The 41,574-nt window shown below is 39.4% G+C and carries 42 protein-coding genes, 1 other RNA gene and 1 pseudogene; 16 read left to right on the top strand and 28 right to left on the bottom strand.

Going from position 1 to position 41,574, the window contains the following annotated elements; genetic code table 11:
• The 3 genes and pseudogenes from eno to B4F08_RS04665 all read right to left on the bottom strand — a co-directional run.
• Positions 1-185 (bottom strand): annotated as a pseudogene (gene eno, locus B4F08_RS04675) (phosphopyruvate hydratase); the annotation flags it as partial.
• 60 nt (positions 186-245) lie between these two features.
• Complete coding sequence (kdsA, locus tag B4F08_RS04670; protein ID WP_086207586.1) at positions 246-1,103, bottom strand: 3-deoxy-8-phosphooctulonate synthase; 858 nt, start codon at positions 1,101-1,103, stop codon at positions 246-248.
• A gap of 31 nt (positions 1,104-1,134) precedes the next feature.
• Positions 1,135-2,775 (bottom strand): CTP synthase, encoded by a 1,641-nt coding sequence (locus tag B4F08_RS04665; RefSeq protein ID WP_291373480.1) that lies wholly within the window; start codon positions 2,773-2,775, stop codon positions 1,135-1,137.
• A 226-nt stretch (positions 2,776-3,001) separates the two neighbouring features.
• Between B4F08_RS04665 and B4F08_RS04660 the strand changes: the two genes are divergently transcribed.
• Positions 3,002-3,400: an internalin gene (locus B4F08_RS04660; RefSeq protein ID WP_291373478.1), complete on the top strand. Its 399-nt coding sequence runs from the start codon at positions 3,002-3,004 to the stop codon at positions 3,398-3,400.
• Between the two features lie 68 nt (positions 3,401-3,468).
• Here the strand turns inward: B4F08_RS04660 and B4F08_RS04655 are convergent, their stop codons facing one another.
• A complete protein-coding gene (locus B4F08_RS04655) occupies positions 3,469-4,359 on the bottom strand; it encodes a LysR family transcriptional regulator (RefSeq protein ID WP_291373476.1) in 891 nt (296 codons plus the stop codon).
• A gap of 110 nt (positions 4,360-4,469) precedes the next feature.
• Between B4F08_RS04655 and dkgB the strand changes: the two genes are divergently transcribed.
• Together dkgB and B4F08_RS04645 are read left to right on the top strand one after the other, a co-directional pair.
• Positions 4,470-5,276 (top strand): 2,5-didehydrogluconate reductase DkgB, encoded by an 807-nt coding sequence (gene dkgB, locus B4F08_RS04650; RefSeq protein WP_291373474.1) that lies wholly within the window; start codon positions 4,470-4,472, stop codon positions 5,274-5,276.
• An 8-nt stretch (positions 5,277-5,284) separates the two neighbouring features.
• Complete coding sequence (locus B4F08_RS04645; protein WP_291373472.1) at positions 5,285-6,454, top strand: MFS transporter; 1,170 nt, start codon at positions 5,285-5,287, stop codon at positions 6,452-6,454.
• A gap of 57 nt (positions 6,455-6,511) precedes the next feature.
• Here B4F08_RS04645 and B4F08_RS04640 read toward each other — a convergent pair whose 3' ends face one another.
• The 3 genes from B4F08_RS04640 to B4F08_RS04630 form a co-directional block, all read right to left on the bottom strand.
• Positions 6,512-7,609 (bottom strand): YheT family hydrolase, encoded by a 1,098-nt coding sequence (locus B4F08_RS04640; RefSeq protein WP_291373470.1) that lies wholly within the window; start codon positions 7,607-7,609, stop codon positions 6,512-6,514.
• A 79-nt stretch (positions 7,610-7,688) separates the two neighbouring features.
• Positions 7,689-8,102 carry a nuclear transport factor 2 family protein gene (locus B4F08_RS04635; RefSeq protein WP_291373467.1) on the bottom strand — a complete coding sequence of 138 codons (414 nt, stop codon included), beginning with the start codon at positions 8,100-8,102 and terminating at the stop codon, positions 7,689-7,691.
• A 177-nt stretch (positions 8,103-8,279) separates the two neighbouring features.
• Positions 8,280-10,304: an NADPH-dependent 2,4-dienoyl-CoA reductase gene (locus B4F08_RS04630; RefSeq protein WP_291373466.1), complete on the bottom strand. Its 2,025-nt coding sequence runs from the start codon at positions 10,302-10,304 to the stop codon at positions 8,280-8,282.
• Between the two features lie 169 nt (positions 10,305-10,473).
• Here B4F08_RS04630 and B4F08_RS04625 point away from each other — a divergent pair, with 169 nt between their 5' ends.
• Positions 10,474-11,013 (top strand): PadR family transcriptional regulator, encoded by a 540-nt coding sequence (locus tag B4F08_RS04625; RefSeq protein ID WP_086208224.1) that lies wholly within the window; start codon positions 10,474-10,476, stop codon positions 11,011-11,013.
• Between the two features lie 21 nt (positions 11,014-11,034).
• Positions 11,035-11,946 (top strand): alpha/beta fold hydrolase, encoded by a 912-nt coding sequence (locus B4F08_RS04620; protein ID WP_291373464.1) that lies wholly within the window; start codon positions 11,035-11,037, stop codon positions 11,944-11,946.
• 151 nt (positions 11,947-12,097) lie between these two features.
• Here B4F08_RS04620 and B4F08_RS04615 read toward each other — a convergent pair whose 3' ends face one another.
• Genes B4F08_RS04615 through B4F08_RS04605 form a run of 3 tightly spaced genes read right to left on the bottom strand, consistent with a single transcriptional unit; the run spans position 12,098 to position 14,108 of the window.
• Positions 12,098-12,877: a glutathione S-transferase N-terminal domain-containing protein gene (locus B4F08_RS04615; RefSeq protein WP_086207594.1), complete on the bottom strand. Its 780-nt coding sequence runs from the start codon at positions 12,875-12,877 to the stop codon at positions 12,098-12,100.
• Positions 12,878-12,921: 44 nt separating this feature from the next.
• Entirely contained in the window at positions 12,922-13,434 is a 513-nt protein-coding gene (gene rraA, locus B4F08_RS04610) for a ribonuclease E activity regulator RraA (RefSeq protein ID WP_086207595.1), read from the bottom strand.
• A gap of 8 nt (positions 13,435-13,442) precedes the next feature.
• Positions 13,443-14,108, bottom strand: a complete 666-nt coding sequence (locus B4F08_RS04605; protein WP_110974130.1) for a nucleoside-diphosphate sugar epimerase — start codon at positions 14,106-14,108, stop codon at positions 13,443-13,445.
• A gap of 213 nt (positions 14,109-14,321) precedes the next feature.
• Between B4F08_RS04605 and rpsT the strand changes: the two genes are divergently transcribed.
• Positions 14,322-14,588 (top strand): 30S ribosomal protein S20, encoded by a 267-nt coding sequence (gene rpsT / locus B4F08_RS04600; RefSeq protein ID WP_086207597.1) that lies wholly within the window; start codon positions 14,322-14,324, stop codon positions 14,586-14,588.
• A 236-nt stretch (positions 14,589-14,824) separates the two neighbouring features.
• Here the strand turns inward: rpsT and B4F08_RS04595 are convergent, their stop codons facing one another.
• Positions 14,825-17,467, bottom strand: coding sequence for a M66 family metalloprotease (locus B4F08_RS04595; RefSeq protein WP_291373460.1), 2,643 nt, complete (start codon positions 17,465-17,467; stop codon positions 14,825-14,827).
• A gap of 458 nt (positions 17,468-17,925) precedes the next feature.
• Between B4F08_RS04595 and B4F08_RS04590 the strand changes: the two genes are divergently transcribed.
• Complete coding sequence (locus B4F08_RS04590; protein WP_086208226.1) at positions 17,926-18,366, top strand: hypothetical protein; 441 nt, start codon at positions 17,926-17,928, stop codon at positions 18,364-18,366.
• 149 nt (positions 18,367-18,515) lie between these two features.
• On the opposite strand, the gene B4F08_RS04585 is transcribed toward B4F08_RS04590, so the two are convergent.
• The 5 genes from B4F08_RS04585 to B4F08_RS04565 form a co-directional block, all read right to left on the bottom strand.
• Positions 18,516-19,247, bottom strand: a complete 732-nt coding sequence (locus tag B4F08_RS04585; protein ID WP_086207598.1) for a histidine phosphatase family protein — start codon at positions 19,245-19,247, stop codon at positions 18,516-18,518.
• A 54-nt stretch (positions 19,248-19,301) separates the two neighbouring features.
• Positions 19,302-20,156, bottom strand: a complete 855-nt coding sequence (locus tag B4F08_RS04580; protein WP_086207599.1) for a 3'(2'),5'-bisphosphate nucleotidase CysQ family protein — start codon at positions 20,154-20,156, stop codon at positions 19,302-19,304.
• A gap of 410 nt (positions 20,157-20,566) precedes the next feature.
• On the bottom strand, positions 20,567-20,803 hold the full coding sequence (locus B4F08_RS04575; RefSeq protein ID WP_086207600.1) for a hypothetical protein: 237 nt from the start codon (positions 20,801-20,803) through the stop codon (positions 20,567-20,569).
• A gap of 310 nt (positions 20,804-21,113) precedes the next feature.
• A complete protein-coding gene (locus tag B4F08_RS04570; protein WP_086207601.1) occupies positions 21,114-21,359 on the bottom strand; it encodes a hypothetical protein in 246 nt (81 codons plus the stop codon).
• 225 nt (positions 21,360-21,584) lie between these two features.
• Entirely contained in the window at positions 21,585-22,178 is a 594-nt protein-coding gene (locus tag B4F08_RS04565; RefSeq protein WP_086207602.1) for a LysE family translocator, read from the bottom strand.
• 457 nt (positions 22,179-22,635) lie between these two features.
• Here B4F08_RS04565 and B4F08_RS04560 point away from each other — a divergent pair, with 457 nt between their 5' ends.
• The 3 genes from B4F08_RS04560 (at position 22,636) to B4F08_RS04550 (ending at position 24,926) form a co-directional block, all read left to right on the top strand.
• Positions 22,636-23,013 carry a hypothetical protein gene (locus B4F08_RS04560; protein ID WP_291373455.1) on the top strand — a complete coding sequence of 126 codons (378 nt, stop codon included), beginning with the start codon at positions 22,636-22,638 and terminating at the stop codon, positions 23,011-23,013.
• Between the two features lie 671 nt (positions 23,014-23,684).
• Positions 23,685-24,212: a GNAT family N-acetyltransferase gene (locus B4F08_RS04555; RefSeq protein ID WP_291373453.1), complete on the top strand. Its 528-nt coding sequence runs from the start codon at positions 23,685-23,687 to the stop codon at positions 24,210-24,212.
• A 69-nt stretch (positions 24,213-24,281) separates the two neighbouring features.
• Positions 24,282-24,926 (top strand): GNAT family N-acetyltransferase, encoded by a 645-nt coding sequence (locus B4F08_RS04550; RefSeq protein ID WP_171494559.1) that lies wholly within the window; start codon positions 24,282-24,284, stop codon positions 24,924-24,926.
• A gap of 203 nt (positions 24,927-25,129) precedes the next feature.
• Here B4F08_RS04550 and B4F08_RS04545 read toward each other — a convergent pair whose 3' ends face one another.
• Entirely contained in the window at positions 25,130-25,507 is a 378-nt protein-coding gene (locus B4F08_RS04545) for a MerR family transcriptional regulator (RefSeq protein ID WP_086207605.1), read from the bottom strand.
• A gap of 95 nt (positions 25,508-25,602) precedes the next feature.
• Here B4F08_RS04545 and B4F08_RS04540 point away from each other — a divergent pair, with 95 nt between their 5' ends.
• The 5 genes from B4F08_RS04540 (at position 25,603) to B4F08_RS04520 (ending at position 30,128) form a co-directional block, all read left to right on the top strand.
• Positions 25,603-26,682 (top strand): SDR family oxidoreductase, encoded by a 1,080-nt coding sequence (locus B4F08_RS04540; protein ID WP_291373450.1) that lies wholly within the window; start codon positions 25,603-25,605, stop codon positions 26,680-26,682.
• A 463-nt stretch (positions 26,683-27,145) separates the two neighbouring features.
• On the top strand, positions 27,146-27,820 hold the full coding sequence (locus B4F08_RS04535) for an HAD-IA family hydrolase (RefSeq protein ID WP_086207607.1): 675 nt from the start codon (positions 27,146-27,148) through the stop codon (positions 27,818-27,820).
• Positions 27,813-28,256 carry an RNA-binding S4 domain-containing protein gene (locus B4F08_RS04530; protein ID WP_110974138.1) on the top strand — a complete coding sequence of 148 codons (444 nt, stop codon included), beginning with the start codon at positions 27,813-27,815 and terminating at the stop codon, positions 28,254-28,256. The genes B4F08_RS04535 and B4F08_RS04530 overlap by 8 nt, the downstream gene beginning before the upstream one ends.
• 114 nt (positions 28,257-28,370) lie before the next feature.
• Positions 28,371-29,414: a recombinase RecA gene (gene recA / locus B4F08_RS04525; RefSeq protein ID WP_086207609.1), complete on the top strand. Its 1,044-nt coding sequence runs from the start codon at positions 28,371-28,373 to the stop codon at positions 29,412-29,414.
• A 108-nt stretch (positions 29,415-29,522) separates the two neighbouring features.
• Positions 29,523-30,128, top strand: a complete 606-nt coding sequence (locus B4F08_RS04520) for a regulatory protein RecX (RefSeq protein ID WP_291373446.1) — start codon at positions 29,523-29,525, stop codon at positions 30,126-30,128.
• 500 nt (positions 30,129-30,628) lie between these two features.
• On the opposite strand, the gene ffs is transcribed toward B4F08_RS04520, so the two are convergent.
• An RNA gene (gene ffs / locus B4F08_RS04515) (signal recognition particle sRNA small type) lies at positions 30,629-30,725 on the bottom strand.
• Positions 30,726-30,999: 274 nt separating this feature from the next.
• On the opposite strand from ffs, the gene B4F08_RS04510 reads away from it, so the two are divergent.
• The gene (locus B4F08_RS04510; RefSeq protein ID WP_291373444.1) at positions 31,000-31,845 is read left to right on the top strand and encodes a YbgF trimerization domain-containing protein; all 846 of its coding nucleotides are present in this window, start codon (positions 31,000-31,002) and stop codon (positions 31,843-31,845) included.
• Between the two features lie 59 nt (positions 31,846-31,904).
• Here B4F08_RS04510 and lpxA read toward each other — a convergent pair whose 3' ends face one another.
• The 10 genes from lpxA to B4F08_RS04460 form a co-directional block, all read right to left on the bottom strand.
• A complete protein-coding gene (gene lpxA / locus B4F08_RS04505) occupies positions 31,905-32,693 on the bottom strand; it encodes an acyl-ACP--UDP-N-acetylglucosamine O-acyltransferase (protein WP_086207612.1) in 789 nt (262 codons plus the stop codon).
• Positions 32,690-33,175: a 3-hydroxyacyl-ACP dehydratase FabZ gene (gene fabZ / locus B4F08_RS04500; protein WP_162900230.1), complete on the bottom strand. Its 486-nt coding sequence runs from the start codon at positions 33,173-33,175 to the stop codon at positions 32,690-32,692. The genes lpxA and fabZ overlap by 4 nt, the downstream gene beginning before the upstream one ends.
• A gap of 7 nt (positions 33,176-33,182) precedes the next feature.
• Positions 33,183-34,250 carry a UDP-3-O-(3-hydroxymyristoyl)glucosamine N-acyltransferase gene (gene lpxD, locus B4F08_RS04495; RefSeq protein ID WP_110974142.1) on the bottom strand — a complete coding sequence of 356 codons (1,068 nt, stop codon included), beginning with the start codon at positions 34,248-34,250 and terminating at the stop codon, positions 33,183-33,185.
• A 4-nt stretch (positions 34,251-34,254) separates the two neighbouring features.
• Positions 34,255-34,749, bottom strand: a complete 495-nt coding sequence (locus B4F08_RS04490; protein WP_110974143.1) for an OmpH family outer membrane protein — start codon at positions 34,747-34,749, stop codon at positions 34,255-34,257.
• A gap of 36 nt (positions 34,750-34,785) precedes the next feature.
• A complete protein-coding gene (bamA, locus tag B4F08_RS04485; protein WP_291373439.1) occupies positions 34,786-37,260 on the bottom strand; it encodes an outer membrane protein assembly factor BamA in 2,475 nt (824 codons plus the stop codon).
• Between the two features lie 45 nt (positions 37,261-37,305).
• Entirely contained in the window at positions 37,306-38,661 is a 1,356-nt protein-coding gene (gene rseP, locus B4F08_RS04480) for an RIP metalloprotease RseP (RefSeq protein WP_086207617.1), read from the bottom strand.
• 2 nt (positions 38,662-38,663) lie between these two features.
• On the bottom strand, positions 38,664-39,860 hold the full coding sequence (gene ispC / locus B4F08_RS04475; RefSeq protein ID WP_291373436.1) for a 1-deoxy-D-xylulose-5-phosphate reductoisomerase: 1,197 nt from the start codon (positions 39,858-39,860) through the stop codon (positions 38,664-38,666).
• Complete coding sequence (locus B4F08_RS04470; protein ID WP_086207619.1) at positions 39,861-40,685, bottom strand: phosphatidate cytidylyltransferase; 825 nt, start codon at positions 40,683-40,685, stop codon at positions 39,861-39,863.
• Complete coding sequence (uppS, locus tag B4F08_RS04465) at positions 40,686-41,441, bottom strand: polyprenyl diphosphate synthase (protein ID WP_291373434.1); 756 nt, start codon at positions 41,439-41,441, stop codon at positions 40,686-40,688.
• Positions 41,442-41,449: 8 nt separating this feature from the next.
• Positions 41,450-41,574: ribosome recycling factor (locus B4F08_RS04460; RefSeq protein WP_291373483.1), on the bottom strand; the 125-nt coding region annotated here is incomplete at its 5' end.

The raw sequence follows: 41,574 nt of genomic DNA, 5'->3' as shown, positions 1-41,574 counted from the left end.
TTACCCAAATAGCGTGCTTTGTCGCCATCACGAAGTTCTAAAGCTTCACGAGAACCAGTTGAAGCACCAGATGGTGCACATGCACGGCCAACTACGCCAGATGCTAAGATTACGTCTGCTTCGATGGTTGGGTTACCACGAGAGTCCAAAATTTCACGTGCACGGATGTCAACGATTTGGCTCATGAACAATTCCTCAGTAGATTAATAACGAGATGCTTTAGATAGCACCAATGAGTTTATAATTTAGTGTGTATCTAACTTTTTGAAACCTTTAACCAAGGTATCCAATTCTTTGAGTTGTGCTAAGAATGGCTCAAGCTGAGACATACGTAATGCACATGGACCATCACACTTGGCTTTTTCTGGATCTGGATGTGCTTCCAAGAATAGACCAGCTAAACCTGTTGCCATACCTGCACGAGCGAGCGTCGTGATTTGCGCACGACGACCACCCGCAGAATCCGAGCGACCACCTGGTGTTTGAAGCGCATGAGTCACATCAAAAAACACAGGGACATTCATTTCTTTCATGATGTCAAAGCCCAACATGTCTACAACCAAATTGTTATAGCCAAATGCTGAACCACGTTCACAAATAATGAGTTTGTCATTTCCTGCCTCTAAACACTTATGCAAGATATGACGCATTTCGTGTGGTGCAAGAAATTGTGCTTTTTTAATGTTGATAATGGCATCTGTTTTTGCCATCGCTTCAACCAAATCAGTCTGACGACTCAAAAAAGCAGGAAGTTGGATAATGTCTGCAACTTCAGCTACAGGTGCAGCTTGGTAAGGCTCATGTACATCTGTAATGATAGGCACATTGAAGTGTTTTTTAATGTCAGCTAACCACTCAATTCCTTTTTCTAGGCCTGGACCTCGAAACGAGTTCAAGCTCGAACGGTTGGCTTTATCAAAGCTCGCTTTAAATACGTAAGGAATCTCCAAACGCTTACAGATATCGACATAAGTCTCTGCAATTTCAAAAGCCAAGTCTTTAGACTCAAGTACATTCATGCCGCCGAATAGTACAAATGGCAAGTGGTTTGCCATTTGTATATCGCCTAAACGTACAATTTCTTGTGGTTTTAATTGTGACATTTAAACTTCCTAGTTTATTTATTAACCCAGATTACTTTGCTTTTTTATGCTGTGTTTTAGCAGCGTCAATAAAACTAGCAAATAATGGGTGTCCATCACGTGGTGAACTTGTAAATTCTGGGTGGAATTGTACAGCAATAAACCAAGGATGTTGAGGAATTTCAACTGTTTCTACCAAGTGCTGCACTGGTGAGTAACCAGAAACTTTCATCCCAGCCTCTTCAAGCGCAGGAATAAAACGGTTATTCATCTCATAGCGGTGACGGTGACGCTCAATAATGTCTGCTGAACCATACACTTCACGTGTTTTTGTGCCTTCAACCAATTCTGATTTTTGAGCACCCAAACGCATCGTACCACCAAGGTCAGAATCAACATTACGCTGTTGAACTTCGCCACGCTCATCTAACCATTCAGTAATGAGACCAATTAATGGAGATTTTGTTGAACGGTTAAATTCAGTAGACGTTGCATCACTAATGCCAGCAACATTGCGCGCATATTCAATCACAGCCAACTGCATACCTAAACAGATACCTAAGAATGGAACACCGTTTTCACGTGCGAATCTAATCGCTTGCATTTTCCCTTCAGTACCACGCTCACCAAAACCACCTGGCACCAAGATTGCGTCCATATCTTTTAATACTTCGCTTACATCTTGGCTTTCAAGTTCTTCAGCATTGACATAGTCAATTTGCACTTTAACGCGATTCTGAATGCCTGCATGTAATAGTGCTTCATTGACAGACTTATAAGCATCTGGCAGTTCAACATATTTACCTACCATTGCAACACGTACAGGGTATTCAGGGTTAAGTAATGCCTCTACGACATTGTCCCAGTCCGTCAAGTCAGCTTCAGGCAAGTCGTTAAAACCAAAACGTTCACAAATTAAATCATCAACATTTTGTTCGTAGAAGGTACGTGGGATTTGGTAAATGCTACGCGCATCTTTACACACCACAACTGCACGTGCCTCAACGTTGGTAAACAAAGCAATTTTACGGGTCGTGTCTGCATCAACATCGTGTTCAGTACGACAGATTAAAATGTCGGGTTGAATACCAATTGATAGCAGTTCTTTTACCGAGTGCTGCGTTGGTTTTGTTTTCAACTCTGCCGCAGATTTAATATATGGAAGCAAAGTTAAGTGCATAAGCATGGTGCGCTTATGACCTAGCTCAACCATCAGTTGACGTACAGATTCCATGAATGGGAGAGATTCGATGTCACCTACTGTGCCGCCAATTTCAACAATCGCAACGTCATAACCTTCGCCGGCACGAAGTACACGCTCTTTGATGTTGTCTGTAATGTGTGGAATAACTTGAACAGTTCCACCAAGGTAGTCACCACGGCGTTCTTTATTTAAAACGTCTTGGTATACGCGACCAGAAGTAAAGTTATTTAACTTGGTCATTTTCGCACGACGCAAGAAACGTTCGTAATAACCCAAGTCTAAATCGGTTTCTGCACCATCCTCTGTGACAAAAACTTCACCATGTTGGAATGGGCTCATAGTCCCTGGATCGACATTAATGTATGGATCCATTTTTACCATGGTTACTTTTAATCCACGGGCTTCTAAAAGCGCAGCAACTGAAGCAGCTGAAATACCTTTACCTAGTGATGAAACTACACCACCAGTCACGAAAATAAAATGGGTCATTGGGTTTCTCGTACAATCGAGCCTAATTCGGCCTGCAATGTTGCGCAATTTTACTTTACCTTGCACCAATAAAGCAAAGTCAATCCGCATCAATTCATAGAACAATAAACAATTGGATATTCTATCAGCATTTGGCAGATAAAATTAAGCTAAGTTCATAGGATTTTCATCTTGCATTTTGCTGTTATACTAGTGAAATCCCTCAAACACTCAATTTTGTGTAATTATGAATAAAAAACTTTTAATTTGTGGTGCAATTGCAGCAGGTTTACTATTAACAGCATGTGTAAAGAAAGAAGCACCTAAAGAAGATGAACAAGAAAAAGTTGAAGTAACAACAGAGCAACAACAACCTGTTGAACTTCAACCCTTAGAAGCATCAGAACCTGAGATTCCAGCACAAGTTGAAGTGATTCGCGAAGAAACGCCGAATACCACCACTGAAATACGTCGTGAAACACCAGCACCTGCTCCAACAGCAGAGCCTGCACCTAAAGCAGAGGCACCAAAGGCTGAAGAAAAACCAACGCAAGCGCGCCCAAGCAATACAAACCCAAATACACAAACTGAAGATGATGCAGTTGCAGCTGCCATTGCAGCAGCGACGCCAGCTTTAGAAAACTAATCATCTCAATATTGATGATCATAAAAAAACCCGATCTCAATCGGGTTTTTTTATTGTTACCTGATAACTTATAAATAGTCTTTTAATTTTTCTGCAAGAAAGTCGATAAACAACCGAATACGTTTGGGGACATAATTTTGCTGATAATAAACTGCATGTATTTTTTGTTCATGTATTTTTATTTCATTTTCAAATAAAGCGACAAAACGCCCTTCCTGAATATCTTTTTCAACCATAAAACGTGATAAACAGGCAATACCCACACCCTCTAGTGCCAACTGACGGACTGTTTCACCATTGGAACATTTTATTTTCGCCTGAATGGTCAACGGCTCATCCTCAAGCTGAATAGGCCACGTATTTAAATGTGCAGGTTGGCTAAAACCAAGCAAAGTATGTGAGTTTAATTCTACGGTCTTTTTCGGCATTCCTTGTTTTTGGATATATTCAGGGCTTGCCACTATATATAAACGACTTTTACAAAGCAGCTTGGCATGTAAGCTTGAATCTGCCAACTCACCAAACCGAATCGCGACATCGGTTTTATGTTCAAGTAAATCTATGACCTGATCATGATTGGTAATTTCTATGTCAATTTTTGGATGGCGCTGCATAAACTCCTCAATCAGCGGCACAATCACATGCAGTACAAAAGGTGTTGCTGAATCAATCCGAATTAAACCAGACGCCTCCGCATCAGTATTTTGCAGACTCTCTTCAGCTTCGGTCAGATCAAGTAAAATCTTACGCGCCTTTAGCAGGAACTGCTGCCCTTCATAAGTCAGCTTGAGCTTCCGTGTCGTTCGCTCCAACAAAGTCACATTCAACTTCGACTCTAAACGTTGCAAGGCACGGCTAACACCCGATGTGGTTTGACCCAACTGCTGCGCAGCTTTGACAATAGAACCACTATCAACAATGCTCACAAAAGCCGTTAATTCTTCTATGGTTGATTTCATATTCAATTATTGATTATTAGTCAATAATATTTTGCAAATTACCCAGTTTTTAAGCAAGACCTTTTTCTACAAAATAGCCTCATTCCATGAAACAAGTTATCGAGTAAAAAATGAATATCGTTTCTCAATTCGGCGTAGGCACTTTCCGTTTAACAGGTGATACCGTCATTCAGTCTGTGAAAACTGCACTAGAAGTCGGTTATCGCGCAGTCGATACTGCACAAATCTATGGTAATGAAGCCGAAGTTGGTCAAGCTATTGCGCTGAGTGGTATCAATCGTCAAGATCTTTTTCTCACCACAAAAATTTGGACGGAAAATTATTCAGCCGAAAAATTGATTCCAAGTTTAAAAGAAAGTTTGAATAAATTAAAAACCGATGCAGTAAATCTAACCTTGATCCACTGGCCTGCCCCAAGTACAGGTGTAAATATTGCAGAACTCATGCAGAATTTATTGGAAGCAAAACAACAAGGTTTGACCGAACACATTGGTATTTCTAACTTCAATATTGAGCTGACTCAACAGGCAATAGAGAGTATTGGGTTAGAAAATATCGCAACCAACCAAATTGAGCTCAGCCCCTATCTACAAAACCATAAGTTGGTTGATTTCCTCCAAGCCCAAAACATTGATGTCACTTCATATATGACACTCGCTTACGGTAAGGTTTTGCATGATCCAATTCTAATGCAGATCGCGCAGCAACATCAGGTATCCACTGCACAAATTAGCTTAGCTTGGGCATTACAACGTGGTTTTGCAGTCATACCTTCTTCAACCAAACGCGAACACTTGATATCCAACTTAAAGGCACAAGAGATTCAACTCTCGACTGAAGAAATGATGGCAATTACGCAATTAGATCGAAATCAACGTGAAGTGAATCCTGAAGGATTAGCTCCCATTTGGGATTGAGCATCGCTATGAAAATTAATTTTCCACTTTTGGCACTTGCAGTGGGTGCTTTTGCCATTGGAACCACCGAGTTTTCACCCATGGGCTTTTTGCCTGAAATTGCCAATGATTTGTCCGTGTCAATTCCACAAGCTGGACTGCTGATTAGTGCCTATGCAGTAGGCGTCATGATTGGGGCTCCGCTCATGACCTTATGGCTGGCCCGCTTTCCTAAGAAAACAGCTTTAATCCTATTGATGGCAATTTTTACGATCGGAAATGTGTTGGCAACCGTTGCGCCTGATTATATAAGCCTGATGGGAGCACGTTTAATGACCAGTTTAAACCATGGCGCATTCTTCGGTTTAGGTTCAGTCGTAGCCTCAAGTGTAGTGCCTAAAGACAAACAAGCCAGTGCGGTCGCTATGATGTTTATGGGCCTCACCATTGCCAATATTGGCGGTGTCCCACTTGCAACGTGGCTCAGTCAAAATACCAGTTGGCGCGTGGCTTTTACTGCAATTTCAATCTTAGGCATCATGACCATGTTGGCACTATGGAAAGCGCTTCCACAAGATCACGATGTGGTTAAACCGAATGTGGCAAAAGAATTGCGTGTTTTAACGCGTGCGCCTGTTCTACTTGCCTTACTAACCACGGTCATGAGCGCGGGCGCCATGTTTGCGTTGTATACCTACATTGCTCCGAGCCTACACGTATTTATGCATGCATCACCACAAACCATCACATTGATGTTGGTTTTAATCGGGATCGGTTTCTCGATTGGTAACCATTTTGGCGGAAAGTTTGCCGATCTATCCTTAGAGAAAACCCTGATAGGCTTCCTTGTCCTGTTAATGCTGATGATGCTTATTTTCCCTGTACTAGCGCAAACAACTACTGGTGCAGCGATTGGCTTGGTGATTTGGGGTGCGGCGGCATTTGCGGTTGTACCGCCACTGCAAATGCGCGTCATGTCGGTCGCAGAAGATGCGCCTGGACTCGCCTCTTCAGTCAACATTGGTGCGTTTAACTTAGGTAATGCCTTAGGTGCCTTTGCAGGTGCAACGGTACTGAGTCTGCAACTCAGCTATGCAGCAGTTTCATATACAGGTGCCGCGCTCAGCTTTATGGCCTTGATCTTGGTTTTAGTACAGATGAAATTTGGTCTCAGCAAGAAAGCTTGTGAAGCCGTCTAAGTTTTAGATGACGAATCCAATCAAAAAAGACCTACACTACTGTAGGTCTTTTTATATTTAGTGTTTTTGTTGTTCCAGTTTCAAAAAGTCCGCAATCAACTTGGTTGCCCAAGACTCGGTATTGAGCGCCCCTTCATAGAAACCACAATGACTGCCCTTTTTCGTCGTCACTACAGCAATATTCGGCATTTTTTGAATCATATCTTTATACGGTTCAAAGTTCTTAATGTGACAGACAGGATCATCCTCTGCATTTAAAATCAGCAATGGAATGGCGACATTTTCAAATACATAGATTGGATTTGTGGCTTGGTTATAACTGTCATAGTCCACATAACCCGCCATTTCATAATAACTCGACTCAAATTCAGCCAAGGTTTTGGTCATTAAGACTTGAGATACAGAAGCTGTTTGTTGCCACGTTTGCTGGTAAGGAAAAATAAATTTCTTAAACAGTTTCTTGGTCATGACCTTACTGTAAAAGGGATGTACATTTACAAAACCCAGCTCCGTATTATAGCCTGGGCACAGGGCAAAAGCCGCTTTAAAAGGGGTTTGATTACCCTCTTCTCCCAAATAACGCACCAACAGCCCCGTGCCCGCAGAAGAACCTACGGCAAAAAGAGTTGAAGTTGGAAATGTGCTTTGAATAAAGGCAATTTGTTCACGTAAATCATCAGTTGAACCGAAAAGATTCATTTTCGGTACAGGCATAGGTAGGTCAGCATGACCACGACGTAAACAGAGTGCAATGCGCCAACCTGTATAGCGATTTAAGTCACGTACCACCTCACGCATACTTTCAGGCGAACCTGTAATCGTATGCATGACCACAACCGTTGGCGTCGCTTCAGGTAAGTCATAACCGAACCACATAATGCCTGTGACCCCACCGTCTTGCATCTCTAATTGATCAAAATGATCATATTCCAATTGAATCCGACGCTTGCGAATCACATCAAAATACAAAAGATGGGCATGTGTGTTGGATAACCACGGCGTCGGTCGGTACTTTTGTTGAAGCTGTGGTAGTGCACCTATCGTCTCTTGAATTTCACCTTGCGGATTAAGAAAAAGTTTCGGGTGTTCCGCACCAGTTACTCGATCCAATGCCGTTTGACGTAATTGATTTAGCAAACTGAACACAGCATTCATATCAATACCTTCTTTTCCTATCTTTCTTAGTGATGCATCAATTTTCGTGCCTAACTATAAATAACAAGTCACACCTTTATCATCCAGCTTGAGGTGCAAACGCTGCCATTCGCTGTCCCATTTGTACAGCTAAGGCCTCTAGCCCCGACTTAGGACGGATCATCACTTCAAAATCTACAATTTGACCTTGCTCATTAAAACGAATCATGTCAATCCCTTTGAGCTTTTTTTCGCCCACATTGGCTGAAAACTCAAGGACGACACTTAAACCATCTTCCGTAAAAAACTCACGGTGGTAAGTAAAGTTTTCAAAAACCTGAATCACATTACTTAAAATAAAAAAAACCACTTGCTTCCCTGAGTAAGGATTAAAAGCCACTGGAGAGCGAAACACGACATCTTCGGCCAAGAGCTCACTTAAAGTACTCATATCACGGTTGTTGATCATCTCATGCCAACGTTGCAGTGCTTGTTTTATTATTGCTATGCTCATTATTCTATCCCTATGAATTTGAATGATTTTAATAAATCAAATGAAGACAGTTTGACCTTCTAGAAAAGGTAGAGGTGAGGAAAAATACTCATATTTCTGACAACACCTCTCATCCCCCTCCTTAAAGGAGAGGGACTTGTTTACAATTTATTCAACTGATTCAAAAATGATGATGCTTTAAATAGTTGCAGCTAATTCAGCGCCTTGACGAATTGCACGCTTTGCATCTAACTCACCCGCTTCTTTTGCACCACCAATTAAATGCACATTCTTACCATCTGCTTTTAACTGATCATACATAGCTGTGTAAGACTCTTGGCCTGCGCAAATAATGACATTATCCACTTCTAATACTGTTGGCTGATCATTGACGGTAATGTGTAGTCCTTGATCATCAATCTTGTCGTAACTTGCACCTGCAATCATTTTTACATCACGATGCTTCAAACCAGTACGGTGAATCCAACCTGTCGTTTTACCCAAGCCTGCACCTACCGCATTCGACTTACGCTGCAATAAGTAAATTTCACGCTCAGACTGCTCAACGCTAGGCTGTTTTAAACCACCGACATGTGCATAACTGGTATCAATACCCCATTCATCATAGAATTTTTCAGGGTTTAGACTACCGCTTTCACCTTCATGACTTAAATATTCTGCTGTATCAAAACCAATCCCACCTGCACCAATAATGGCTACACGGCGCCCAACAGGTAAACGCTCTTTAAGTGCTTGGATGTACGTTAGCACTTTTGGATGATCCACACCTGGAATGTTCAATTCACGCGGCGTCACCCCTGTTGCGACAACGATATCGTCATAATCTGCATCTTGTAGTTCTTCATAAGTTACTAAATGATTAAGAACCAAACGGATATTAGGTTGCAACTCTATTTTACGTTTAAAATAACGAATAGTTTCGTAGAACTCTTCTTTGCCCGGAACCGTTTTTGCAATATTAAACTGTCCACCAATTTGATTGGCTGCATCAAACACTGTCACTTGATGCCCACGCTCAGCAGCATAAGTAGCAAAGCTTAAACCTGCAGGGCCAGCACCAATCACTGCGATATTTTTCTTTTCTGCACTTTCTTCAAAAATCAGTTCAGTTTCATAGCATGCACGCGGGTTGACTAAACAGGTCGCAATTTTCATCGAGAAAATATGATCTAAACACGCTTGGTTACAGCCGATACAGGTATTGATTTCATCACTACGACCCTGCTCTGCCTTAAGGACAAACTCTGAATCAGCTAGCATTGGTCGTGCCATAGAGATCATGTCTGCGTGACCTGACGCCAATACATGCTCAGCCATTTCAGGAGTATTGATACGGTTTGACGTAATCAATGGCACTTTGACAATGCCTTTTAATTTTTCAGTTACCCATGTAAATGCAGCACGTGGGACTTTGGTTGCAATGGTCGGAATACGTGCTTCATGCCAACCAATCCCTGTATTAATAATTGTTGCGCCCGCTTTTTCGATTTCTTTAGCAAGCTGAATTACTTCTTCTAAGCTTGAACCACCTTCAACCAAATCCAACATGGATAAACGATAGATAATAATGAAGTTTTCACCCACCTCTTCACGTGTACGTTTGACAATTTCTATTGGGAAACGAATACGGTTTTCATAACTTCCACCCCATTCATCATCACGATGATTGGTACGCGCTGCAATGAATTCATTAATTAAGTATCCTTCTGAACCCATGATTTCAACGCCATCATAGCCTGCATACTGTGCCAACTTTGCACAATGAGCAAAATCTGCAATGGTCTGATTCACCTCAGCAGACGTTAAAGCATGTGGCTTAGTAGGATTAATAGGTGCTTGAATTGCAGAAGGTGCAACCAACTCAGGCTGATAAGAATAGCGGCCTGTATGTAAAATTTGCATTGCAATTTTACCACCAGCCGCATGCACAGCTTCCGTAATCACTTTATGTTTGTCAGCTTCTTCACGGCTATCTAACTTTGCACCACCTGCAAAAGTCAAACCTGCATCATTCGGTGAAATACCACCTGTTACGATCAGTCCTACACCACCTGCTGCACGCTCTGCATAGAATGCGGCCATACGATTATAACCGTTTGGTGCTTCCTCTAATCCAATATGCATAGATCCCATGAGTACACGGTTTTTTAATGTGGTAAAGCCTAAATCTAAAGGCGCAAGTAAATGCGGATAATTAGACATATATACTCCTTGGCGTGCTTTCGCTGGCTGGTATTTTAAATACAAGGTTAAATCAAACTATTTAATGCAACAAGTTGCATACTTTTTATCTTTATAATCGAGATTTGTTTTTTATGCAACATGTTGCATAATGACTCTACGTCCATTTTATTTGCGAAATATTACCAAAATGTCATTAGCTCATGTTTTATTGACCAGTTTGATTGAAAAACCAAGTACAGGCATTGAGTTAGCACGTCGCTTTGACCGTTCAATGGGCTTCTTTTGGAATGCAACACATCAACAAATTTATAGAGAACTCAGCGCTATGCAGAGCAAAGGCTGGATCTCAACCATAGAAGAAGATGGTGCAACGTCTAGAAAAAAAACCTATCAAGTTGAACAACTTGGACGCACAGAATTGGCAGATTGGTTGGTAAAACAAAGTCCACCTGCTCAACTAAGAGAAGAAGTCATGGTGAGACTTCGTGTTGAAGCTCAGTTAGGTGGTAACGCTGTCTTACCTGAGCTGGAACGCCATTTAGCCCTACATAAAGAAAAATTACAGATTTACCAAACGATTTTTGCTAAAGATTTTGGGCAGGCAGATCCTCATGATCGAACCTTGTATATTCATAAAATGATCTTACAACTTGGGATCAATTTAGAGGTCGGCTGGATTGAATGGTTAGAAACCATTATTCCCACGCTTAAAACATTTGAAAAATAAAAATCATACAAAGGATTGACCATGCCACACTATACGATGCCCGATGGTGAAAAACTCTATGTTCGCGAATTTGGACAAGGCGAGCCTGTACTCGTACTTTCTGGTTTAGGCATGCAAAGCTGGCAATGGCTCCCTTTTTTATTTCAACATCGGAAAAAATATCGTTTTTATATTCCCGATTGGCGTGGCTTTGGTGGTTCAGCACAGTGTCGAATTCCAAAACTAGACGCTATCTCTAGCCATTGGCAAGATTTAAATTGTTTTTTAGAACAACAAACACATCATCAATTTCGTGTTATTGCCTATTCTATGGGGGCCACCACAGCTATGCATGGCCTGCAATACGGTCACTTTCAAAAACATGTACATAGTTATCTGCACATTGACCAAACCCCTAAAATTTGCGTAGATGCAGAATGGTCACATGGTCTATTTGCAGAAAAACATAAAGATTTTAAAACTATCTTACAAAACATTGCGGAACTTTTGGCACAAAATACTCAGTACAATTTGGTGTCTGAACTAAAGCCAACGACTCGCACACAACTGGTCGACTACTGGTTCGCGTTTATGCAACTGCAAGCCAAGCCATCTCGAAGCACAGTTTTATTTCAAAAAGCTTTTCAACAGCCACGCTTACAGAAGTTTATGCTTCCTATTCAGCGTTTAGACTATATGACTTGGTACATCCATAATTATCTTTACCATCAAGAAGATTATCGTCTCGCGCTGAGTCAGATTGACCGTCCCACCACATTCTTTATAGGTGAGATTTCTAAGCTCTATCCTTCGCAAGGACAAAAACTGATTGCATCAAGCGTACCTTATGCCAAAACAGTGATCTTCAAAAAGTCAGGGCACACACCGCTGTTAAGCGAACCGCTCAAATTTTCCAAAGAAATTATAAGTTTCCTCAAAGCTGCGGATGTTTAAATGTATATCGTATTATCAGCCAAATGATGAATATTTTTATAACAGCTGAAGATAAATACAATTGATCATTCCATTGTAATGACAAAAATAAGACTGATAAAAACATCAATGCTTAGAAATCAAAAGAGGCATCTCTTTGAGATGCCTCTTTTTATGCTGCATAGGTCTGCTTGAGATAAGCAACAATATCCGCTGACTCAAACAATGCCGTGCCTGTATTCGGATCGACGAGATAAGGCACTTGAATATCACGCCCCATCACTTGCACAACTTGCTCACGCTTTCCACCTGCAAGTGGGACATATTTGCCTGGCTTTAAGCGTAGTACGGCAGGCCCTTGATCTTGCCAACGTTCTTTCGGCACATTATTAAACTTAAATGCTAACTCCAGTTCAGTCAGCAACCCCCGTACAACACGTGTATATGGACTGGCTTCAAATCCCCACAGTTGAAGCAATTGTTCAGGTGCGGCACGATTTTTAATTTTTTTATTCAACCAAACACCACGCGCGCCATTTACCAACGTGCCCACATAAGCGACATAAGGTGTTTTAGGATAATGTGCATACTTTTTCGGCGTGTTACCACTTCGACCATACTGTGCAAATAAATAGTGAATTATGTCTTCTGACTCGTACAACTTGGTATCTGTATTTTCATCCACCAAGAATGGAAACTGAGTCTTACCACCTAACTGTTTCACTAGGGGACGATATTTAGTACCACCCTTAGGACATGGATAGACTTCATAATCCAAATTGAGCAAAGTCAACACTTCACGCACACGGCGACAGTATGGCGAACCTTCAAATTCATAGAGCTTTAAAGCTTGCTCTGGTTGGTTAGGATACGGAGTTCCCGTTACACCACGCCCACCTTGAGTCAGTCCCGAAAAAAGAGCTTGAATCACTTTAATTTGATGCTTCACCATAATGTACGTCCCTATGTTGTATTCAGGTCACCATGAAAAAGTTTTTATACTTCTACTAATTTTTCTTTTGAAATCACAATACCGTTATTATCTGCATAGATATAGTCACCTGATTGAATGCTGACTCCACCAAAATGCAAGTCAATATCTACCTCACCTACACCTTTACGCTGACTTTTTTGCGGGATAGCTGCTAAGGCATGTACACCCAAGTCTAATTCAGCAATGGCGTCAACATCACGCACACAACCATAAATCACCACACCATTCCAATGATTTTTCACAGCCGATTCAGCAATCAAGTCCCCCATCAATGCGCAGCGCATCGAAGCTCCACCATCAACAACCAACACCTTACCAGCCCCTTCAGTTGCGAGAAGCTCTTTCACACGAGAGTTATCTTCAAAGCATTTCACTGTCACGACCTGACCCGCAAAAGTTTTGCGTGCGCCATAACTTTGAAAGAACTTACCATCCATGGATGGCGTTACCACTTGTAAATCAAGCTCAGGATGATCATCCAATAAATCACATGTCACAAATGCTGTCGTCACCACACTTCCCCTCATTTTGTCTTTTGTATGCGTAAATTATCATAGATTTCAAATTTATTGGTCTGCGTTTGAGCAGCCTCCACCATAGTATGAGCCACTTGCTCTGCTGTCACTGGCTTATATTTAAAATGATTCGGTATAAAGTGCGAAAGTTTCAAATAGCCTTTTTGGAAAATATCTTCAAGTAAACGATTTTCACTGCGTTGGCCAATCAATAAAGACGGTTGTAATATACTTACTTTATCTAGCCCAAGCCCCCGAATCGTATCTTCAAGCTCGCCTTTGACTCGGTTATAGAACAGTTTTGAATTTGCTTGTGCACCTAAAGCACTAATCAACAAATAATGCGTTTTGGTTAAAACAAATAATTCAGCAAAATGTGCATTCACTACATAATCTATGGCATAGAAATTTTCTTTAGAACCTGCTTTTTTCAGTGTTGTGCCCAAACAACTAAAAGCATGACTAAAGCCTTGTACATCCTCATGGTTTAGCAAGAGAAAGTCATCCAGCTCAAGTTGCTGTACTTTATCGTACCGATCGAGCTCAACATTATGTCTTCTAACTACCGCTAAAATTTTGCTACAATCTTCGAGTTGCTGTAATTGTTGAATCAGGTTTAAACCCACTAAACCTGTTGCTCCAATCACAATCGCTTGTTCTATATTTTGTGTCATTTTTATACAAACTCCCATGTAGATGGCTAATCTTAACGTTTCTTTAAAATTTTTATGTATCTTAAATATGGTCAAGGCATGTCAAGACTTGACTTCATGGCGTATATTAATCAAAATATGGCACTTGTTTACGGGCTGGTGATTGTTCTTCTGATGTGGTTTTCAGTTTGAATTTCAGCCCGCCCAGACCAATTTAATTCAAGGAGTGCACGAGTGGCAAACTCTGCTCAAGCTAAAAAACGTGCTCGTCAAAACGTTAAAGCACGCAAACACAACGCTAGCTTACGTTCTATGGTTCGTACATACATCAAACGTACAGTAGCTGCTATCGCTGCTGGTGATCATGCAGTTGCTTCTGAAGCATACAAAACTGCTGTACCAGTAATTGATCGTATGGCTGATAAAGGTATCATCCATAAGAACAAAGCTGCTCGTCATAAGAGCCGTTTAAATGCACAAGTTAAAGCTTTAGCTAACTAATTTATGCATTAAAAAAAGCCCTTTTTAAAGGGCTTTTTTTGTATCTAATTTTTCCTACGGTCGCTCATATCACTTTTGATGTATGTATCTGATACATAAACCTGTCTATTTGTTCTATAGAAATAGAACATCACAGTTATTCAAACCCATCCAAATATTAACTTACAAAAAAAGCCCCCTGCCGAGAGCTCTCTTTTAATTTCACTTTAAAATACATTACCCACTTAACAACGTACTTAATTCACAGATCCAGTTTTTAAGTGTTTCACTAAAATACCAATATTTTTTGAGCTTGCTCCAGCCAAAATCAAACTTGTATTTTGGTTCAGCATCGTCCACCTTTGATTATTATTACCAGAGCAACTGTATCGAATTGCAATTTGACGATTATTCACCAAATTACCAGTATTCAAATCTAGGCATTGTCCAGCTTGCTTAATGGCAGAAGTCGATACATCCATTGACCACACTTGTGCTGAGTTATTCTTCACACACTCCGTGAGAGTTACTTTTGCACTCCCTCCATTGCCTGTTAAACACTGCCCGATTACAGCCTTATTATGAATACGACCTAAGCCATCATAAACCCATTGTTCCGTATCATCACTCACACAGCCCGATGGCCCACTAATATAAACATCTATATTCTGGCCAGATGTCAACTCGGTTTTTAAGCAGTTTTTATTGTTTTTCAATAATGCACTTTGCTCAAGCGGGTTATCTTGTTCCAAGCCTAATTTCACAACAAAAGCATTCATTGCATCAACAGCTGCAGATACCTCTTTGGCTAAATCGTCATAGTAGACATTTATCCAACGGTTTAAACGCATCAACTTGTTTTCTTGCTCTTCATAACGCACCAATTGCTGTTGAGCAGCTACGCTCATTTCATTCTTATAAGACTTATAAGCTTGATAAAGCATTAAACCATTTGGAGATAAAACAATCATATTGTTTGTCGCTTGGTTAAGTAGCTCTTGTTCAAGTAGTGGCAACTCTAAATCACGTAAGGCTTTATAGCCTTGAGCCTTTCCAATTTTTACCGCAGGCGTAATCGCCGTAGCATATTGTGGAATCACAATGGTTGATAATAATTTTGCCTCCGCATTGGCTTGCTTACAGTATAAATCAACTTTTTGCGGCTGCTCCGCAAGCGCTAAATTGACATGCAATTTATTGGCATTACTGCCTAAACGTGTCGGGGCTAGAGCGATATTGGTCACTGTCTTTGGATACTGTACATTTAACCAACATGCAGCCTGACCCAACGCCGTGTTGGCTACAGGTAAATCATAGACATTACCCCAGTTTGAGCGTGCTGCTGGATATAATAATCCAACTTGGGCTACCGGATCATAACCACCTAAAATGGTCAATACAGGTTCGCCAAAGATTCGTGGACGTAGATAGTTTTGCTTTGGCTGATACCAAACAGGGGCAGTAGAATCTGGCATGATTGGCTGTGCCACGTCCATCTGACGTGTGACTTCATTCCACTTTTTATAACCTGTAGGCGAGCTCTTATCCCAAACATAACGGTTAAAGTGTGGTTGAATTTTCAAGTAGGTACTATAACCCGTATAGTGGGTATAGCGTGAAACTGAGCTTGATGCATAACCACCAGACATGGCATCTCGGCTATGTGGATATAAAGCCAAGAAGTTCGCAATTCCTGTGGAAGCCGCCCATAAGTCCTTGCTATTCCAAATCAAATTACCCCGCATCATATTCCGATACGGAATATAGCCCCAGCCACTGTCAGCATGATGAGAAGTCCAAAACTGATTCTCACCTTCCTGCCCTGGATAATGTCCAAGTCCATAATGATGCCCTATTTCATGGCTAAATTCGTTGCCAACCGAATCATATAAGGTCAGCATGCCATTCCCCCCACTTAAACCATGAGTACTTTCACCATTGGCATATTTCCCACGACTATGATGTGCAACCACCGTTTGAGTTAACTGAGGCTGACTTTGGCTAGCCATTGAGGCACTGGTGACACCCCAATTCGCCAAGTTTATTCCTACACTAAAAGTCGATTTACCAACATTTTCACGCATGTCACCTTCATACACACCACCTTGATCCGCACTTGCTGTATCGTAAATAGTTCCATCTGCAATCATGACCCGATCAAGCTGAATATCATCATATTTTGCAATAGTCATTTCAGCAGCAGGGATTGTTTGGAAGTAATCCGAACCTGCACGTACTGGATCATTCAACATATAGTGCCCTGTAGCGACAGGCGGTGCAGTTAGCATCCCGATACGAATATTGTTTAAGACCAACTCTCCTGGAGAGGCAAAATCAATTTTATCTTGCGTAATTTGTCCTTGACAGCCAGTAGAGTCTTTCAGCTGAATACTCAACCCTGGACGAATTTCATCCCAATTGAGTCGCGCACTCCATGCACGCTGACTATATTGCACTCGAGCCCGATCATCAGTATTGGTCTGATCCGATGCAGGAATCTGTGTTGGGTCATCCAGCTCAATGGTTCTTAACCATTGGTTATTCATATAAATATCTGCTTTCAGACTCTCAATTTTCCCCATAGCATCATTTGGCGTAACTAACAACAACGCTTCTTTTTCCATCGTTAGACGTGGCATTTTTTTACTTTCATTGCCATTTGGATCAACCACATGACTCTGACCGAATTGCAACATAGCCTCAAAACTACCAGTTAAATCGTTACGGATTACGCGTGTATTCGCGTTTGCATCGTAATCAAAATAACCCAAGGTATTTGAGTCTGAAACATCATGTGTAGGCTCAGCATAAGGTGTTACGACAGGTGCTGTGGAATCTTCAACTCCTTTATCCCCATCATCATGACCACCGCCACCACCACATGCTACGAGCATCAGCATCACAACACAGAGGCTTAACTTACAATATATAAACCCATTCGCACTTTTCACAACTTTCCCCAAAATCATCACAAAAAAACTTTATTTTTTTAAATTTAAACATATAAATCAAAAACTTAATTATTAAACCCGATTTGGCATTTATATTCAATTCACATCATCTGTTACATAGTGACGAATATTTTCAACTCTGAAAAATGCAAGTCCGAAAAATATAAATTATGTGATACAGCTTAAATTTATAAAAAAGAATGCTGAACGTTACAGCTAGATTCTCAGCAATTTAGTAGAAAGTTTTTATCAATCAATTTTAAAAATTTGAATCTTTTTTTTAGCAGCCTGACTTGTCGCTCTCATTTTCAGATTCGTAGCGATTAAAAACATAATTCCATAAAAATAATATGGTATTCTGTTTTCCTACAATGAAACCAGATAAAACCTGCACCTGGGGGAATAAAATGATCAGCAAATTTCTGCCAACACTCGAAAAGTTTCAACCTACAGAACAACAATATATTGACTATTTTAATACCAAAGGTGAAAAAGATGTTCTCGCCAAAGTAATTTCAAATATGCGTGGTACTGCTGAAATTCAAGCCTCACAAGGGGTCGATGCATGGCTAGGTTATGGTGTGTATTTACCAGCCATTGAACGTATTTTTGCTTTGCACCAAGGCGAGACTGAAGCTGAATTTTATGCGCGTACACAATACCCTGTCGATGTTGTGAATGCATACACGCTTGCCAATCATGAAATTGCAACACTCATTGCTGCAGATAAATACAGTCGAATGCATCAGCAAACTGTGGCAGTTAATACTTCTTTATGGCCGTTGAATGATGAAGGACTAAGTATCGACTTACATGACTTCCCTAACCGACTGAAAGCAAAAATTTAGTTTTTTACACGACAGTACATGCTTTGATTAGCATCATAATACCTTGCCATCTCGTTGATTATTTTCAATATTAAATTTATTAAACATACTAAAATCAATGAGATGACATAAAGAAACAACAAGAATATCTATATTTTCAAACCCCAAACTTAAAGCTGCTGAAACTCTTGAATATTCAGCTCATGAATTTCACCGCGCCAAATCCATTTTAATTTAGATTCCAAAAACACATCGCCCTCAAACCAGACAAATAGACCTTCCATCATTTTTGGCCAATCTTCTTTGGTTACTATAGTACGCCCCGAAATCACTGCCAAAATTGCAGCTAAGATCGTATCGTGGCTAACAGCAAGGCTCAAACCATAAGGGTTGCTCGGATGAGTGTTATATATGAGTTCCAAGACATCAACCACACCATGAATCGGATGCTTCATACCTGGCAAGGCATTATTAACAAAACTATTAATAAAACCCAATGCGCCTTGCCGCTGAAAATAAGGACCTGCTTGTTTAATGTCTAACACAAAACTTCCGGGTTCAACCAATAAACCCTGCTCAATAATTTCTATGCGGTGAGTATTCGGTTCAAGCGTTTGCGCATCTGCCCCCTGAATCATTAACGCAGCAGTATCAATACAACGCTGAATTGGGCTAGAAATACAGTGTTGAATAACTCGGTCAGTATTATCAATTAAATATGAGCCCCAAGCTTCAGCCAAATCACGCCCTTGATGGGTCAATTGTAAATCATAGCCTGCAAGACCCTGACCAGTGACAACTTCGCGAATAGAATGACGTGTAAATAACGTCACTGGCGTTTTTGCATCGGGCAATAAGTCGATGGCTTTCAGCATACTAGGCGGGAGCAAGTCTAAGGCCATAATCAACAACAACTCAATAATTCAAAAAACACTATAGCACGCTTAATTTTTAGCTCAAGCCAATGAAGGCATTAGTTCAAGTGCTTGTAATGCGAGTTTTTTCATATCGTTATTTCGATAAGCAATAAAACCGCCATTTAATAAACTCGCTCTTTGGTTATATACGAATGGCCGTCCCTGAAAATCAATCAAGCCACCACCGATGCGCTCCAACAAGCATTGACCTGCACTGGTATCCCATTCAGACGTTGGGTGGAACCGTGGATAAATGTCTACACGATCTTCAAGCATCATACAAAACTTGTAAGCGCTTCCTGCACGGTATTCTGTAATTTCAGTCAGCTTTTCTAATTGATCTAAATAAAGTTGATATTGAGGCTTGCTCTGGCTACTTTGGCTTAAACCGACTTGTACGGTGTGTTGCTGTTCCGATAAATAATATTCAGACCATACATCTTTTTCAATAGCGTATTTTAAAGGCTGACCTTGCTTTGGGCAGAAGTAAATTTGTTGCTCACATGGAATTGCAAGCACGGCAAAACTTGTGTGTGCTCCATCAATCAAACTCAAATTGATAGTAAATTCGGGACGCTGATGTAAGAACTCTTTAGTACCGTCTAAAGGATCAAGCATCCAAAAAGACGTCCAGTGCTGTCTATGTGTATGCTTCCCTTCTTCAGACAAAATAGGCATTTGAGGGAATATTTTTTCTAAAGCCTCTGTAATGTATTGATTAACACGATAGTCCGCTTGCGTCACAGGCGAATCATCTGTCTTTTTTTCAATGCTAAAATCATCGCCTGCAACATACGCTTGGTATTCTGCACGCAAAATTTCACATGCCTGAGTCACAATAGGTACAAGTTGCTGAATTAAAGCATCTTGCGGTGCAATGATTGTTCTGAACATGCGATACCCTTTTTTATTGAATCAAGCAACTCAAAAAATTTTCAACACTTAAATGCCGATACATACCCATAAAGACCTCTAGATCTTAAAGTATCTTTTCAAAAAACATTATACGCTGATGATACTAGAAAAATGTAAAACGATTGTGCAGCCTAAACCAATCTCTACTTGGGGCCACTACATGATCATTTCATCAAGCACATCTCATGGGCAAATGTTTACATGATCACTGATGACAAAAATTTTGAGCAAAAAAAATCCCACGCATGGAAGCGTGGGATATAAAACGAGAAAAGCTACAGCACTTTAATTTCGTGACACAGTATAAACCTATATTTTGAATACATCAATTAAAAATGCAAAATCCGACACATTTTTATGCATTTTGTACAGACCGCTGTTATTTACTATTAATCTGCACACTTTACTTCAAGCTGATACTCATCCTGTGTCACTTTAATTTTAATTTTTTGATATTTTCTTTTATTCGGATCCATCGCAGAACCCGCGACTTCAGATAAGAACTTCCGATCATTCATTAGTTCACTATAAGCTTTATATCCAATCAAAATTTTTTCGGGTTTTTTATTTTTGGAAATTAATGCGTTCAGAATGTCGTCTAGTTCATTTGCAGTAACAATTGGCATATAAATCAACTCAAAATAAAAAAGAGTATCTATGAACAATATGATGAAATGATGTCAAAACAATATTTTGAAAAATATAAATTAAAAATAAAGCCCGATCACCACAAAAATAGATAGGGCTTTTGTCTAAAAATCAGACCATAAAATTATTTTATTTAACAAAAAAGCCTGTTTATCTCTCTCCAAATAAACAGGCTTAAACTACACACACCGCATTTAATCATTTAGCATTTATATTTATGACACAGATACTACAGCTTAAATATTTCAAATTGATGAAGCTGAATTGCTTTTATAAAACCGTGCCGACTCAATCGTCATTTCTTAAAAATGTGAGCTCGTATTCATCATGGGTAATTTTAATCTTAGTGTTCCGATAGGTACGCTTTTTCGGGTCTAGCGAAGAATTGATGACGTTATCTGCAAATTTCGGATTCGACATAAATTTTGCATATAACATATAACCGATACGAATCTTCTTAATTGCTTTTTTCTTTCCTTTTGCCTCATATTTATCTAGGGTTTCATCTAAAAAATCTAAACTGAGTTCACTCATTTATTCATCTCTATTTTATTGTCATTCGATCCATGTTTTACCTGATTCTAAGTTAAATAACCAGTGCAACATCTTTATTTATTAATCATTCGGATAGATCACCAACATCATTTTCTTAGCATAAGTCAGCCAATTTTTATCTACTTTTGCTACACATATACAAAAGCCACCTTAAAGGTGGCTTTAATTTTAACAATGCAAAATGAAAATCTGATGAAAATCACATTACATAGACATAACTGCAGAATAACTCAGTGGAATTGAAAAACTAACCAAAACTAAAGAAGCTGTACGCTGCAAGTTTTTTTGATTTAGCCATGAAATTCTATTAGCAACCAATACAGAACCAATAAATATCCAAAATAACGCAATTGGAGTAATTAGACATAAAAATAACCCCATGTGCACCGTATATGATTGAAGACTTGACCATGCAGCAATTGGAAAAACGGCTGAAGCAAACAACAGAGCTTTTGGATTGAGCATTGTCGCGCAGAAAAGTGACTTGGCTGTAATTGAGGGTTGGTTTAAATCTGCATCAACTGTAGAAGTTTTCCATAATTTAAAGGCTAAATAAATAATATAAGCTGCACTGCAAAGTTTCAGTACTGGCGGTAAAATGGGGAGAGATTCAGCAATTGAGTCAATTAAAACGCCCCATACGGTGATTGCAATAAAGTAGCCTATCACTTCAGCAGGAATCAATTTAAGGGATTTTTTGACACCAGTTTCAATACCTGAAGACGCTAAAAGTGTATTCGTTGGTCCAGGTGTTAAGAGGATGGTAATGACCAAACTTATAAAAAGCCATGAAAACATTCACTATCCTTTTCCTTGTAAATTTGGCCAAATCTTTCAATATTTCGTTTTATTTGTCGACATTTTAAATGTAAGAAAAAATTTAATACAAAAATAAATACTAAAAAAAGTAATTACTTAATATTCAATTCATCTTGCTTTCAGCATGTACCTTGACTGACTCAAAATGACCTTTTTTGTTCACCAAAATTCTTATAATTTAGATTAACATTTGAAGTGCAGCGCCATACTCTTAAAAATCATACTTGACTCAGACGTCTAAAGCCGACTCCTTTTCTTGGTCGGTAATTCAGTTGTGCTGTGCTCTCTTCAATCTATTGATCTGAATACCACCACTTTCCTAAACAATTTTCGTCTATTCTTTTACCCTATAAACTGATTAAAGCTTACGTTAAGTATAACTTTAATCAGTATTCATTTATAATAAAAAGAATAAAATTAATACTTTGTGTCTTAAATGTCATTAAATTCAAGAAAAATAGTCGAGTTTTCTATTCTTGCCTTATTCGGTTTTACACTTTATTTCGGGGTTACTGCTTACCATGATTGGAAATATGAACAGGCTTTAAAATCTGATCATCAAATCCGTGATTGTGGTGAATTCATTGAAAAAACAGAAATTATCCGCAAGCGCTTTGGTCGGTCAGATAGTATTGAACCAATATATACTTTCAAGAATACACATGGCGATCTGTTTAGCTTTAGTGGCGGTAAACAGGTCATCAAACACTTACCGAGACTCACGCTGCTAAAACCGCAACAACCTGTTTGCTTTCAATATTCGCCAGTATCTAAAGATAAAAATGGTTTTTTTCTACTCACCAATCTTCACTAAACAGCAACATACGCACTATCTCAAATAACACTCACAATTCGTACAGGACACAGAGACAGTCGCACAAAATGGTAGCAAGCGCATGTGCGCTGAGAGCTTGATACATCGCATACCTTTTACATCATCATTAATTTTCAATGCAGATCTGGTATGATTAATAATGATTATTGATTACACTTTATAAAATATAATATGCATGATTCATCAACAAATTTTAACGATAACCGCCCCATCAAATCGTGGTTTGGATTTCTTTTAGGATTGTTCTGCGTTGTAATGAGCATAATAGCGTTATTTGAATCTGTGAGTTTACAAAGCATCCTGAGAAGTTTAGGTTTTCTATGCTTTTGGTATCCATGGAGTCAATTACAAGTTAAGAATCGTCCTCTCTCAAAATTTTTCAGTAGTGAAATAGACGGCGACAAATTAAATAAACAAGCAAGCGTCCTCGCAATTATTGCTCTGGCTCTACTCATCAGCTCTACAATTTTGTTTTATATGAGTTAGTTTGAATAGCAACCCGCTTCTTGATTGGCTGACATTACTGATTGAGAAAAAAGTTCAACCATAGTAATCACACCGACAACTATTGCTGATTGAAAGAGCTTGATGAAGGCTTATATTTGTTTATGTATTATGCAAATTTATCAAAATCATAAGGTGTCTTTAAAGTGAGAATACATATTGATAAGTTAAGTATTCGTTCGACCACCGAAGAAGATTGGGAAATATTAAAAACTGTGCGCTTAGAATCTCTCTTAGAGAGTCCTAATGCATTTTCTGCAACATACTCTACCACTGAGCTGTATAGTGAATTGCAATGGCGTGATCGTGCAGCACATAAAACTCAATATCACTATATCTTAGCTCTAAATGGGCAACGCGCTATTGGTATAATTGGTGGAAAACAAAGTACTGAACTAGAGTTTGGCTTGATCGCCATGTGGGTCAATCCAGAGTTTCGCGGTAATGGTATAGCAGATATGCTGATCAATGCTATAAAGAAATTAGCAATTTCTAAAGGGCATTTTAGAATAGCCCTGAGTGTTTCTCAAGATAATATTCGGGCAATAAATCTTTACTCTAAGCACGGTTTTTCATGTATAGCCGACTGGGAAAACTCATCTATAAATGCTCGCCCAAGAAATCAAAAAATGGAATGTGTCGAATTAGACAGAGTGATACCCAAATTTGCATAAAGCTTACTTGTAGGTTCAATGGTATATCAGGGCACTTCCCTACAAGTCTATATGTTTAAAACATCAAAAATGACTGACTTATACAAAGTCAAAAAAGTGAATATGATTTTTCAAATACTTGAGAAATGTATTATTTTACTAAATAAAATTAGGCGTATAGAGAGTAAGTTAATGAACCACCCTGAGTCTCAAATTGATGATATACAGATTGTAGGTTTACAACATTGCAAGTCGGAAAATTTAGTTCATTTTTATATAAAAAATAAAACTCATTTAGCCGATGCAATGCCCCTTAGAGATGAATCTTTTTATCAGTCTCACTACTGGGACGAGCAGATTGCTGATTATGCTCAATTATTTAAAGAAAAGTGCGCGATTAAATTTGTTTTACTCAAACATGAGCAGGTGATTGGAACCATTACATTTGATCAAATTTGCTATGGTGCCTTTCGTTCTTGTTATCTTGGATACTTGTTAGACCAAGATTATCAAGGAAAAGGCATAATGACTAAAGCTTTACAGTTTTGTTTAAGCTATATAATTAAAGACCTCAACCTAAATCGTGTAATGGCTAATTACGTTCCTGAAAACCTTCGTAGTGGAAAACTACTCCGTCAGTTAGGATTTGAGCGAGAAGGCTATGCCAGAAAGTATCTTTTACTTAATGGTGTATGGAAAGATCATATTTTAACCAGTTATATTAATGACACCTAATATTAACCAAATAAAGTTCCAGTTTAAATTTTCGTCTGCAAACCAATTAAAAAAATCGCATCTACCCAGAGGATTTTCAATTCACACTCTTAAGACAGACAGTGATATGAGCGTTTCTGGAAAGCGAGTCTGCGTTACAAATAACAATTTCACACAGACCGTTTAAAGCAACGTGAAATTTTTAATTTAGTTGGGAGGATTGATTACCCAATATCCCCTATTTCACACCCACTCCTTAAAGGGCAAGGTTCACCATCCAATAAGTTTTCAAGCATGCTCTGCATCTGTAGCAATTGAAATATTTTCTCCTGTATCACCCCTAGTTTTTCCGACAAAATCGAACGAAATTGTGTAGCCGGAATTTCATTCTCATTGATTAGTTGAGTGATTTGCCTTATCTCAGCCAGTGTAAAACCTAGATTTTTAGCCGTCTGGATGAGTTTCAATTGTTGTAGCGTCTGTTCAGGATAATCCTTATAACCATTATTACGGACTAAAGGTTGAATTAACTCCATTTTTTCATAAAAACGGATGGTATCTCGACTCAAATTCATCTGTTGTGATAGTTCACCGATCAACATATCTCATTTCCATGCATATTTTTAAAACCCTCTTGACCATGGAGTATACTCCATGCTTTAGCGTAAGCAATGACTAATGAATAGGAGTTAGTTCTATGTTTACATCACCCCAAACCGCCTTAATAGTCGGCGCAACTGGATTTATTGGTAAATTCCTTGTCGCTCGTCTGCTCCGTGATAATGCACGGGTCTTTGCTCTCTGCCGTAATATAAATGAGCAACCGCATCAACTAAGATCTTGGCTAACACAACAGGGAATTGACTATCGCCAACTTAGTTTCATTCAAGGTGATGTTACCCTTCCCCATTTAGGTCTATCACCTCAGGATTGGGAAACATTAAAAGAAGTTAACTATCTCTACAATACGAGTGCATTGTTTAAATGGAATCTCTCCATGGAGCAAGCTAAAGCAGTAAATGTTGATGGGCTGACCAACCTGTTACATAGTGTACGCAAGCATTGTCATTTAGAACGTGCAGTACACTTGTCTGGCTATATGCTAACTCTAGACAAGCATTTACAGGCAGCAGGCATCTATAGAAAGAATATTGAAAAAACGGATTGGCCCAAAATTTATGACAAATTGGGTGCTTATGAAGCCTCAAAAATCCAAGGGCATTTTAACTGGATCAAGCAGGCTGACACTCTCAATATCCCATGGACAGTCATTCACCCGGCCACAGTAATAGGTGATGAAATGAGTGGAGAAATTCCTGCAAACCAACCGATTGCCACCCTAATTCAACAGCTCAAACAAAGAAAAATGAAGGCACTGCCCGGGACACCTCAGCATTCACTGCCTCTAGTATCCGTAACAATGCTTGTGAATGCTATTTTCCATGCAGGCAAAGATACCCAAACTCTAAAACAAGAAATTTTAGTAGCCAACCCTGAACAATTATCCTTACAGACTTTGGTCAGCATTATTGCTAATGCTATACAGGTCAAAGCTCCACATCATTTTGTATCACTCTACTTTTTAAAATGGATTTTAAAATGGCATTGGTTGGCAAAAAAATTAGATATGTCTGGAGAAATGCTAAATTTTATTAGAACTGAACAGATTGACCTGAGCTTATTCAACCAACTCAATCAAAAGTGGGAAATTCCACCGACCGTACTACTAGAAACCATAGAAAAGACTGCAGGATGGGTGATTAAGCAATCGAAATAAAACAATACTAAGCATGGGCAATATTGAGTTACTCAAGATGGGGACTCTCCTCTCTAAGTTTCAGCAGTCATGGATTTATTCACTTATTCAGTTCTGATTTATATTTGCATACTTGTGAACAAGCATCTGTTGTTAATCCAAGTAATGGGTAAGTGCATAAATCCATCTATTGAGTTATTGGGAGTAAAAGAATACAAAATTGGAAAATAATCTTACCCTTAGGTAAAACCCTAATAAAAAAACCTTCCGATCCGTAGCCATCAACTTCTTATCTCAAAGTTTTCTGTTGTTAGATTTAAGCCAACTATCACTTAATGCCATTCGTTTTTTTCAAGCTAGTTGTTTTATACTCTAATGTTGCTATGTACAGATAGAAAATATGTACACAGATATGTACATCATTTTTCTTGAAAGGTTTTTCTATAAACTTTGTTGAACTTGAAAAAACATTGGAGATTTTTAAATGGAAAAACCGCTTATTATTTTTGATATGGACGGTACATTACTGGATCTTGCTTACGATGATTTTATTTGGAATCATCAACTTCCAATTCGTTATGCGGAACAGCACCAGTGTTCTTTAGAGCAAAGTCGACAGGCTTTGTTTCAGTTCTATCAAACCCATAATCACACTTTAAATTGGTATTCAACCCGCTTTTGGACAGCAAAAGTTGGTGTAGATACGCTGGCTTTACAGCACGAGTTTAAGCATAAAGTTAGCCTCCGCGAAGGTTGTATTCAACTTCTCGACTACTTGAAAACCAATGGTTATCCTTGTTGGCTTGCAACCAATGCGGATTGCGAAGGCTTAAAATTTAAGCTTGAACACACCGAACTGGCCTCATATTTTGATGTCATCATCAGCAGTGAAACACTTGGTCATGCCAAAGAATTTACCGAGTTTTGGCAACATCTTCATAAGCACCATCCTTTTAACCCATCACACTGCTATTTTATCGACGACACGGAGAAAGTGCTTAAAGGTGCTGAAAGTTTTGGAATTCAAAACTTATTTACCATTGCTCAGCCTTCATCACTGGGACAATCTAAAGTATCGAGCTCTTATCCCATATTAAATCAACTCACCGATTTAATTCATTATTTAGAGCAAGCTGAGGTCACTACAAAATATGCGTAAATCCGCTTTAGCTGAAGATGCTGTAGGCATGCGTATTGATAAATGGTTATGGGCAGCACGTTTTTTTAAAACGCGCTCGATTGCCAAAAATGCCATCGAGGGGGGTAAAGTCCACCACAATGGCGAACGTGTCAAAGTATCACGTGAAGTCCGTATTGGTATGGAACTCACGATTCAACAAGGTATTGATAAGAAAACCGTGGTAATCAAAGAGCTCTCTGATGTTCGCGGTCCTGCACCAGTCGCACAAAAGCTTTATGAAGAAACCGAAGTCAGTATTACACGACGGGAATTGATTGCAACCCAAAGAAAGTTGCATAATCTAGCTCGACCTGATCATCGCCCGAGTAAAAAAGATCGACGAGATATCAGCAAGTTTAGACAAGAAAATGATCAACAATTTGACCAATACTGGTCTTATAATGATGATGAATGACATGCGTCATATTGTGTCGTACACGATATGACTTTTATAGAAGATACGGACTAAATCTGTCACTATAGTGATCATATTCAGTAACTATCCGTGACATCGTTTTGAGGTTGTAAGATGGATGATAATAAAAGCAAGGCGCTTAATGCTGCGCTAAGTCAAATTGAAAAACAGTTTGGCAAAAACACAGTAATGCGCCTTGGCGATAACACCGTACAAGCTGTTGAAGCGGTATCGACGGGTTCTTTAACACTTGATATTGCGCTTGGTATTGGCGGCTTACCCAAAGGTCGTATCGTTGAAATTTATGGTCCTGAATCTTCAGGTAAAACGACGATGACTTTGCAAGCGATTGCAGAATGTCAAAAAGCAGGTGGCACTTGTGCATTTATTGACGCCGAACACGCTTTAGATCCTCAATATGCACGCAAACTAGGTGTAGACATTGATAACTTACTGGTTTCACAACCAGATAATGGTGAACAAGCTCTTGAAATTGCAGATATGTTAGTTCGCTCTGGAGCGATTGATCTGATCGTTGTCGACTCAGTAGCTGCATTGACACCACGTGCGGAAATTGAAGGTGAAATGGGCGACTCGCACATGGGTCTTCAGGCACGTTTAATGAGCCAAGCATTACGTAAAATTACAGGTAATGCAAAACGTTCAAACTGTATGGTGATTTTCATTAACCAAATTCGTATGAAAATTGGTGTAATGTTTGGTAGCCCTGAAACCACTACTGGTGGTAATGCGTTGAAATTCTATGCGTCTGTGCGTTTAGACATTCGCCGCGTAGGTCAGGTCAAAGAAGGCGATGAAATTGTTGGTTCTGAGACCAAAGTCAAAGTTGTTAAAAACAAAATGGCACCGCCATTCCGCGAAGCACTCTTCCAAATCCTCTATGGTAAAGGTGTGAACCACTTAGGTGAGCTTGTAGACTTGGCTGTTCAGCAAGAAATCGTACAAAAAGCCGGCGCTTGGTATTCATACCAAGGCGACAAAATCGGTCAAGGTAAAAACAACGTGATTCGTCACCTTGAAGAAAATCCTCAGTTGGCTGAAACCATTGAGAAAATCATCCGTGATCAACTGCTTACCACTTCAAATGCTGCACCCGTAGAAGAGAATGAAGAAGAGCCAGACTTTTTAGATGCTTAATTTAAAGCATCTTTCTAAAGAATAAATGTGATTACACAACATTTAGGCTTACACTAAGAAACGCCCTACGGGGCGTTTTGTTTATTCAGATCTATTTCATAGCCGATTATGCCTAATTCAAAATTCCCCAAACTTCTTGACTATGATGCTCTCAAACAACAATTTGGTGAGGAAGAATCCCCTGCTACTCAATACAGCCACACGCAGGCAACACAAGAAACGGTTGATACCCTAGATTTTGATGAAGAGAATCAGCCCAAACCCACAGGTTTAACAGGTTCCCGTCTACGTTCTTATGCATTTGCTGTACTGACACGTAAAGAGTATTCAAAAGCAGAATTGATTGAAAAATTAGTCACATGGGCAATGTACCGCGAAGAAGTGATTACACTGGTTGAAGAGCTTTCCGCACAAAACTACCAAAGTGATCAACGCGTTGCCGAAATTATGCTATCGAGCCAAAAACGTAAGGGCAAAGGCCCTAACCGTATCAAAATGGCGCTAAAAACAAAAAAGATAGATACAGGGTTAATTTTAGAAGAACTGAGAGAAACCGATTGGGTCGAACAAGCCTATCAACTCAAAATTAAAAAGTATGGAACTGAGGTCGCAACAGATCCAAAACTCAAAGCCAAACAAATCCGTTTTTTAATGTATCGTGGCTTTGAAATGGATGCGATTATGAAAGCCATTTCGAGAAAAATGGAAGATTGAATCGTCATTTAACACTCATATCATAAGGAATTTAAGGCTGAGGTACATCACTAAAACTTGAGCATACGAAGAAGTCTTTAAGACTTTAAATACAGATAAAACCCTCAACTTACTGCAATTCATAACTAGACCCAGTAATACCTAAATTACTTTTATGTAGTGTCATCTTATAAGCACCATCAATGCTTGTATTATAGTAGTCACCCGATCTAGCCTAGATCCTCTGGATCTTGCCATTAGGCATACGCACATCTAAATAATAATGCGGAATAATACACATAAATAAAATATAACCATACCTATGGAGATATAATTTAAAAAGCCATTTGAAATAAAATATAAAATCGAGAAATAGATAAAAATAATGGTAATTACAAAAAAGAAAATAAAAAGTAAAACACTTTTAATTTTTAGATGATTCAATAGTAACGACTAAACCAGCATCAATGCCGTAATAATCTTTCATTTTTATTCTTTTATATTTATAAAACTGGTGGCAACCCTACCAGCAAGCCTTCGGCACATCATATTTCTACTACCGTTGCTACCTTCCGGTCCTGGCGGGGTTCGTAGAGTACAATTGCGAAGTAACCGGCAGGGCTACCATTGCAAGAACAGAGTATAGAGATTTTCTCCCAAGTTGCAAGCCTATAAATGCTTTTTAAGTAAGCATTTCATTCAATTGATTATTTATAAAACAAACTGAGAAAAAGACATTCTATTTTAAACAACATCGGTACTACAATCCTTTACCTAAATACACGACAACAATGTAAAAGCTTATTGCATTTCAGAACATTGCCGTTTTTAATGGGGTAAATAAATTTTGTTTGATGTGTCTACATCAAAAGCATGACAACACGGATATTTCATGATGCTAAAGAAGCATAGCCTATGTGCCCTCACCCTACTTTGCACAACGTCTGTTTTCGCCAACGTTCCAATTGAATCACTAGGCTTAAGTCAAGCCAGCAATAACAGTGTCAGCTCAACTAGCTTAGCTGTAGATACGGGTGCAGGAGCCACTGCAACCAATATCAATTGGCAAATCATGCAAAAAAACCAGCAACTAGAAAATGATTTGCGTATCTTGCGCGGCAAGATGGAAGAACAGGATAATGAAATTGCTCAGCTTAAACATGAATTAGAAAACCGCTACGCTGACCTAGATCAGCGTTTAGAATTACTTCAACAAAAACTAGACCCTGAAGCAAGTAATGCAGCGGAGGATAATCAACAGGATATTACTCCCAGCACCAACACAAGCTCCGGGAACAACACAGCCCCCCCAGTAAACCCAGCAAATAAACCGCCTGTGGTTGTCAGCACACAGAATACGTCTGAACCATCGGAACTAGAAAAAGCAGCCTATACCGTAGCTCTAGATGCGTATAAGCAAGGCGGTGCAAAGAAAGCGATTGCACCTATGCAAAATTTTATTAAGAACAATCCCAATAGTGTTTATATTAGCAATGCCTATTTTTGGTTAGCAGAGTTCAACTTAGCCGTTGAACCCACCAACTATGTAGAAGCAAAGAAAAACTATGGTATTGTGGCGAACAAATACCCTAACTCCTCGCGTGCACCACGCGCTGTTTATCAGCTCTATAATATTGCCAAAGAAGTAGATAAAAACACGACTCAAGCCAATCAATATAAAGCCAAGCTACTTAAACAATATCCTAAGTCTGAAGAGGCTTCTTTCTTTAACAAATGATTTTCCTATAGATATAAAAAAAGACACGCGAAGTGTCTTTTTTTATATCTAGAATGAGCTTAACGCACAATGCCTCGTTCTGACTGTTCTAATGAGTCGATGAGCAATTGTACCTCAGCAACTTCAGGCAAAATTTCTACACGGATACGTTCTAAAGCCTGCTCTGTCGTTAGACCTTCTTTATAGATCAATTTAAATGCTGTGCGTAAACCTTGAATCACATTTTTAGACCAACCTTTACGACGCATGCCTTCAACATTCATCGCAAAAGCATGTGCAGGGTTACCAGAAACCATTACATAAGCAGGTACATCTTTCACGATCAAGGATGCACCACCAATCATACTGTAAGAATCAATCTTACAGAACTGGTGTATCCCTGAGTTACCGCCGACAATCACATAGTCTCCTACATGAACATGACCAGCCACACCAACATTGTTTGCAAAAATATTATGATTACCTACCACACAGTCATGTGCGATATGTGTATTAACCATCAATAGATTATGGCTACCAATCTTAGTAAGACCGTGATCCTGAACCGTACCACGGTGTAAACTACAATGTTCACGAATTTTATTATGGTCGCCAATTTCTAACCAGGTTTCTTCACCTGCATATTTTAGATCCTGACATACCTCACCCACGCTTGCGAATTGGAAAATTTCATTCTGCTCGCCAATACGCGTATAACCACCGACTACCACATGTGAGTGTAACTGTGTACCTGCACCAATGGTGACATTTGGACCAATAACACAATACGGTCCAATCTTTACATCTGCTGCAATCACGGCAGATGCATCGATAATTGCTGTAGGGTGAATAAATTCGTTATTGCTCATGATTGCTCTATTTTCTGATGCGAAACCATAATTTCCGCAGATGCTGCTACTACACCGTCAACGGTGGCAATACAATTATATTTGTAAATACCACGTTTCTGCATAACCAATTCTGATTTTAACACCAATTGGTCACCTGCAACGACTTGCTTTTTAAAGCGAACTTTCTCTGCACCTGCAAACAAGAACAAAGAGCCTTCACTCGGTTTTTCATCGTTCATGATAAAACCAAGAATGCCTGATACTTGTGCTAATGCTTCGACAATCAAAACACCTGGCATAATTGGATAATTGGGGAAGTGTCCTTGAAAAAATTCTTCATTAATAGACACATTTTTATAAGCCACAATACCATTTTCAGTCACATCAACAACACGATCGACCAATAAAAAAGGATAGCGGTGTGGCAAGTATTCACGGATCGTTTGAATTGTCATTGGCAATTCAGGTTTCGTGAAACTAGTAGAATTCGACTCAGTCATCATATTTCTATTTACGCAATTTAATTGTTGATTCAAGGGACTCTATTTGAGTCTGCATATGATCAATTTTTTTGACCAGTTGGGTCAATGGCACATCTGCTAATTGTCTTAAACGCACAACCGTACGTTTCCACTTTTGATTTTCAAAAAGCCCTATGCCTGAAGAATAAGTTCCAGCCACAGAAATATTATTTGTGACCATTGACATTCCTGTTAACGTCACATTATCAGCAATATTTAAGTGTCCAGCAATTGCAGAACCACCACCAACAATACAATTTTTGCCAATGGTCGTGCTACCAGCTACAGCTGTCTTTGCAGCAAATGCAGAATTTGCACCGATTTTAACGTTATGTGCAATTTGCACAAGGTTATCAATAATGACACCATCTTCCAAAATCGTGTCATCCAAAGCACCTCGATCGACACTACAATTCGACCCAATTCGCACATCATTTCCAATAATGACAGAACCCAATTGTGCAATGCGATGCCATTTACCTTGGTATGGAGCGAAACCAAAACCTTCGCCACCTATTGCAGTATTGGCATGGATACGTACACGATCGCCAATTTTACATGACATTAAATTTACATGCGATTCAATCAGACCATTACGTCCAATTTCAACACCATCATGAATGGTGACATGCGACTGGATAATTGTATGATCACCGATCACACAATTTTCGCCAATCACAACATAATGACCAATATAGGCACTATCCGAAATAATTGCTGAGGAATGAATCTGTGCAGTACTTTCGATACCCTGCTCAGTATGCTTAGCCTCAAAAGCATGCGTTAAAATTGCAAATGCTAAATAAGGATTAGCAACAATAATAAAGTTTTGATGTTCAACCAAGTGATCTTTCAGAGCTGCTGTAACAATGAAGGCTCCAGCTTTAGACTGTCGTGCTTGATCTAAGTATTTTTCACTATTCACAAAAGCAACATGTCTAGACTCAGCAGAGTCTAGACTAGCCAATCCTTTGAAGATCAAGTCTGCTTGACCTACGCACTCACCTTGAACTAAACGAGCAAGATCTTCTAAGCGATATTGTTGAGGATTCATTGGATTACTTAATTGCGTTAACCTTTTGAATCATTTTATCAGTTAAATCATACTTAGCGTCATAGGCAAGTGCCGAGTTTTTATTCAAAACAACATCTAATTGATTTTCTTTACGCAATTGTTCAGCAACTTGCTTCACTCGCGTATCAAAAACTGAACGAACTTGTTGAATAGAACTTTGTACACTACTTTGCATTGTTTGCTGTAAAGCATTGAACTCTTTCAGCTTCGTTTGGTATTGAGCCACTAATTTTTGCTTTTCTGCATCGCTTAATTTATCGCCAGTCTGCAAACGCTGTTGCAAGTCCTGAAGCTCTTTACCTAGTTGATCAAGCTTAGTGCTTTGTGGCTGTATTTTTTGTTGGAAGCTTGAGTTTTGTTGTTTTAAATATGTGCTATTTTCAACTACACGCTCAAGATCCACGACACCATAACCTGCCGCATTGACTACTGTTGAAGTTAAAGCCGTTAAAACCAATGCTGTAAAAATTTTTTTCATGATTTAATCTGTCATATAAATAAAGAAAGGTCGACCTTAGAAGGTACGACCAATTTCAAATTGAATGCTCTTCGTCTCATCACCGTCTTTATCATTCAGTGGGAACGCATAGCTTAACGATAATGGGCCAATCATTGTAATCCACGTAAAGCCAACACCAACACTATAGCGCAAATTACTTAGGTCAAAACCATATTCATCTTTACAAGTTTTTCGCTCAGTTTCTGTAGAAAATACATCACATTGCGTATCGAAAACCTGACCACCTTCAGCAAAAATCACTGGGCGAACTTGACGCGTCCAATCGCCTTTAAATGGTAAAGGTAATGCCAATTCCGTACCAAATTGTACAAGTGCGTTACCACCCACTTCTTCAGGAGAAGGATCATTTTGACCTGTTTCAGTATAATAAACACCATCGTATTTAGGACCCAATGTACTTGTGTCATAACCACGAACCGAACCAAAACCTCCAGCATAGAAGTTTTTGTAGAATGGAAGGTCATTACCATAACCCAACTTACCATAACCACGAAGTACGAAGTCCTTACCTAATGGAAGATACCCTTGTGCATCATAGGTAATTTTTTGATATTCAACATCACTACCAGGTAATGCAATTTCACCATTCACACGATGCGACATACCTGATGTTGGGAATACTGGACGGTTTAATGTATTATAAGACCAACCAAGGTTAATATTATAAGTAAAGAAATCGCCTTGATACTCTGAACTATATTCTTGGGTTGAAATTTCATTACCATCATCATCAACACATACACCATCGCTCCAAGAACCAGAACAATATGTGCCTGTGCCAGTTTTCTTACCGCCATGCGCTAACAAATAATCACGCACATAGGTGGATACGTATGGACCAGTGGTTACTTTAGTTTTATCAATCGTTAAGCCTGCACTAATATTTTGGTTTTCATCAATTGGATAACCAAAAGTCAGACCACCACCTAAACTGTCTGTAACATAGTTGTTGACGTTATAGTCATCATCAAGCTTGGTTTTACGGTAATACATGTTATAACCACGTTTTACACCATCAATGGTGAAATACGGGTCAGTTACACTTAAATTATAATAGTCTTGCGTCTCTGAGCGTGTTAAATCAATAGCAACCGAATTACCCGTGCCCAAGAAATTCGTTTGACTTAAGCCTGCTTGGAACGTGACACCACCACTTTGCGAGAAACCAACAGCTAATGTTGTTGTACCAGAATGTTGTTCTTCAACATTTACATTAAGATCGACTTGGTCTGCAGTATTCGGTACACGTGCTGGTTTAATATCAACAGTTTTAAAGAAACCTGTACGCTCTAAACGCACTTTAGATAAATCAATCTTTTCATTGCTCGCTAATGCACCTTCCATCTGACGCATTTCACGACGTAAAACCTCATCCGCAGTCTTGGTATTTCCTGCAAAGTTAATACGACGAACTGTCACTTGTTGACCCGGATTAATATAATAATTTAAGCCAACCAAGTGGGTTTCTTTATCAATCTGAGGCACTACATTAACTTCGGCATAGTAATAACCAGCATTGCCGTATTTACGTAGAAGCAACTGTTTAACTGCATTTACTTTTTCTTGCGAGTAAATATCGCCATCTTTATAAATTTGTAATGCTTTTAGTTCTGAAGGTGTATATAAAGCATCACCTAAGAATTTGGTTTCGCCAAATTTGAATTGCTCACCTTCATCAACAGAAACTTCAACAAAAATATTCTTCTTGTCTTCACTTAAGTTTAAGCTTGAGTGATTAATATTAAAGTTGATATAGCCTTTGTTTAAATAAAGTGCACGCAACGACTCTAAGCTTGCAGCCATCTTTTCACGTGCATAACGATCATTACGCGAAATAATAGAGGTCCAACCACTCTCTTTTACTGCAAACGCTTGTTCAATTTCGCTTTCTTTAAAAACGGTATTACCAATAATATTGATATCTACAACTTTTGCAGCTTTACCTTCTACAAACTCAATCGTCAAATCTACACGATTGTTCGGCTTTGGTGTACTGACAACTTTTACATCAGCATCATAACGACCTTGCTGCATGTACTGTTGTTCAAGTTCAGACTCAACAGTTTGTAAGGCTGATTTTTTCAGCACTTCACCTTCTGTAATACCCATTTTTTTGAGACCTTCTTCTAAGGCCTCTTTAGGGATAAGCTTATTTCCTTTAAATTCAACTTTAGAAATAAGAGGACGTTCGACAACCTTGAAAACCAGCGAATTGCCCTGCTTTTCAGTTTTGATGTCATCAAATAAACCTGTTGCATACAAACTACGAATGGCATTGGCAAGCGCAGCATCGCTCACACGATCTCCACTGTTCAACGGAATCATTCCATAAACATTTGCTGGCGTTAAACGAACAAGTCCATCAACCTTAATATCACGTACTATATAATCTTCTGCTGCATATACTTGTTGTACTGTTGCCATAGCACTAACGAGCGCCAGAGGCATAAATAAATGTGTGTGCTGCATGCCAGTCTTTTCCGATGTAAAATTTAATTCCGTATCTACGCTTTCTTACAAACGCATAAAATCATTGAATAGTGCCAGAAGCATCATACTTCCGAGCAATACCATACCAATTTTCAAACCAACCAATTGTATTTGTTCAGAAACAGGTTTACCACGTATCAGTTCTATAAAATAATAGACCAAATGTCCACCATCAAGCATAGGAATAGGTAATAAATTTAATATCCCTAAACTAACGCTCATCAGCGCCATAAATGAGATGAAAGTCTGCCACCCCATTTCTGCACTTTGTCCCGCAACTTTGGCAATGGTAATCGGCCCAGATAGGTTATCTAAACCAATCAAACCGCGTACCATTTTCACAATCGAGTTTAAAATCATACTCGACAATTGACCAGTTTTGTCCACCGCCATCATGAAGGCTTCGGCAGGATTATATTGTATCGTTTGTTTATATTCTGTAGGAATACTGATCTTTCCTGAGTCACTTTGTACACCCAAGACACCAGAAACCTTACCCATATTGTCGCGTTTACCTTGTGGCATCACTTCAAGCTGTACCAACTGATTATTGCGAAGCACCTCAATTTTTAACAACTTTTCAGGCGATGCTTGAACGACCTGCACCACATCAAACCAGTCTTTCATTTTGACGCCATCAATTGCAACAATTTTATCGCCTTGTTGCATGCCTTGACGAATAGCTGCGCCATCTTCACTTAGCTTTGTAACAACTGCTGGAATTTTAGGCCTGTATGGCATAAAACCAAGCACGTCAAGTGGAGACTGTGTTTGATCTTTCAGAAAATGCTGTATAGGCAGATTAAAAGTCTTGATCTGACCATTCCGTTCGGCCTGAATCTGAATTGAACCTGTTTCACCCACACGATCAACCAAAGCAAAATTCAACTTTTCCCAAGTCGGTGTTGTTAAACCATCAACTGCGGTAATTTTATCGCCGACTTGCATTTGAACTTGCGCCGCGGGGGTATTCGGTAACACTTTACCCACACGCGTATTCAATTGCTCTTGTGCAGGTAAAAAGAGTATCCAGAACAAAACTATTGCTAATGCTAAATTAATCAACGGGCCAGCTGCAACAATCGCAATACGCTTCCACGGATGCTGACGATTGAATGCTTTAGGCAAGTCTTCTTCAGATACATCGCCTTCACGCTCATCAAGCATTTTGACATAACCACCCAATGGCAGTGCTGACAGTTGATACTGAATGCCCGATTTTTTAGAAGTCCACTTTAAAAGCGTTGGACCAAATCCAATAGAATAAACTAAAACCTTTACGCCCAATTTACGCGCAACAAAATAGTGCCCAAACTCATGTATTGCAATAAGTGGGCCTAAAAGCAAAATTGCCGCAACAATAATAAACAAGGCGCTCATGCTTAAATTCCTATATTCACCACATATTGCTGAGCAACATGACATGCGTTTCGATCTGCTTCTAAAATAACATCAAGTTCTGTTGCAGCTTGATATTGGATAGTATTTAAAGTGTGTTCAACAATAGCAGGAATATCCATAAAACCAAGCCGTTGATTCAAAAATGCAGCAACGGCTACCTCATTAGCAGCATTTAAAATTGCTGGAGCCGTACCACCTGTTTTCATCGCTTGACGCGCTAAACCCAATGATGGAAAGCGTATAGTGTCTGGTTCCTGAAAATCTAACTGATGATTTTTAAATAAATCCAAAGCAGGTACATGTGTTTCAATACGCTCAGGCCATGCTAAAGCATGCGCAATCGGCGTACACATATCTGGGTTACCCATTTGTGCCAACGTTGATCCATCCACATACTGCACCATGGAATGAATGATACTCTGTGGGTGCACGACTACTGTAACAAAATGTTCTTCAATTGAAAAAAGATGACACGCTTCAATCAATTCCAAACCTTTATTCATCAGCGTCGCTGAATCTACTGAAATTTTTTGCCCCATCGACCAGTTCGGATGCTTACACGCCTGCGCAGGAGTTACCTTTCGAAGCTCATCTAAACTATGCTTTAAAAAAGGGCCTCCTGATGCTGTAAGCAAAATCCCCGAAACGCCAAGTTTGGGTTGTCCTGAACGCTCAGTATCTAAATAACTGTGTGGAAGACACTGGAAAATTGCATTATGTTCAGAATCAACAGGAAGTAATAATGCCTGATGATCATGAGCAGCCTGCATCATGATGTCACCAGACATTACCAAAGCTTCTTTATTTGCAAGCAGTACCCGCTTGCCTGCTTTAACCGCTGCCAACGTCGGCATTAAGCCTGCTGCTCCAACTATAGCAGCCATCACAATATCAACTGCGGGATGCTCAGCAACTGCAATCAATCCCGCTTCATCAGCTAGAATTTCAATATCCGGTAAATTGACTGCAACTAAAAGCTGACGCAACTCATCAACTTTAGTTTGGGGAACCACCACAATTTTAGGATGAAACTGTTGGCATATTTCAACAAGCTCACCAAGTCGACTGTGAGCCGTAACCGCAAATACTGAATAGCGTTGAGCATGTTGCTGCAATATTTTTAAGGTGCTCTGTCCAATTGACCCAGTAGCACCCAAAATACAAACTGATTGTGACATTTACAAATCTACGCCAATGAGTTTTAACACATATACACCTGCTGCAAAGATTGGTGCAGCAGCGAGTAGGGAATCAATACGATCGAGCACACCGCCATGCCCTGGCAAGATACGGCCTGAATCTTTAATTCCAGCACGACGCTTGATCATGGACTCAAACAAATCACCCAACACTGAACTAAATACTGTCACTACAGATAAAATAAGAAACAATAAATGCTGTGCATAAGTTAAGTTTAAATAGAGGATTTCAACTGCAACCACGATGATCATGGCAGTAATCACACCACCATAAAGACCTTCTAATGATTTATTTGGGCTGACTTCAGGTGCAAGCTTACGCTTGCCCAGTTTTCGCCCAACAAAATATGCTCCACTATCAGCACCCCACACCAACAAAAACAGATACATGAGCCACCAAGGCGACATTTTCCATAATGCAAAAATAGCGGTCACTGCAGAAGAAACAAGTACGATCCCAATAACATTTAGTGTTGAGTTATACCAAGCATCGTATTGCGGATAAGTTTTCACCCAATAAAGACTTAGTAGCCAACAGAGAATAGACGCCGCCCAGAGCAACAGTGCGATATCATTAAAATATAAAGCCAAGGTTGCTAAGCCTGCGGTTAACAGACCAAAACCCCATGCAAGAGGCTTATTTACATTTTTTGTTGTGCGGGGCATGAGTTTAAACCACTCATAGCCTGCAACCCCTGCCGCAATAATCATCAGCACAAACATTGGATAGTGTGACTGGGTTGCAAACATACAACTCAATACAACGGCCACCAAAACCAATGCGGTTATAATCCGCTCTAACATTTATTTTTTCTCAATTTTATCTTGTAGAATTTGTTCAGTCGTTTTTCCAAAACGACGTTCACGACCACCAAATACAGCCAAGGCGTCATCAAACTCTTCCACACTAAACTCCGGCCAAAGCGTTGGAGTAAAGTAAAGCTCTGCATAAGATGCTTGCCACAACATAAAGTTCGATAAGCGAAAATCCCCACCTGTTCGAATCAATAGATCCACAGCGGGTAAGTCACTCAAACTGACATATTTTCCAAACAATTGTTCATCAACTTGCTCAGGATCTAACGCTTGAGATTGAACAGCAAGTGCAATTTGCTTGGCAGCATGTGCCATATCCCACATCCCACCATAACTGATAGCAATGGTTAAAGTCATGCCCTTGAAATTAGCAGTGTCTTGTTCGGCATGCAACATTAAGTCACGCAATTGCAGAGATAATTTAGAACGATCACCAATAAAACGTAAGGACATTTGATATTGATGCATACGAGGCAACTGTTCATGAATCGTGTCTTCCAACAGTTTCATGAGCAAATCAACTTCAACTTGAGGGCGCTTCCAATTTTCACTCGAAAAAGCAAAAACGGTTAATGCTTGAATATTTTTTTTTCGACAATGCTCAACAATCGGGTCCAGGACATTTTTTCCTTCACGGTGACCATCGCCCTTTTGCATTGCATTTTTTTTGGCAAAACGATTGTTGCCATCCATGATGATGGCAACATGTTTTGGAAGAGTAAGCTTATCTTCTGAATCGGTCATTATACAAATTAGACCTTCAACAACTCAGCTTCTTTATTCGCAAGACGTTTGTCGATTTCAGCAACAAACTTATCTGTGATTTTTTGAATATCATCAGATGCACGACGTTCATCATCTTCAGAAATTTCTTTTT

This window comes from Acinetobacter sp. UBA6720, from assembly GCF_002454215.1.
Taxonomy (GTDB): Bacteria; Pseudomonadota; Gammaproteobacteria; order Pseudomonadales; family Moraxellaceae; genus Acinetobacter.
This window is presented reverse-complemented; position numbering and strand designations above follow the sequence as displayed.

Bases quoted from the DNA above. Each gene is read 5' to 3' on its own strand.
- kdsA (WP_086207586.1), bottom strand. From the start codon at position 1,103: ATGTCACAATTAAAACCACAAGAAATTGTACGTTTAGGCGATATACAA.
- B4F08_RS04595 (WP_291373460.1), bottom strand. From the start codon at position 17,467: ATGCTGATGCTCGTAGCATGTGGTGGTGGCGGTGGTCATGATGATGGG.
- B4F08_RS04490 (WP_110974143.1), bottom strand. From the start codon at position 34,749: ATGAAAAAAATTTTTACAGCATTGGTTTTAACGGCTTTAACTTCAACA.
- B4F08_RS04545 (WP_086207605.1), bottom strand. From the start codon at position 25,507: ATGTTGATCGGTGAACTATCACAACAGATGAATTTGAGTCGAGATACC.
- B4F08_RS04550 (WP_171494559.1), top strand. From the start codon at position 24,282: ATGACTGACTTATACAAAGTCAAAAAAGTGAATATGATTTTTCAAATA.
- fabZ (WP_162900230.1), bottom strand. From the start codon at position 33,175: ATGACTGAGTCGAATTCTACTAGTTTCACGAAACCTGAATTGCCAATG.
- B4F08_RS04590 (WP_086208226.1), top strand. From the start codon at position 17,926: ATGATCAGCAAATTTCTGCCAACACTCGAAAAGTTTCAACCTACAGAA.
- B4F08_RS04665 (WP_291373480.1), bottom strand. From the start codon at position 2,775: ATGACCCATTTTATTTTCGTGACTGGTGGTGTAGTTTCATCACTAGGT.
- B4F08_RS04565 (WP_086207602.1), bottom strand. From the start codon at position 22,178: ATGTTTTCATGGCTTTTTATAAGTTTGGTCATTACCATCCTCTTAACA.
- recA (WP_086207609.1), top strand. From the start codon at position 28,371: ATGGATGATAATAAAAGCAAGGCGCTTAATGCTGCGCTAAGTCAAATT.
- uppS (WP_291373434.1), bottom strand. From the start codon at position 41,441: ATGACCGATTCAGAAGATAAGCTTACTCTTCCAAAACATGTTGCCATC.
- B4F08_RS04630 (WP_291373466.1), bottom strand. From the start codon at position 10,304: ATGTCTAATTATCCGCATTTACTTGCGCCTTTAGATTTAGGCTTTACC.
- B4F08_RS04520 (WP_291373446.1), top strand. From the start codon at position 29,523: ATGCCTAATTCAAAATTCCCCAAACTTCTTGACTATGATGCTCTCAAA.
- B4F08_RS04570 (WP_086207601.1), bottom strand. From the start codon at position 21,359: ATGAGTGAACTCAGTTTAGATTTTTTAGATGAAACCCTAGATAAATAT.
- B4F08_RS04560 (WP_291373455.1), top strand. From the start codon at position 22,636: ATGTCATTAAATTCAAGAAAAATAGTCGAGTTTTCTATTCTTGCCTTA.
- B4F08_RS04470 (WP_086207619.1), bottom strand. From the start codon at position 40,685: ATGTTAGAGCGGATTATAACCGCATTGGTTTTGGTGGCCGTTGTATTG.
- B4F08_RS04625 (WP_086208224.1), top strand. From the start codon at position 10,474: ATGTCATTAGCTCATGTTTTATTGACCAGTTTGATTGAAAAACCAAGT.
- B4F08_RS04580 (WP_086207599.1), bottom strand. From the start codon at position 20,156: ATGTTCAGAACAATCATTGCACCGCAAGATGCTTTAATTCAGCAACTT.
- B4F08_RS04640 (WP_291373470.1), bottom strand. From the start codon at position 7,609: ATGAATGCTGTGTTCAGTTTGCTAAATCAATTACGTCAAACGGCATTG.
- lpxD (WP_110974142.1), bottom strand. From the start codon at position 34,250: ATGAATCCTCAACAATATCGCTTAGAAGATCTTGCTCGTTTAGTTCAA.
- B4F08_RS04615 (WP_086207594.1), bottom strand. From the start codon at position 12,877: ATGGTGAAGCATCAAATTAAAGTGATTCAAGCTCTTTTTTCGGGACTG.
- B4F08_RS04655 (WP_291373476.1), bottom strand. From the start codon at position 4,359: ATGAAATCAACCATAGAAGAATTAACGGCTTTTGTGAGCATTGTTGAT.
- B4F08_RS04645 (WP_291373472.1), top strand. From the start codon at position 5,285: ATGAAAATTAATTTTCCACTTTTGGCACTTGCAGTGGGTGCTTTTGCC.
- B4F08_RS04605 (WP_110974130.1), bottom strand. From the start codon at position 14,108: ATGACACAAAATATAGAACAAGCGATTGTGATTGGAGCAACAGGTTTA.
- B4F08_RS04530 (WP_110974138.1), top strand. From the start codon at position 27,813: ATGCGTAAATCCGCTTTAGCTGAAGATGCTGTAGGCATGCGTATTGAT.
- rseP (WP_086207617.1), bottom strand. From the start codon at position 38,661: ATGAGCGCCTTGTTTATTATTGTTGCGGCAATTTTGCTTTTAGGCCCA.
- ispC (WP_291373436.1), bottom strand. From the start codon at position 39,860: ATGTCACAATCAGTTTGTATTTTGGGTGCTACTGGGTCAATTGGACAG.
- B4F08_RS04540 (WP_291373450.1), top strand. From the start codon at position 25,603: ATGTTTACATCACCCCAAACCGCCTTAATAGTCGGCGCAACTGGATTT.
- B4F08_RS04620 (WP_291373464.1), top strand. From the start codon at position 11,035: ATGCCACACTATACGATGCCCGATGGTGAAAAACTCTATGTTCGCGAA.
- dkgB (WP_291373474.1), top strand. From the start codon at position 4,470: ATGAATATCGTTTCTCAATTCGGCGTAGGCACTTTCCGTTTAACAGGT.
- lpxA (WP_086207612.1), bottom strand. From the start codon at position 32,693: ATGAGCAATAACGAATTTATTCACCCTACAGCAATTATCGATGCATCT.
- B4F08_RS04585 (WP_086207598.1), bottom strand. From the start codon at position 19,247: ATGGCCTTAGACTTGCTCCCGCCTAGTATGCTGAAAGCCATCGACTTA.
- B4F08_RS04575 (WP_086207600.1), bottom strand. From the start codon at position 20,803: ATGCCAATTGTTACTGCAAATGAACTAGACGACATTCTGAACGCATTA.
- B4F08_RS04635 (WP_291373467.1), bottom strand. From the start codon at position 8,102: ATGAGCATAGCAATAATAAAACAAGCACTGCAACGTTGGCATGAGATG.
- B4F08_RS04660 (WP_291373478.1), top strand. From the start codon at position 3,002: ATGAATAAAAAACTTTTAATTTGTGGTGCAATTGCAGCAGGTTTACTA.
- B4F08_RS04510 (WP_291373444.1), top strand. From the start codon at position 31,000: ATGATGCTAAAGAAGCATAGCCTATGTGCCCTCACCCTACTTTGCACA.
- B4F08_RS04535 (WP_086207607.1), top strand. From the start codon at position 27,146: ATGGAAAAACCGCTTATTATTTTTGATATGGACGGTACATTACTGGAT.
- bamA (WP_291373439.1), bottom strand. From the start codon at position 37,260: ATGCAGCACACACATTTATTTATGCCTCTGGCGCTCGTTAGTGCTATG.